General features: G+C 69.2%; 49 protein-coding genes and 2 pseudogenes (1 of these 51 only partly in view). 20 read left to right on the top strand and 31 right to left on the bottom strand.

All coding sequences use genetic code 11. The features are described 5' to 3' along the window. From ACFYVL_RS09100 to ACFYVL_RS09085, 4 genes are all read right to left on the bottom strand, one after another. On the bottom strand, nt 1–1,054 hold a 1,054-nt coding region (locus ACFYVL_RS09100), incomplete at its 3' end, for a hypothetical protein (protein WP_389242577.1). Further along, nucleotides 1,051–1,686, bottom strand: coding sequence for a WhiB family transcriptional regulator (locus ACFYVL_RS09095; protein WP_389242330.1), 636 nt, complete (start codon nt 1,684–1,686; stop codon nt 1,051–1,053). The genes ACFYVL_RS09095 and ACFYVL_RS09100, both read right to left, overlap by 4 nt. Nucleotides 1,687–1,826: 140 nt before the next feature. After that, nucleotides 1,827–2,519 carry a hypothetical protein gene (locus ACFYVL_RS09090; RefSeq protein WP_389242328.1) on the bottom strand — a complete coding sequence of 231 codons (693 nt, stop codon included), beginning with the start codon at nt 2,517–2,519 and terminating at the stop codon, nt 1,827–1,829. A gap of 7 nt (nt 2,520–2,526) precedes the next feature. Next, on the bottom strand, nt 2,527–3,366 hold the full coding sequence (locus tag ACFYVL_RS09085) for a helix-turn-helix domain-containing protein (RefSeq protein WP_389242326.1): 840 nt from the start codon (nt 3,364–3,366) through the stop codon (nt 2,527–2,529). A gap of 758 nt (nt 3,367–4,124) precedes the next feature. On the opposite strand from ACFYVL_RS09085, the gene ACFYVL_RS09080 reads away from it, so the two are divergent. The 4 genes from ACFYVL_RS09080 (at nt 4,125) to ACFYVL_RS09065 (ending at nt 7,374) form a co-directional block, all read left to right on the top strand. Further along, nucleotides 4,125–4,577 carry an XRE family transcriptional regulator gene (locus ACFYVL_RS09080; protein ID WP_389242324.1) on the top strand — a complete coding sequence of 151 codons (453 nt, stop codon included), beginning with the start codon at nt 4,125–4,127 and terminating at the stop codon, nt 4,575–4,577. Nucleotides 4,578–4,620: 43 nt separating this feature from the next. Beyond that, nucleotides 4,621–5,196 carry a hypothetical protein gene (locus ACFYVL_RS09075; protein WP_389242322.1) on the top strand — a complete coding sequence of 192 codons (576 nt, stop codon included), beginning with the start codon at nt 4,621–4,623 and terminating at the stop codon, nt 5,194–5,196. Next, nucleotides 5,193–6,377 carry an MAB_1171c family putative transporter gene (locus ACFYVL_RS09070; protein WP_389242320.1) on the top strand — a complete coding sequence of 395 codons (1,185 nt, stop codon included), beginning with the start codon at nt 5,193–5,195 and terminating at the stop codon, nt 6,375–6,377. The genes ACFYVL_RS09075 and ACFYVL_RS09070 overlap by 4 nt, the downstream gene beginning before the upstream one ends. 70 nt (nt 6,378–6,447) lie before the next feature. Beyond that, nucleotides 6,448–7,374 carry a hypothetical protein gene (locus ACFYVL_RS09065; RefSeq protein ID WP_389242318.1) on the top strand — a complete coding sequence of 309 codons (927 nt, stop codon included), beginning with the start codon at nt 6,448–6,450 and terminating at the stop codon, nt 7,372–7,374. Nucleotides 7,375–7,407: 33 nt separating this feature from the next. Here the strand turns inward: ACFYVL_RS09065 and ACFYVL_RS09060 are convergent, their stop codons facing one another. After that, nucleotides 7,408–7,656, bottom strand: coding sequence for a hypothetical protein (locus ACFYVL_RS09060; RefSeq protein WP_389242316.1), 249 nt, complete (start codon nt 7,654–7,656; stop codon nt 7,408–7,410). A gap of 59 nt (nt 7,657–7,715) precedes the next feature. Next, nucleotides 7,716–8,696: a GlxA family transcriptional regulator gene (locus ACFYVL_RS09055; RefSeq protein WP_389242314.1), complete on the bottom strand. Its 981-nt coding sequence runs from the start codon at nt 8,694–8,696 to the stop codon at nt 7,716–7,718. 103 nt (nt 8,697–8,799) lie between these two features. On the opposite strand from ACFYVL_RS09055, the gene ACFYVL_RS09050 reads away from it, so the two are divergent. The 4 genes from ACFYVL_RS09050 to ACFYVL_RS09035 all read left to right on the top strand — a co-directional run bounded on the left by ACFYVL_RS09050 (nt 8,800) and on the right by ACFYVL_RS09035 (nt 11,996). Continuing rightward, nucleotides 8,800–9,750, top strand: a complete 951-nt coding sequence (locus tag ACFYVL_RS09050; protein WP_389242575.1) for an NADP-dependent oxidoreductase — start codon at nt 8,800–8,802, stop codon at nt 9,748–9,750. Nucleotides 9,751–10,215: 465 nt separating this feature from the next. After that, nucleotides 10,216–10,458, top strand: a complete 243-nt coding sequence (locus tag ACFYVL_RS09045) for a hypothetical protein (RefSeq protein WP_389242312.1) — start codon at nt 10,216–10,218, stop codon at nt 10,456–10,458. 76 nt (nt 10,459–10,534) lie between these two features. After that, the gene (locus tag ACFYVL_RS09040) at nt 10,535–11,377 is read left to right on the top strand and encodes a helix-turn-helix domain-containing protein (protein WP_389242310.1); all 843 of its coding nucleotides are present in this window, start codon (nt 10,535–10,537) and stop codon (nt 11,375–11,377) included. A gap of 49 nt (nt 11,378–11,426) precedes the next feature. Next, nucleotides 11,427–11,996, top strand: a complete 570-nt coding sequence (locus ACFYVL_RS09035; protein WP_389242308.1) for a hypothetical protein — start codon at nt 11,427–11,429, stop codon at nt 11,994–11,996. Nucleotides 11,997–12,271: 275 nt separating this feature from the next. On the opposite strand, the gene ACFYVL_RS09030 is transcribed toward ACFYVL_RS09035, so the two are convergent. The 8 genes and pseudogenes from ACFYVL_RS09030 to ACFYVL_RS08995 all read right to left on the bottom strand — a co-directional run bounded on the left by ACFYVL_RS09030 (nt 12,272) and on the right by ACFYVL_RS08995 (nt 18,400). Next, nucleotides 12,272–12,535, bottom strand: coding sequence for a hypothetical protein (locus ACFYVL_RS09030; RefSeq protein WP_389242306.1), 264 nt, complete (start codon nt 12,533–12,535; stop codon nt 12,272–12,274). Nucleotides 12,536–12,544: 9 nt separating this feature from the next. Next, complete coding sequence (locus ACFYVL_RS09025) at nt 12,545–12,634, bottom strand: LysM peptidoglycan-binding domain-containing protein (RefSeq protein ID WP_389242304.1); 90 nt, start codon at nt 12,632–12,634, stop codon at nt 12,545–12,547. 73 nt (nt 12,635–12,707) lie between these two features. Then, nucleotides 12,708–13,304 (bottom strand): annotated as a pseudogene (locus tag ACFYVL_RS09020) (N-acetylmuramoyl-L-alanine amidase); the annotation flags it as partial. A 59-nt stretch (nt 13,305–13,363) separates the two neighbouring features. After that, entirely contained in the window at nt 13,364–13,717 is a 354-nt protein-coding gene (locus ACFYVL_RS09015) for a hypothetical protein (RefSeq protein ID WP_389242302.1), read from the bottom strand. Between the two features lie 128 nt (nt 13,718–13,845). Further along, nucleotides 13,846–14,427, bottom strand: a complete 582-nt coding sequence (locus ACFYVL_RS09010) for a hypothetical protein (RefSeq protein WP_389242300.1) — start codon at nt 14,425–14,427, stop codon at nt 13,846–13,848. Nucleotides 14,428–15,399: 972 nt separating this feature from the next. Beyond that, the gene (locus ACFYVL_RS09005; protein ID WP_389242298.1) at nt 15,400–16,383 is read right to left on the bottom strand and encodes a GNAT family N-acetyltransferase; all 984 of its coding nucleotides are present in this window, start codon (nt 16,381–16,383) and stop codon (nt 15,400–15,402) included. Nucleotides 16,384–16,425: 42 nt separating this feature from the next. After that, nucleotides 16,426–17,646: pseudogene (locus ACFYVL_RS09000) on the bottom strand (IS256 family transposase). Between the two features lie 136 nt (nt 17,647–17,782). Beyond that, complete coding sequence (locus ACFYVL_RS08995; RefSeq protein ID WP_389242296.1) at nt 17,783–18,400, bottom strand: GNAT family N-acetyltransferase; 618 nt, start codon at nt 18,398–18,400, stop codon at nt 17,783–17,785. Between the two features lie 1,337 nt (nt 18,401–19,737). Here ACFYVL_RS08995 and ACFYVL_RS08990 point away from each other — a divergent pair. Both ACFYVL_RS08990 and ACFYVL_RS08985 read left to right on the top strand, forming a co-directional pair. Continuing rightward, nucleotides 19,738–19,971 carry a DUF397 domain-containing protein gene (locus ACFYVL_RS08990; protein WP_389242294.1) on the top strand — a complete coding sequence of 78 codons (234 nt, stop codon included), beginning with the start codon at nt 19,738–19,740 and terminating at the stop codon, nt 19,969–19,971. 94 nt (nt 19,972–20,065) lie between these two features. Next, complete coding sequence (locus ACFYVL_RS08985) at nt 20,066–20,974, top strand: helix-turn-helix domain-containing protein (RefSeq protein ID WP_389242292.1); 909 nt, start codon at nt 20,066–20,068, stop codon at nt 20,972–20,974. 23 nt (nt 20,975–20,997) lie between these two features. Here the strand turns inward: ACFYVL_RS08985 and ACFYVL_RS08980 are convergent, their stop codons facing one another. From ACFYVL_RS08980 to ACFYVL_RS08970, 3 genes are all read right to left on the bottom strand, one after another. Continuing rightward, a complete protein-coding gene (locus ACFYVL_RS08980) occupies nt 20,998–21,816 on the bottom strand; it encodes an SAM-dependent methyltransferase (RefSeq protein ID WP_389242290.1) in 819 nt (272 codons plus the stop codon). A 192-nt stretch (nt 21,817–22,008) separates the two neighbouring features. After that, a complete protein-coding gene (locus ACFYVL_RS08975) occupies nt 22,009–22,320 on the bottom strand; it encodes a hypothetical protein (RefSeq protein ID WP_389242288.1) in 312 nt (103 codons plus the stop codon). A gap of 160 nt (nt 22,321–22,480) precedes the next feature. After that, entirely contained in the window at nt 22,481–22,861 is a 381-nt protein-coding gene (locus ACFYVL_RS08970; protein WP_389242286.1) for a hypothetical protein, read from the bottom strand. Nucleotides 22,862–23,197: 336 nt separating this feature from the next. Here ACFYVL_RS08970 and ACFYVL_RS08965 point away from each other — a divergent pair, with 336 nt between their 5' ends. Further along, nucleotides 23,198–23,353, top strand: a complete 156-nt coding sequence (locus tag ACFYVL_RS08965; protein WP_389242284.1) for a hypothetical protein — start codon at nt 23,198–23,200, stop codon at nt 23,351–23,353. A gap of 365 nt (nt 23,354–23,718) precedes the next feature. Here ACFYVL_RS08965 and ACFYVL_RS08960 read toward each other — a convergent pair whose 3' ends face one another. Then, complete coding sequence (locus tag ACFYVL_RS08960) at nt 23,719–23,928, bottom strand: hypothetical protein (protein ID WP_389242282.1); 210 nt, start codon at nt 23,926–23,928, stop codon at nt 23,719–23,721. A gap of 999 nt (nt 23,929–24,927) precedes the next feature. Between ACFYVL_RS08960 and ACFYVL_RS08955 the strand changes: the two genes are divergently transcribed. Both ACFYVL_RS08955 and ACFYVL_RS08950 read left to right on the top strand, forming a co-directional pair. Next, entirely contained in the window at nt 24,928–27,042 is a 2,115-nt protein-coding gene (locus tag ACFYVL_RS08955) for a hypothetical protein (RefSeq protein WP_389242280.1), read from the top strand. 780 nt (nt 27,043–27,822) lie between these two features. Then, the gene (locus ACFYVL_RS08950) at nt 27,823–28,704 is read left to right on the top strand and encodes an IS5 family transposase (protein ID WP_389242278.1); all 882 of its coding nucleotides are present in this window, start codon (nt 27,823–27,825) and stop codon (nt 28,702–28,704) included. A 33-nt stretch (nt 28,705–28,737) separates the two neighbouring features. Here ACFYVL_RS08950 and ACFYVL_RS08945 read toward each other — a convergent pair whose 3' ends face one another. Beyond that, complete coding sequence (locus ACFYVL_RS08945) at nt 28,738–29,463, bottom strand: hypothetical protein (protein ID WP_389242276.1); 726 nt, start codon at nt 29,461–29,463, stop codon at nt 28,738–28,740. Between the two features lie 54 nt (nt 29,464–29,517). Between ACFYVL_RS08945 and ACFYVL_RS08940 the strand changes: the two genes are divergently transcribed. After that, nucleotides 29,518–30,057 carry a fluoride efflux transporter FluC gene (locus ACFYVL_RS08940; RefSeq protein WP_389242573.1) on the top strand — a complete coding sequence of 180 codons (540 nt, stop codon included), beginning with the start codon at nt 29,518–29,520 and terminating at the stop codon, nt 30,055–30,057. After that, entirely contained in the window at nt 30,054–30,422 is a 369-nt protein-coding gene (locus ACFYVL_RS08935) for a fluoride efflux transporter FluC (RefSeq protein ID WP_389242274.1), read from the top strand. Before ACFYVL_RS08940 ends, ACFYVL_RS08935 begins: the two co-directional genes overlap by 4 nt. Before the next feature lie 194 nt (nt 30,423–30,616). Here ACFYVL_RS08935 and ACFYVL_RS08930 read toward each other — a convergent pair whose 3' ends face one another. Continuing rightward, a complete protein-coding gene (locus ACFYVL_RS08930) occupies nt 30,617–31,303 on the bottom strand; it encodes an ANTAR domain-containing protein (RefSeq protein WP_389242272.1) in 687 nt (228 codons plus the stop codon). A 537-nt stretch (nt 31,304–31,840) separates the two neighbouring features. Between ACFYVL_RS08930 and ACFYVL_RS08925 the strand changes: the two genes are divergently transcribed. Then, complete coding sequence (locus tag ACFYVL_RS08925; RefSeq protein WP_389242270.1) at nt 31,841–32,707, top strand: helix-turn-helix domain-containing protein; 867 nt, start codon at nt 31,841–31,843, stop codon at nt 32,705–32,707. A gap of 1,108 nt (nt 32,708–33,815) precedes the next feature. Further along, complete coding sequence (locus ACFYVL_RS08920; RefSeq protein ID WP_389242268.1) at nt 33,816–34,274, top strand: hypothetical protein; 459 nt, start codon at nt 33,816–33,818, stop codon at nt 34,272–34,274. 173 nt (nt 34,275–34,447) lie between these two features. Here the strand turns inward: ACFYVL_RS08920 and ACFYVL_RS08915 are convergent, their stop codons facing one another. Then, nucleotides 34,448–35,377, bottom strand: coding sequence for a L,D-transpeptidase (locus tag ACFYVL_RS08915; RefSeq protein ID WP_389242266.1), 930 nt, complete (start codon nt 35,375–35,377; stop codon nt 34,448–34,450). A gap of 310 nt (nt 35,378–35,687) precedes the next feature. Here ACFYVL_RS08915 and ACFYVL_RS08910 point away from each other — a divergent pair, with 310 nt between their 5' ends. After that, nucleotides 35,688–36,899, top strand: coding sequence for a hypothetical protein (locus ACFYVL_RS08910; RefSeq protein ID WP_389242265.1), 1,212 nt, complete (start codon nt 35,688–35,690; stop codon nt 36,897–36,899). A gap of 198 nt (nt 36,900–37,097) precedes the next feature. Continuing rightward, nucleotides 37,098–38,384, top strand: a complete 1,287-nt coding sequence (locus ACFYVL_RS08905; protein ID WP_389242263.1) for a hypothetical protein — start codon at nt 37,098–37,100, stop codon at nt 38,382–38,384. A gap of 318 nt (nt 38,385–38,702) precedes the next feature. On the opposite strand, the gene ACFYVL_RS08900 is transcribed toward ACFYVL_RS08905, so the two are convergent. Both ACFYVL_RS08900 and ACFYVL_RS08895 read right to left on the bottom strand, forming a co-directional pair. Then, nucleotides 38,703–39,146 (bottom strand): DUF2267 domain-containing protein, encoded by a 444-nt coding sequence (locus ACFYVL_RS08900; protein ID WP_389242261.1) that lies wholly within the window; start codon nt 39,144–39,146, stop codon nt 38,703–38,705. Nucleotides 39,147–39,490: 344 nt separating this feature from the next. Further along, a complete protein-coding gene (locus ACFYVL_RS08895) occupies nt 39,491–39,922 on the bottom strand; it encodes an Hsp20/alpha crystallin family protein (protein ID WP_389242571.1) in 432 nt (143 codons plus the stop codon). 226 nt (nt 39,923–40,148) lie between these two features. On the opposite strand from ACFYVL_RS08895, the gene ACFYVL_RS08890 reads away from it, so the two are divergent. Beyond that, a complete protein-coding gene (locus ACFYVL_RS08890; RefSeq protein ID WP_389242259.1) occupies nt 40,149–40,676 on the top strand; it encodes a hypothetical protein in 528 nt (175 codons plus the stop codon). 145 nt (nt 40,677–40,821) lie between these two features. Here ACFYVL_RS08890 and ACFYVL_RS08885 read toward each other — a convergent pair whose 3' ends face one another. From ACFYVL_RS08885 to ACFYVL_RS08850, 8 genes are all read right to left on the bottom strand, one after another. Next, nucleotides 40,822–41,511: a hypothetical protein gene (locus tag ACFYVL_RS08885; protein WP_389242257.1), complete on the bottom strand. Its 690-nt coding sequence runs from the start codon at nt 41,509–41,511 to the stop codon at nt 40,822–40,824. 316 nt (nt 41,512–41,827) lie between these two features. Beyond that, entirely contained in the window at nt 41,828–42,928 is a 1,101-nt protein-coding gene (locus ACFYVL_RS08880) for a hypothetical protein (protein ID WP_389242255.1), read from the bottom strand. An 84-nt stretch (nt 42,929–43,012) separates the two neighbouring features. Continuing rightward, nucleotides 43,013–45,097: a methyltransferase, FxLD system gene (gene fxlM / locus ACFYVL_RS08875; RefSeq protein ID WP_389242253.1), complete on the bottom strand. Its 2,085-nt coding sequence runs from the start codon at nt 45,095–45,097 to the stop codon at nt 43,013–43,015. 26 nt (nt 45,098–45,123) lie between these two features. Then, nucleotides 45,124–46,386 (bottom strand): lanthionine synthetase C family protein, encoded by a 1,263-nt coding sequence (locus ACFYVL_RS08870; protein ID WP_389242251.1) that lies wholly within the window; start codon nt 46,384–46,386, stop codon nt 45,124–45,126. Then, entirely contained in the window at nt 46,383–49,448 is a 3,066-nt protein-coding gene (locus ACFYVL_RS08865; protein ID WP_389242249.1) for a lantibiotic dehydratase, read from the bottom strand. The genes ACFYVL_RS08870 and ACFYVL_RS08865 overlap by 4 nt, the downstream gene beginning before the upstream one ends. Before the next feature lie 72 nt (nt 49,449–49,520). Continuing rightward, complete coding sequence (locus ACFYVL_RS08860; RefSeq protein WP_389242247.1) at nt 49,521–49,691, bottom strand: FxLD family lanthipeptide; 171 nt, start codon at nt 49,689–49,691, stop codon at nt 49,521–49,523. A 151-nt stretch (nt 49,692–49,842) separates the two neighbouring features. Then, on the bottom strand, nt 49,843–51,693 hold the full coding sequence (locus ACFYVL_RS08855) for an NUDIX domain-containing protein (RefSeq protein ID WP_389242245.1): 1,851 nt from the start codon (nt 51,691–51,693) through the stop codon (nt 49,843–49,845). Next, nucleotides 51,690–51,988 carry the 3' portion of a hypothetical protein gene (locus ACFYVL_RS08850; protein WP_389242243.1) on the bottom strand. The gene runs 130 nt beyond the window's last position, so 299 of the gene's 429 nt are visible here — the last part of the coding sequence; its start codon lies off the right edge, out of view — the gene reads right to left on this strand; it ends in the stop codon at nt 51,690–51,692. The genes ACFYVL_RS08855 and ACFYVL_RS08850 overlap by 4 nt, the downstream gene beginning before the upstream one ends.

Here is a 51,988-nt window from a genome sequence, read left to right as displayed (position 1 = left end):
GGTCCCCGGTGGGTTCGGTCCCCGGTTTCGTGGGGGTCGGTCCCCGGTCCCCGGTGGGTTCGGTCCCCGGTTTCGTGGGGGTCGGTCCCCGGTCCCCGGTGGGTTCGGTCCCCGGTTTCGTGGGGGTCGGTCCCCGGTCCCTGAGGGGGAGGATGGGGAGCTGCGCTCTGGCGGCAGGAACCGGTACCCCAGGTGCGTGCCTGTCCTTCTCGGACCACGGTGAGCGCAGCGGGACCGTGGCCAGCGCGAGGGCGTGGCGGCGCGCGGCGAGTTGGTCGAGGAGCTGTGCGCGTTGGCGAGGATCAGTACCCACCGATGCTCGGTCGACGGCCTTCGCCAGCTGCCGCGTGATCCGCTGGCCGCGCCAGCTCTTCTGCTGCTTGCCCGTTCGCTCGGCAAGGCGTGTAGCCAGGGCGACGGCACGGGCGGTGGCCCGGTCACGGGTGATCTGTGCCGCGTCCCGGTCGCGTGCAGCGATGCCCAGGCGGGACAGCAGCCGCTCTCGTGCTTCCCGGACCAGAGTGGCCAGCAGCCCGTGGGAGGCCGCACCGGGGGTGCGCAGATGCAGTTCGATGCCCATGGCGAGGTGCCAGAGCAGGGCCGCCATGATCGGCCCGACGAACGCGCGGACTGTTCCTCCGACGAGGCCGCTCTCCGCGTAGGCGGGCACCACCTGGACACCGGTGATGACCCAGACCAGGGTGCCCGGCAGCCCCGGGTTGCCTTTGCTGTTCAGGTTCTCCCGGGCCATCAGCGCGGTGGCGAAGAGCCCCAGTTCGGCGGCGCCGAACATCATCGCGCGCTCCACGGTGCCGGCCATGTCGAGGAAGTCTGCGGCGAACCGCCAGCTCGTATCGGCGCTGTAGCCGGTGCAGGCCAGTGCGGCGAGGGCGGCGACCCGCACGGCCGGGCTGCCCCGCCGACTGCTCGGGCGAGAGGTCCGGCGCCGGACTGCCCAGGCGATGAGAGCCAGGGCCAGCACGGCGACGGGTATGCCGATGGCGAGGAGGAGCGAGGAGCCGGGTCCGGCGCCGAGTGAAGCAGGGTGGGTCATGCGGCCTTTCCGAGAGGGGCATCCGCCGAGGGCGTGGGGAGTGGGTGTGTCCTCGGCTGGCTCGTGGCAGGAGGCGTGGACGTGGTGCTGCTTGCCGCTTGCTTGCGCTTCTTCTTCCTGGGCATGGGCACGCCCAGGGTGCGGTCGCGGTGAAAGACCTTGTCGGCTGCTTGCCGCAGGAGGTCGCGGGCGTGCTTGCGGCTGATGCGCAGGGCGGCGGCGAGGCGAGCGGGGCGCCAGCCCCGGAGGTAGGCGTGGTTGACGACGACCTGCCTTTCCGCCTCGGTCAGGTGCACGTCACGCCCGTTGAAGAAGGCGACGATGCGGCTGTAGTCGAGGCGTTGGGGCAGCCCGTCGTGCCAGGGCCGGCGCTCCTCTTCGGTCAGCCCGCCCCATGTGCCCTCTTTCAGGACGTTCTCCAGGGCGAAGTTCAGGCAGTCCCGGCGGACGGGGCACGGGCCGCACAGCTCCTGCGCTTCGGCGTTGGCCTCGTGATCCCGAGGCGGTGGGAAGAACACGGCGTCGGCGTCCTCAGGGTCCATCCCGTGGCACACACCGCGGGTGTGCCAGCTGGTGTCGCCGATGCTGCGCAGGCCGGTGGCCGGTGCTTCGTGGGTGGTGATGGTGCGCAAGAGGGTCTCCGATGTGCTGCCGCGAGGCCGGGGCGGGGAAGCGGCGGAAGGGCGCGGTACCGGGTGCCGGCTGCGGGGAAGGGGCTGAGGCCGGGGCGGGCAGGGGTGAGCGGGGCGCCGGACGGGTGCAGGGCGAGGCGTCAGGCCATCGCGGGCTGGGGCGTGTGCTGTGCGGCGGCGAGGTCTTCGCGGCCGGGGTGCGGTGTGGCGCGGGGGACGGTGCCGCGTGCGCCTCCGTCGGGGCCGATGCGGCGTCGGCGGCACGGCTCGCCCGGCTGCGCCAGGCACCACTCGCAGCGCACGGACAGGGCGTCGGGACCGCCCCGGGCGAGAGCTGCCTCGCGGGCCGCCCTCGCGGGCCGGTAGGGCGCGAGGTCGGCGCGGACGGCCGCCGGTATGCAGGATCCGATCTCGGACAGCCGTGCGGCGAGTTCGTCGTGGGACGGGCCGGTGGTGAGCTGCTGGTGTGTGGCGGGTGCTGCGTGGCCGGAGGCCACGGCGCGGCGCGTGCCGATCAGCTCGGCCTGCCAGGCAGCCTGGTCGTCCGGGTCGGCGTGCGGGATGGGGTCGGTGTGCCGGGCCAGGCGGTCGTGGCGATAGCGCTCCCACGGGCGGGCGATGTCGGCGGGGAGGATCTGGTACGGGGATACCCGGATGTGCTGGCGGGCGGCGATGCGGGCGTCCCACCCGTGCGGGGTGGCCATCGGCACGTCGCCGAGCAGCTCGTCCCAGCGGTTGATCTGGTCGAGGGCCTCGCCCTCGTCGGTGCGGACAATGCGGGGGTCCAGCCGGCCGATGTAGGCCAGCAGGGCGGCGATCTCGCGTCGGTTCATGGGGTGGCTACTCCGTTCCGGTCGGCTCGCCGAGAGCGGCGAGGAGGGCGGCGGTGTGGGCCTCGGTGCGGGTCATCCCGCCTGTGGGAGCGGGGCCGCTGCCGGGCACGGCGTAGAGGTTGGGGCGGCCGGAGGCGTGTTCCCGGGCGACCCAGGAGCGCCAGTCGGCGGCCCAGGCGGCGGCGGACCGGGGCGGCCAGGTGGCACGGTGCGCGCGCCACTTCTCGTCGGCGGCACGCAGGCCCTCCTTACCGAGCCGGTCGAGGTGACCGTGCTCGCGGGCCCAGGTGTGGGTGGGCTGGTCGACCTGCCACTCGGTGGCCGGGAGGACGGCAGCTCTACTGTTCCGGTTCACCTTCGGTTCACTACGGTTCTGGGGGCCGGAATCCGCTCCCTCAGAGGGCCGGAATCCTGCCCTTCGACGGGTCGGATTCTGACGCGGGGGGCCGGAATCCGCACCGGTCGCATTCCGTGTAGAGGTGCCGGAATCCGCTCCCTTCCGGGGCCATATTCCGTACTGCCGGAGCTCCTCGTCCTGCAGCTTCGGCGGCGGGGCGTCCGGATCCCCGGCGAGGTGGGCGGCGGCGAGGGGCAGGCGGTAGACCGTGGTGCGCTGCGGGCCTTGCAGGTGCTCCACGACGTCGAGGTCGGTGCCCTTGGTGAGTGTGTCGAGCGCGCTGCGGACGGCGGTACGGCTCGCCTGGGTGCGCTCGATCAGGCTCGCCAGGGAGGCCCAGGCAGCACACTGCGCATCGGGTACCCGGTCGGCGATGGACAGCAGGACCAGGCGTGCCGTCCCCCGGCTGGTGCTGTGTTCCCACACCCACTCGCGGGCCCCGCCGCTCATCGGCCCCTCCCGGCGGACCGGAGGGGAGGGCAGCTGTGGGCCAGGCGGGCTGGCCTTTCGTGCAGGGCAGGAGGCATGCAACAATCCCCTTTGTGGTATTGCCGCGCTGAGGTGTCCTTGTGCTAGGGATCAGCGCGGTGATGGCTGGCAATCTCCGCCCTTGCCGGGGCGGGTTATGCCTTGAGCGTTCGGCGTCCGGGAGTTCGTACCTCCTGGGCGCCGTCGCTGGTTTCCGGACCTGTGCGGTCTGGTCGTACGGTCTGCTGCTGCTCGGCGTCGGGCGTCCGGGCAGGGGCTGCCCGGGGGACGAAGAACATACGCAGCCACCCGCTTCAAGATCCAGCTTTGGTTCTAAATCTCTGTACTAGTCACCGCGCGCACCGCCAGGGCATGCCGTCGAGACTTCCGGGACGCCGTTGCCGCGGCCACCCGAAAAGGGTCGATGAGCGTCATTGGATACCAGTTGCGGAGTGCGGCGGTATGCGCCTGAAAGCGCGAAAACACTGGGTGTTCCGCTCGACCCGAATCGCGCCGGAGCGCAGAGCGTGACGTGCGTCGCCTCGCGGATGTGGCGCACGTCATGCAGATATGAAAGGCCCCTCCTGTAGGTACTAATGGTCAGCGAAAAGCCCGTGCTGCCACGGCTTACCTGCTGGTAGGGGAAACTTTTCACACGCCGGGCGGGCCGTCAACCATTGTTTTCAACGGTTGGGCGTGAGGTAACTTGAATGCTGAGTCCCACGCATTGGAAAAGGATCATGAGCGAAGGCAAGCCCAAGGGGGAGATAGAGCAGCGCCGTCGTGAACCGGCGACGTTCCAGGAGCGGCTCAATCTCCTTTTCGAAGTCATCCACCCGCCGGACCGCGGCCCCTACAGTGAGCGCGAGATCTCCGCGCTCATGACGGCAAAAGGGCTGGAGTCGGTAAGTCACGTCTACCTGCTGAAGCTGCGGTCGGGGAAAAGTGACAATCCGTCAAAACGTGTTCTGGAGAACCTGGCGAAGGTTTTCGATGTGACACCCGCCTACTGGTTCGACGACGAAGAGGCGGAGAAGACGAAACAGGCTCTGGAGTTGCTGCACTTGATGCAGCAGGAGGGAATCCAGAACCTGATGCTGCGCCTCTCGGGCGTCAGCAGTGACAACACGGACGTGGTGCGCGATCTCCTCGACTCTCTGCGGAGAAAACAGGGCCTGCCGCCCGTCAAGTAGCCCGCCCTCTATCGCAGTTCTGAAGATGATCAAGGAATTAGCTATGTGGTCTGCCCGCCGGTGGCGCCGAAAAACCAGCCACCTGGAGCGACTTGACCTCCCGAACGTCACCTGCGTCCGGGACCTGGTCGACGAGGTGTCGCGCCGCATCGGCCGGAAGGTGGAGCTGGTGCCGGTGGAGCGTGCGCCGGGCGCAGCGCCGCTGGCGTGCGGCAAGGCCGAGATCGGCGCGACGTTCGTCACGATCGAATACGACGCGCGGACCAGCGTGCTCCACCAGGACCACATCATCGCGCACGAGCTGTGCCACCTGCTGCTGGGGCATCACGAGTCCCTGTCGCCGGCGGACCTGTCGGAGAACCTCCTCGACGGCTGTGTGGGCGGGGACGCGGTGCAGATGATGCTCCTCGGCCGGACCGTGCACGACGAGGGCGAGGTGCAGATGGTCCTCCGCCGGACCGTGTACGACGCGGACGAGGAGCGCGACACCGAGCACCTCGCCTCCTTGCTGCAGAGCCGGATCATCGCCCACGTGACGCGCACCGACGAGTCGTCCGGCGACGAGGTCCAGGACCGGGTCTCCCGGACCCTGCTGCGCCGGCGGGAGACCCGAGGGTGAAAAACTCCGCACATATCGTCTGCCTGTGCGTGGCGGCGGCGGGTTTCCTCTGCCTGCTGCGCGATCTGCCGGTCCGCCGTAAGGACCCGGCCTCTGCCGCACTGGCCTCGGTCTTCCTGCTCTCGGGGCTGTCGTTTTTCTTCGCCCTCGTCTGGACGGGCCGGGTCGTCGACCAGGCACTGGGGACCGCGAACATGACGGTGCCGATGTCCCAGGGGTGTGTGCTGGCCCTGCTCGCCTGCCAGCAGGTGGTGCTCACCTACTGGGGCTCCCCTCCCGACGTGGCGAGACGAGTAGCACGGCGCTGGCTCATCACCGGCGGCGTGGTGATCACGCTCCTGTGGCTGGTGTTCCTGCTCTTCAGCCCCACAGTCCAGCGGTTGCGCGACTTCACGCTCTACTACTCGCCCGACGGCGGGCATGCCGTGTATCTCACGGTGTACTGCACGGCCTACAGCCTCGGCGAGATCTTCCTCGCGCACGCCTGCTGGCGCCTGGCCCGCCGCAGCCCCCGCTCCTCGGTCCGTGTGGGGCTGCGCTTCGTCACCGTGGGAGCGCTCGTCACGCTCGGCTCCAGCGGGGTGCGGCTCGGCAACGTGATCGCCAGCAAGTTCGGCGGCTCCTTCGAGGCGTGGGAGACACTCGCGTGGATCTGCGGGGACGGCGGCGCCCTGCTCACTTTGGTGGGCTGGCTGATCCCCACCGGCGCCGACCACGCCCAGCGAGTGCGCCACTGGGTGCGCCTGCACCACACATACCGCGGCCTGCACCCGCTGTGGCTCGCCTACCGCGACGCGCTCCCCGAGATCATGCTCACCGTCGGGAAGGCCGACCGGCTCAGCATCACCACGCGCCTGTACCGCCGCATCATCGAGATCCGCGACGGCCACCTCCGGATCCGCCCGTACCTCGACGCGTACGTCAGGGAGGACAGCGAGGCCCGGCACCGCGCGGCCGGCCGGACCGGATCCGACCTGCGCGCGGCCGTGACCGCCGACCAGATCAGGGCGGCGATCACCGCCCACGCCCACGACAATGTCCCGGCCCGCATCACGGATCTGGCCGACACCCCCCGCCCGCTCACCCACCTGGTGGAGGAGGGCGCCGCGCTCGTGGCGGTCTCCCGTCACCTCGGCCCAGCCACACCGGTGCCCGAGCCCGCCGCCCGGATTGCCGCGTGACACGGGGCGGCGGACACTAATGGCGCCGAGGGATCAGCCACCACACCGGAGCGACCGAGAGGCGGGAGCTGTGTCTCACGACCACCCGCAGATTCCCATCACCCTCGGTCCGCTGGACCGGATGAGCGAGCACGGCCAGCAGACACTCGGCCTGGTGCTCGGAGCCGCAGGCGAAGGCTGCATGGCGTGCGCGGAGGACCTCCTGGACGAGCTGACGGAGCCGGCGGCGGTCGGGCGCCTGGTGGAGATCACCCGCCGGACCGTGGCCCAGCTCAACGACGGCACCCTGCCCGGCGCCCTGACCACCGGTTCACCCGGGGATGGCGAAGACTTCCGGCTCCTGGTCCGTACGATCACCGAGGCGGCCGACCCGGCCGCCGCAGCCGCACAGATGCCCACGGCCCGGCGCCGAGCGGCATCCAGGACGGCGGCGGCGGTCCTTGCCTCCTACGCCCACACCTCCCACCAGGCGGCCCGCGACCGGGCCGCCGCCGGCACACCGACCCTGGCCGACGCATGTCTCGCCCAGGCCCGGCTCATGACCACCTGGTGGCGCCACCAAGACCCGGAATCCGAAGTCCACGAGGGGTGGCGGCGAGCCAGCGGCGAAACGGACCTGCGAGCGGCAGACGGGGAGCAGGGTGCCGTCTACCTGCTCGGTGCGGTGTTCCACGCCCTGGCCCAGGAGGAGGGGATCCGTGACGACATCCACGCCCTGCCCTACACCCGCGCGCTGCCCCTGATCCGGGACCGCGAGGCGGTGGTGCGGATCGTGAAAAAGTTCGTCTCGCCGCCCGCACAGGAGACCACGGGCACTGCCGTGAAACGTCTGGCGATCGATGAGCCGGACGCACCGGCCTTCGTCGTCCTGCGCCTGTGGGCGGACCTGGTCTGCGCGGCACACGCCGCAGCCTGCTGTTACCAGGGGCCGGACCACGAGTGCACCCTGCGGGACCGGCAGGCTTTCCTGGCCCCGTACGCCCACGCCGCAGCCTAGCGGCGACAACCACGGCAGGGGCGGTTCTACAGGTCAGCAGCCGTGCGAGGCCAGGATCGCCGACGACGAGGCGTCTGCTGCGGCCAGCGGGTGTGTGCCGCCGGGGACGGCGTGGTCCAGACGCAGCGGCGGCATCGCGGTGTTGACCGGCGTGATCGTCATCCGACCGGCCCGAGGGTCGAAGACGACCGACGCGGCGTGGGGCAGGGTGCCGCTCCTGGCGTACGGGCTGTCGACCCGGTACGTCCCCGGTCCTGCCAGATAGCGCAGGGATCGCGCCATCGGCTTCGCGGCGACGAAAGCGTTGGGGGCGGGGGGCCTTGCGGCCTGGCCGCAGGTCCTCAGCGGTGGGAGGACTCGTGGAGTGTTCCTGCCCGTGCAGATGGCTTGCCCTGGAACATTTGGCGGTACACCAGCGGCGGCACTCCGACGGACGCGTTGAGGTGCTGGCGCAGTGAAGTGGCTGTGCCGAACCCGGATTGCGCGGCAATGGCGTCGACCGACAGGTCGGTGGTCTCCAGCAGGAGCCGGGCTCGTGCTACGCGCTGCTGGATGATCCAGCGTCCCGGGCTGATACCGGTCTCCTCCAAGAAGCGGCGGGCGAAGGTGCGGCGGCTCATCCGTGCGTGGGCGGCGAGGGTGTCCAGGGTCAGTGGTTCGGTCAGCCGTTCCAGGGCCCATTGCCGTGCTGCCGAGGTGCTCTGTGCCGAGGTTCCGGGCACCGGCTGGGCGATGAACTGGGCCTGGCCGCCTTCGCGCCACGGGGCTACGACGCAGTGCCTGGCGACTTCGTTGGCCAGCGCGCTGCCGTGATCGGTCCGTACCAGGTGCAGGCACAGATCGACACCGGCGGTGGCGCCAGCCGCGGTCAGTACCGGGCCGTCGTCCACGAACAGGACCTTCGGGTCGAGTTGGACGTGCGGAAACCATTCCCGGAACTGTGTGCGCAGCTCCCAGTGTGTGGTGGCGCGGTGCCCGTCGAGGAGCCCGGCGGCGGCCAAGACGAAAGCGCCGGTGCAGAAGGAGACAAGGCGTGCTTCGGCGGGCACCAGCAGGAGCGCCTCAGCGACCGGTGGTGGAAGGTCCCTGGACAGGCAGGCGGGTTCGACGGGCGGCACCACGACTGTGTCCGCCGTGCGCAGGATTTCGGGCCCGTGCTGTACGGAGACGGCGAAGTCAGCGTTGCTGGCCACCGGATGTCCGTCGACGCTGCACGTCAGCACCTCGTAGCGGCCGTCGGCCACGCCGAAGACGCGGTTCGGGATCCCCAGATCGAAGGGGTAGACCCCGTCCAGGGCCAGGACCACGATGCGATGTGCCATGGCACAATTCTATCGAATAATGGCATTCGTGCCATGGCCCCGGCGGTGCCCTCGGCCCGACGCTGGGCCCATGAACATGAACACCAAGCAGTCTCAGCCGGTCATGCGGGCGATCCGCCAGAGCGAGTTCGGCGGACATGACGTGCTGCACCAGGTCACCGTGCCCGTGCCCGTCCCGGACGTGGGGGAGATCCGGATCTCCGTACGTGCGGCCGGCCTCAACCCCACCGACTGCCAGCACCGTGCCGGCGGGCTGTTCCTCAAGAAGCTCCCCCTGACGCTCGGCTGGGACGTGTCTGGAGTGGTCGACGCGGTCGGCCTCGGCGTCACGCTCTTCGCACCCGGCGACGAAGTCTTCGGGATGCTGCCCTACCCCTACGGGGTCGGCGCGCACGCCGAGTACGTGGTCGGCCCGGCCCGCTCCTTCACCCACAAGCCGACCCGTCTCTCCCACGTCGAGGCCGGCGCGCTGCCACTGGCCTCGCTCACCGCCCACCAGGCGCTCATCGACACCGCGCACCTGCAGCCCGGACAGCGGGCCCTTGTCCACGCGGCGACCGGCGGGGTGGGGCACCTGGCTGTCCAGATCGCGAAGGCGCGCGGCGCCCACGTCATCGCCACGGTCCTCGGCGACCACGACGCCTTCGTGCGCGGGCTGGGGGCCGACGTAGTGATCGACAACGCGTCCGCGGACTTCGCCGAGACCGTCCGTGACGTGGACGTTGTTCTCGACACGCTCTCGGGCGACATCCGCAGCCGCTCGCTGGCCGTCCTGCGCCCCGGTGGCGTGGTGGTCACCACGGTGCCCAATGCGGATGCCGACGAGGCGGAGCGCCGCGCAGGGGCCGGGGGCCGGGTCAGGACTATCGGAGTCCAGGCCGACCATGCCTCGATCCGTGCCGTCGCCGACCTCGCGGCCTCGGGGGTGTTGACGCCGCACATCGCGGCGACCTTCCCGCTGCGGGAGGCGGCGCGGGCTCACTGGCTGCTGGAGACGGGCCGTACCCAGGGGAAGATTGTCCTGGTGGCTGACTCGCCCGCGTCCGGCAGCTGACGGGGCGCCGGCCTGTCTCTTCTGCGTTGCCGGGAAGGCAGGAGAGACGGGCCGTGGTACCCGGCCGAGGGAGCACGGGCTGCTTCGCCAGCTGAGTTGCCGCAGTGTGCGGGCGGCCAACGGTCCTCCGCAGTAGGAGGGGTGGGGATGTGAGTGCGAGGTTCGGCTCTCCCCGGCACGGGGCCCGTGGGTGCGCACGGGCCGCTCCACCTCTCTTCCCTCGTGATGTCCTCGGCGCGGTCGGCACTCCGGTGTGCGGGATCGAGGGAATGAGTACATAAGGCAGGAAAGCCGCGTGCAACCTTTCGCATGACGGGACGCTGCACCCGCAAGCATCTGCAACTTTTCGCAACTCTTCGCGTGATCCACGAATGTTGCGCAAACTTGCGCAACATTGTGGCTCCCTGAAAGGTGCGGCCTGCATTCTCGCTGTGTCCGAGCATGCGAGCCGAGAAGGAGATGCAAGTGGCTCTTCACCTGCTGTGCAAGGATCCGGTCAGCCCCCACAACAACTCGCCCACGCTGTACTACGACGACCAGGCCGACACGTTCCTGCTGCAGTCCTGGATAGTCAAGGACACGGGGAGACTCGCCGGCCTCCAGATCCCCTCCCATGAGACGGTGGTCGAGTTCCCCAAGCGGCTCCTCGACCTCTTCCCGAGTGCGGCCGACGCGGCGGCCCTGAAGAAATCTCCCGACGCAAAATAGACGTCTCGTAGGTTGCAGGATATTCCGGGCGGCCTCGAATTAGCGCGGAGGATAAGCCACACGTCACACTGTGGCCATGTCGCCATCGTCAGATTTCGAGGCCGCACGGATTGCCCTGGGGCAGCGACTCCGGGCCCTGCGCCGGCACAAGGGCATCACCGCCCGGGCGCTGGCCCAGGAGTGCGGCTGGCACCAGTCCAAGGTCAGCCGCATCGAGAACGGGAAAGCCTGCCCGTCCCCGGCCGACATCACCGCCTGGGCAACAGCATGCGGCGCAGCCCAGGACACCGAAGAACTCCTCTCCATGGCCGAGGGCATAGAGCGGATGTACGTGGAGTGGCGCCACATCGAGCGCGACGGGCTGCGCCGCGCCCACGAGGAGACCCTCCCGCTGTGGACGCGGTCCACCGGGTTCAAGGGATACAGCCAGTGCCTCATCCCCGGACTGTTCCAGACCGAGGCGTACACCCGGGCCGTGCTCCAGGGCATCCAGGAACGCCGCGCCCTGACGGACGACGTGGAAGGGACGGTCCAGGCGCGCATGGAGCGCCAGCAGGTCCTGCAGGACAAGGGGAAAAGATTCGCCATCATCCTCGAAGAAGCAGCATTAAATTACCGGCTGGCTGGCCGCGAAGTCATGATAGACCAGCTGAGTCGGCTCATCTCCGTTTCGGGCTTCAGTAATGTGAGCCTCGGAATCATTCCCCTGACCGCCGACCGCAAAGGAATGTGGCCGGTCGAGGACTTCTGGATCTTCGACGACCGGGAAGCGCACGTCGAGACGGTCTCCGCATTCATCACGGTGAAACAGCGAGGGGCTCTCTCGCTCTACCAGGATGCATTTTCCCGTCTGCACCCGCTCGCTGTATACGGAAGCGACGCCTACCCCTTGATAATGAAGGCGCTTCCCGGCGAGTAGATGCCTTTTGTTCAGTGCCTGAAAAGCTCATGCGTGAAGGAGACGACTGGTGAGGAAGTGGCGCTTACCCCGGTGGAAAAAAACCGGCACCTTCGCGGAGGTGCGGAGAATATCCCGCCCGCCGCGAACATTCTTCGTGGCGGCATCCGTCCTCGCCTCTGCCGCCGTCCTGTTGGCACTCGGTACGCTGACCGGCTTCTTCCCGGACGGCGAGCAGCCGGAGGAGGACAGTTCACGCAGAAGCGACTTCCAGGCACGGTTCCTTCGTACCGTGACGGAGAACCAATTCCGCCCGGAAGACGTCGTGAGGAGCGGAACAGCCGGCGCAGGGCAGGCAGTGAGCCTGGACCTCATTCTGTCCGCGCAGGCCAGAGTCACCTTGCTGTACGTGTGCTGGGGCCCGGGAAGAATCCGCTTCGACGCACCGGGGGAGACGGCGACGCGGCCCTACGCCGCCTGCGCAGGAGACCTCGTCCGCTTTACACCGGAGCGCACCTCCCGCGTGACCCTCACCCCCGACAATCCCTCAACCCACCTCTCCTGGGCGGTCGTACAAGAAGCCGGCGAGCGACATGAAGGGAACAGCGCTTCAGTCCCCCCTGCACCTTCCGTGGAGTGAAGGCGTAATTTCCCGCAGGGAACCGCGGGGAATGTGCGACGCTGCCGAACGCCGACTCGGTAGCGCAGGGGGCCTTTTCCGGATGTCCCTATGCGGCCGGCGGAAGTTGACTGCGGGAGGCCGCGCAGCGGCTGACCGGCGCACTCTCTCAGGGCACTGCGCCGTTGTCAGAACTGGAGCGGGCAAGCGGCTGGGGACGCACGCTCAACGGGAGGTTGTTGCGGCCCCGCTCCGCGGGCAGTCCGCCGAACCCACCCCGGAACAGTTCGGGGTGGTCACCGGTGAGCGTCCAGTGTGGCGTTCTCGGTGTTCACGCCAGTGGAGGGCGAATCGCTCCGGTACAGCCAGTCAGGGAGCAGCTGGTGAACAACCGGCAGAGCCATCACCCGAGTGATGCCGGCCGCTACCGCAATGGCAACCGCCACACCGGCCGTGGACTGCGGGATCCCCGAGGCGTCGATGATCAGCGGAAGACCCGCAGCCACACCAAGGAAGGTCTGGAGGCAGGTACGAAGGGTTCTCTGGTTGGCGTCGGACATGGGTGCCTCCTACTTGGCGGGGATCTTGAGGGTCTGGCCCGGGTGGATGACGTACGGCTTGGTGATGCTGTTCTCGCGGGCGATGGCCTGCCAGCTCACGCCGAGATGGGCACCGATCCCAGACAGCGTGTCGTCGGCGCCCACCCGTGTACGTGGAAGAACCCGAAGTACCCGGCTTGCCCCGCAGCCGCGCGGCGACGCGCTGACGCAGGCCGCTCATCGCGAAGCCCCGCGGATCGACCTTGCCGGGCTGCCACTCCAGATGGCCGATCACGCTGTCCGCGCCCCAGCCGTGCGCACGGCACAGAGCCGCCGATACCCGCTCGATCGCATCGAGCTGGGCACCCGGCCACGGATCCCGGCCGTCGCCAAGGTTCTCGCACTCCCAACCGTAGAAGTGCGGGTTGCCGTCCTTGTCAGCCTTCGCCGCACGCGGCAGCGCCCTCTCCGCGATGACGGCCTGGAGTACCCCGCTGTCGCCCTTGCCCGCATGGTTCGCCCGGCCGTGACCGATGAGGTACACCGTGCCGTCCTTAGCGATCACGCCATGGCACAACGGCCCCGGCAAACCCGCGTAACCGTTCTCACAGATGCTGACCGTGTTGCTCGTGCCGGAAGTGACCGTGTGGTGAATCATCACCCCGTGCGCCGGCCCCCACGGGCCCTTCGCGTTCCGGTTGTGGGTGCGCCAACCAGGCCGCTCGACCACGCGAACACCTTCGGCACGTAGTGCTGCGACCAGACGGTCAGCAGCAAGTGGTGTAGCCACTGCCAGTACTCAACTCTCCCCGCGCCCAAACTTCGGTACATACACCCTGCTGGAACGGGCTACCGGGCTGTACCCGCCGACAGCAACCACAGCTGCAACGCCATCAACAGCAGCGGCGCAACGAACGAACTGATCACCAGACGACGTGTCGCCGCAGCCTGATCCTCGCGCCGCTGCAACTCCCCGCGCTCTGTGGACTGATCGTGCTCACTCCGCAGGCCGGCGAGACCGGCCTCGACCTGTCCGATGCGCTGCTCGGTGGCCCGCTGGTCGGCCCGGTAGACGTCCTGCGTCACCACCTGGTCCAGGCGGGCAGCGAGCTGGGCGAGGTCACCGCGCAGGTCCTCGCGAAGCTGCGACACAGCGCGGTGCAACTCCCACAGGGTGGGCTCGGCGCTCGGCGGCACAGACACCGCAGTCCTCCAGCAGCCCCACGCCTACGCCTGATCGTACGGGTACCAGATGACATGTCCGCGGAAGTGACTGTGTGCCAACACAGACAACGCCCTCTGCACCAAGTTCCGCGACCGTGGGGAGGCTCTCACCTGTCGTTCCAGCTTGCTGGGTCGCGTGCAAGGTCGGCGGCCAGCAGAGGGAGGGGGATGCCGGTGCTCAAGGCCCGTGCCCTCATCAGGAGCAAGGCTTCGGATGAGGGCAGACCAAGATGCTCCGCGAGTGCGCCCGCAGCGCGGTGGGCGCTGAGCCAATGCGCGTCGACCATCCCCTGGGGTTCCCAATCACAGCCGTCCTCCGCCAGCAGCTCCGTTTCCATGTCCTCCAGGAGCCGGGCCACCGCCCGGGCGGCCAGCATCCCCTGCTCGACTGCCTTGCGGTGCGGATACCAGGGGGTCGTGCGATACAGCAGGACCGAACCCAGCGCCTCGTATCCGCTCATCACCGGGAAGGCCCACAAGGCCCGCACCTGCGGCAACTGCTCGCCCACGACCGTGCTGAAGACCGGCCACAGCGGATGGACCTCCCGGAAGTCGCCGACCAGCACCGGACTTGCGCCGACAGCACACGCGATTCCCGGGCCACGCCCCACCTCGAACTGCAACTCCTCCAGACGCAAAGCCACCCGGTCGGAGGCGCACACAAGCTGAGCCTCAGCGATGTGAGGCATCAGCGTGACGGAAGCGCCATCAGCGCCCATCCCCACCCGAAGAGCACGGGCCATCCGCAGAGGAAGACGGTGAGGGTCGGGCTCGCTGGAAGCTTCCGCCAGGACATACGCGGCAACGTGCAATCGCTCACTCATGACACCCCCGGGCGGGTTCCAGAATCGGGACATGCTCCAGCGGGGTCCGGGCCGAACGCACAAGTCCTCCTAGTGTGCGTCGAATTGAAGTGCGGGATACACGCTTTTTGCTGATTCCGCTTCCCGGAACGATTCTTCACCGAGTCCCGCCTTCGCCGCCCCCGCTGGTGGGTTGCTGTGCCGTTCCAGGGCGACCACGGTTCCAGCCACTACCGGGGGAACGCAGACAGACGCCAGGAGCCGCTGCCGCAGGATCAGAGGATGCAGGGGACCGGCCGCCGACGTGTTCGCGGGCGCCAGCGGCCGGGTGCAAGGCGCTCCCCCCAGGAAGTGACCTCGCACGGAGCCCTCACACGGAGCTAGCGCCGGCGGGAGACGCCGCAGCCCCGCGAGGGCGGAACCCAAAAAGTGGCACCCGGGTGCTGCTTCGTGAAGCCCCGGGAAGTTGCAGCCCGGAGAATCACAGAGAGAACACTCCGCACCGGGCCTCATGCCAGCGTAGAGAGACCAGGGGCAGACCGGGAAGAGCAGTGGCCGCATTGGCCAGTTCCGACCCTCACCGTGACAGGCTCCCCGGTCCCCACGCACCGGGGCCCGACAAACTCCACTTGGCGCGAACTGCCCTGCGGGCCGTGACCCTCCAAGAGGTGGTCTCGTTGAAGGAACCGGTGCCCCCAGAGCACCTACTCCACCAGAAGGCTCCCGGCGTGTGCACACCGGGAGCCTTCTGACCTGGCCAATCAGCACCGGTCGTCCTTAGCTCAGCAGCCTACCGGGCCGGTCGGGAGACCTATTGTCAGATTCTGTGGCTGACCGGACAGCCCGATGGCCGGTCGATCAAGCAAGCGGTTTGCGGTAGCGGACGTATTCGTTCTGCCGCCGGAACCCCACGCTCTCGTAGAGGTCGTAGGACCGGTGTGGATTTGCCGTGCCCGTGAACAGCCGGGCGGTCGTTGCTCCCTGTTCGCGAAGGCTTTGCAGCCCGTCCAGTAGCAGGGCCCGGCCGATTCCGAGGCGTCGCTGATCTGTCCGGACACTCAGCTCTTCTACCTCGCCCACGGTGTGGTCGTGACGGCGGATGGAGCAGAGGGCGACGCCGACCATGTCCTGCCCGTTCCAGGCAGCCCTCCAGCATGCCGGGTCGGCGGTGTCGACGAAGTCCTGGAACGGCCATCTCTGAGTGAAGCCGCTGTCCGTGTACGAATCGACGACCGTCCTCCAGGCTGCACGGTAGTGGCTTGTCCCGATCGGTCCCGTCCGTATCCCGGCCGGCAGTTCGTCGTCCGGCTCGGGCATCTGCTGCAGGTCGCCCAGCTCCTGCTCGACCAGACTGAAGACACGTCGGTAGCCGGCTGCGCGCAGAAGTGCCGTGGCGTCCTGCTCGGAGGTCGTGGCGTTCGCGCCGATCACTGCCGTGCGCGCCGTTCCATGCTGTTTGACGAGCCGGCGGATCCGCTCTTCGGCCCAGCTCAGCATGGCTGAGCCGATGCCCTGGCCGCGATGCTCGGGCAGGAGGTAGCCGCGGTGCAGGTATAGCCACGTATCGTCCCGCTCCTGCCACCACCGGATCGTCGAGTAGCCGACGACGCTCCCGTCGCACACCACCAGGATCTGGTTCTTGGACGGCTCCTCCAACTTGGCAGAAGATTCCGCGATCTCGGCTGCTGTCGGGAGCCCTTCCACAACTGACTGGGCATCGACCCGGTCCCGTTCAGCACACCCCCGCCGCACCGCGGCCATGGCGCCGTGGTCTTCGTCGCCGCGATATGGCCGGAACCCGAAGCCGACCGGAAGGTCCTGTCCTGCCGTGCCATCCAACATGACCGGATGATCTCGAACTGCGAGGCAGGCCCGCCACCCTATTCACGCTGCGGTCGTCTGCGGCCGTTCAACGAGCTGGCCGCGTTCGAAACGGGCCCCGGCGCTGTCGAGGGCGACGAGGTGGGGTGCATTCACGGCTCGCCAGCGGGCCTGGGCGGCCTCGACGAGCTTGAAGACCATCGCCAGGGCGGCGGCCCGGGATCCGGCAGCCTTGGTGACCTTGGTCCGCAGACGGACGGTCGCGAAGGCCGACTCGATGGGGTTGGTTGTCCGCAGGTGGATCCAGTGGTCGGCGGGGAAGTCGTAGAACGCCAACAGTGCATCCTCGTCATCGACGATCTTCTTGACGGCCTTGGGGAACTTCGCGCTGTACTGCTTGGCGAACGTCTTGACCGCGGCGGCCGCGTGCTCGCGATCCTCGCCGCGGGCTGAGCTGACTTCGGGAGGCAGCCGAGGCAGTTGGCCGTCTTGTGAACCCAGCACCTTTGGTGGCGGGATTCGGGGAAGACTTCGTTCAGCGCGTTCCACAAGCCGAGGGCGCCGTCGCCGACGGCGAGGACGAGCGCGCGCCTGCCGCGCCGCTGACAGTCCCGCAGCAGGCCCGCCCAGGACTCCGCGGATTTGCGGTAGCCGTCGGTCATCGCGATCAGCTCCCTGGTTCCGTCCGCGCGCACGCCCGTGACGACCAGGACCGCGGCCTTCGCCTCCTCCAGCCGGATGCGCAGGTGGATACCGCCGGCCCAGAGGTAGACGTAGTCCGTGGCCGACAGGTCGCGCTCGCTGAACGCCTGATGGTCGGCCTGCCACTGGGTGGTCTGCCGGGTGACGGTGGCCGGGTACAGGCCAGCCGAGGAGCCAAGGAACTGCTCCAGCGGGCACGAAGTCCCCGCTGGACAGGCCGTGGAGGTAGAGGAGCGGCAGCACCTCGCTGATCTTCGGAGACTTGGGGCACCACGGCGGCAGGATCGTAGAGGAGAACCGATTGCGCTCGCCGGTTGCGTCATTGATGCGCTTGTCGTTGATGCGTAGAGCCTTCACCTCGATCACCCCGGCCGCGGTGGTGACCTTCCTGGGCTCGTGGTAGCCGTTGCGGACCACCAGGCGGCGCCCGCTCTCGTCTCGCTAGACGGTCAACTCGGCTATGTAGAGGCTGACGTCAGCCTCCAGGGCGGCGGCCAGCATCCGTCTCGCGCCCTCGCGGACGATGTCGTCGACCAGAGAGCCGGTCTCGGTCGTTCCATCGGCATTGACTACGCTCAGCACGGGTGTGCCTTCCCAACCGACGGTGCAACGTCGGCCTACTCGATGACCAGAAGTCGATCACTCGGGAAGGTACGCCCTTGCGTCCAACCTGAGGCCGATCCACAGGACATGAGCATTGCTCCGGCATCGGCATGGTTCAGGCCGACGTGTGACCGGATATTCTCGGACGTCCACGGTGCTGGAACCATTCCGGCGCCAGGATCGACATCACCGTCGTGTCCACCCGCCTGCCGTCCCAGAGCAGTGCGTCCCGCAACACGCCCTCAGCGACGAACCCCACCTTCTCGTAGGCCCGGCGGGCCCGCGGGTTGAAAGCGTAGACCTCTAGCGAGATGCGGTGCAGCCTCAGTTCCTCGAAGCCATACCCGATGATCAGACGGGTCGCCTCGGTCCCCAGCCCCGTTCCATAGGTGCCGGGCACAAGGCAGATCCGGAAGCTGCAGCTTTCGTTGTCTGGGTCCCATTCGTTGAGGACCGCCTCGCCGATGACGTTGCCCGACCCATGTTCGATCACGGCAAGGTCCAGCCGGTCATCCTGCTCCTGGCGGCTGCCGTACCAGGCTCGTATGCGTCCTTCATCGGGCGCTCCGTCGTGATGACTGCCGGTCAGCCGGGATGCCTCTTCGTCCAGGAACATCGGCATCAGCGCAGGTACGTCGTCCGCTGTGACGGGTCGAAGTAGCACCTGTTCCCCTCTCAGCGACGGCTTGGTGCGGAAATCCGGGCGTGAAGCACTGCGAACATGATCGGCCATGGCCGCATTGTGTCCGGTCGACCAACTCGACGTCTTCCTGGTATTCGCCACGGGCCCCGTGATCAGGCAGGCAGGGCCTCGTTGATCCGGCTGGTGGTTGTGACAGTGCACGCTCACAAGTGCGCTGGCCCGCAACCGCAACGTCGGTGCAGCCGGCGATCGTGCTCGACGGCCAGCGGCTTCGGCGCCGCCCACGGGCGCACACCCCTTGGTCGGGTTCTGCGGGGACAAAGGGCCTCCAACGCCTCGGACAGCGAGCCCTGCGCGCAGGGAGCGAGGGGAAGGAGCGGAACCCTGCACGGCGCATGGGAATGCCCGTAATGTCGCGCACCCTTTTGCAACATTGGGTGCGGCGGGGGGATGCTGCGCAATCTTGGGCAACTAGGTGGCCTTTCGGGACGTGCTGGGGGCAGTCTTGGGGGGTTCCAGGGATGCCGGAAGAGGGCCAGCGGGTCTTCTTCGGGTGGCTCCTGGTCCGGCTGGCCGCGACGGGGAAATACGGACGCTGCGGCGCCACGCCTGTGGGGCGCCGCAGTTCCAGCGTGCCGCGAAGCAAGGAAGCCTGCTGGCTCTCCGGTATTCCTTCGCGGGGCGGTGGCCGGTATTTCCTGATTCCTTCGAGTCCGGGTGAGGTGGTGCGTGAAGGAATCGCTGCTGCGGGCCAGGCGCACCCGCCTGGGGGGACGTGCCGGGCGTACGGGGGACACCTCCCGCACGCCCGGCACGAGCGGTCGTTGCGCGACTGGTCTGCGCCGGCCCTTTCCCCCGGCAACCGCATCCTGATCGTCGTGAGTTCGCTCAGCGCGGGCGCCGCCAGTGAGCGAGGCCGGGCACAAGCCCGGACGGAACGGCATTCCACGCTCAGTTCCTGCGGAACAAGCCCCGCATGCTGTCCTGGTGGCGATGCCGGCCGGTGCACCCCGGGGAACGGCGGGCGCCCCCGGAGGCGGTGCGGCAAACCGCACCGAAAGCGCCGTGCCCACCTTTGGTGCGGAAGCTGGGTGTCCGAGAACGCGGGATCGACAGCGCCGGTGCGCAGGGCTCCGCAATACCGGATGAGCGCCACGCATTCCTTCCTCTTCCGTCGATTCGGCCACGGTGACCGGATTCGGAGTGCCCTGCGGCATGTGCCATGGGAATTCGGCACCTTCCGTTCGCGAGTCTGTGCGAAACACATCCTTTTGAGGGACTGCCTGCGGGTGGGTGGTCTGTCTACGATTCTCACGAGAGCCCGTCATGCAATCCCATATGGGATTTGGGGATCTTGAGGATCGCAGTCGGTCCCCTCGGTGCCGCCTGCGGTAGGGAGCCGGACAACTCTGGAAAGAGGGCGCGGTATGCAGATCGACAACGGTGTTACTGCCAGCGACATCCCCGACGCGGAGTGGGTCAAGAGCAGCGCGAGCGAGAAGGACGGCAACTGTGTGGAAGTCGCCAAGCTGAACGGTGGCGCGGTTGCTGTACGCAACTCGCGCTTCCCCGACGGGCCCGCGCTGGTCTTCACGCGGGCGGAGATGAGCGCGTTCCTGACGGGCGCGAAGGACTCGGAGTTCGACCGGATGACCGACTAGCGGCCTGAGACCTCGGGCCAAGGCTTGGAGCGGCGGGGGTGAGGCCCCATCCTGAGTGAGGGGGCGTCTGCCCTCCTTGCACAGTGGGAGTTTCATGTCCGCCGTTCCTGACCTTCCCGAGTCCCCGCAGGAGGGGGCTTCCGTCGTTCCCCTCCGCCAGGACGGCCAGGCCGCCGTCTGGATCATGGTGGGCGAGCAGCTGCGCAGATGGCGCCAGAGCCGTGGTCTGGGGCTGAAGGACGTGGCCCCGGTCATCCGGGGCTCGGTGTCCAAGATCAGCAGACTGGAGCGGGGCGAGAGCCCGCCCAAGGACCGAGACGTGCTCGATATCGCGCGGCACTACGGCGTCTCCCCGCAGGAGATGCGGGAGATAGAGAACCTCCTCATGCAGGCGCACCGGGAGCAGTGGTACGAGCACTACGCCGACGTGACGCCCAACTACTTAAAGCGCCTGATCGCCCTGGAGGGCATCGCGGTAGACCTCCGTACCTACGAGAACCGTGTGGTGCCCGGCCTCCTGCAGACCGAGGACTATGCGCGGGCCGTGGTCAAGGCGTCCATGCCCAACGCCACGTCGGAAAAGATCGACCGGATCGTCCGGCTGCGCATGGCGCGCCAGCTGATTCTCAATCAGGACATGCCCCGGGTTACCGCGCTGCTCGACGAAGCCGTCCTGCTCCGGCCCTGCGGGGACTCCGAGGCGATGTGCCGGCAGATGCAGCACCTGGTGGACCTCTCGGAGGAAGAGAAGGTCAACATCCGCATCGTGGAGTTCGTCCGCGGAGCCAGCCTCTCGCCGCCCTACCCGCTCACGCACCTGCGCTTCCAGGACGACGGGCCGGCGGAGCTGGCCTATGTCGAGCACGTCACGGGAGCGACCTACATCACCCGCCGGACTGAGCTGGACGAGTACCGCAACATCCTCGACGAACTGATGGGCGCCGTGGCCACCGCGGAGGACAGCCGGGTCCTGCTGAAGAAGGCCGTCGGGCGGTACTCGTAGGAGCCCCGCCCGACGGCCCGGGCTCAGAGTGTGGCGACGCCTCCCCATTCGACCCAGTCGGTTGCTCGGCGTCCGGGCGGCGGGGGCGGTGTGTCGGGCCGCCAGTCGATGACGTCCCCCAGACCGTCCTCGGTGATCGTCAGCCCGTCGAAGTACGCCCGCACTTCGTCCCCGCTGCGCACCCGGCCCCAGTTCCCTCGGGTGCTCTCGTCCATGAGCCGGGTCACGTCATGGCGCACGGCGGGGTCGTCGCTGACGAGCTGGCAGATGACCATGCAACTGCCGGGGACAAGCCGGCTGGCCACCGCCTCGATGACCGCGGCCGGGTCCTTGTCGTCGTCCGCGTCGGGAAGGCAGTGCAGGACGGAGACGAACAGGGCCGCGATGGGCTTCTTCCAGTCGAGGAAGCCCTTTGTGGCCTCGTGGATCTTCTCGGTTTCCCGCATGTCTTCGTGCAGGACCAGGGTCTTCTCGTTCTCCTGCAGGAGGGTACGGCCCTGGGCCAGCACGATGGGGTCCGTGTCCACGTAGACGACCTTGCTCTCGGGCTTGAGGCGCTGGGCGATCTGGTGGACGTTGTCCTGGGTCGGCAGGCCCGACCCGTGGTCAAGGAACTGGGTGATGCCGAAGTCCTTGACGAGGTGGCGTACCACCCGCTGAAGGAAGGCGCGGTTGTTGCGGGCCAGTAACTGGGTGCTTGGCGCGATCTCGAGAAGCAGCGCGCAGGCATCTCTGTCGGTGGCGTAGTTGTCGACGCCTCCCAGCAGCCAGTCGTACATCCGGGCCACGCTTGGCGTGTTCATGTCGATGGAGTGAGTAAGGGGATGCTCCCCAGGCTTCATTTGCCCCCCCGAGGTCTTGGGCGAAGGCCCTCCGAATGAAGGAAACGCCCATGCTAGAGAGCTTCTTCACTGTGTGGCTAGTCGCCCGTCCGATGGGTTAATCGAACAGTCGGCAGGGGCAGGAAAAGGGGAGCGAGGGGAGAGAAAAGGGGCGCATGAGCACGGCGAAACGTGCGCATGCGCCGGGTACTGTCACCGGGCGAGTGGGTCCGTGCCCATCGTGCGGTCCGCAGTGCGCAGCAGGGCCTGCAGGGACGCGGTCCGCAATCCCATCAAGTCCGCTGCCTGCGCGTCGCTCAGCTGCAACTGCTCGTGCAGCAGCACGGCATCGGCCTGCGGATCCGTCAGCGAGTGCAGCGCACCGCGCGCGGGACCGCCGCCACCGCGGCCCTTCTCCTGGTCGGCGATGGCCCGGCTCAGCATGTCCCAGGCGGCGGCGGCAGGGCAGTCACCGCTCAGCACCTCCGCCCACCGCTCGGACAGCTCTCCGAAGGCCGCGTGCACCGAGCGCTCCGCGACACGGCGGTTCCCTGTACGGGCCTGCGCGTACCGGAGATAGGCATGCTGGGTCAGTTCCCGAAACGCCCAGTACTCCAGCGCAGGCCCATTCGGACCGGAGAGGCCGACGGCCGGGAAGCCAGTGCGGGACGAGGTCACGGGCAACTCACCGCCCGCCCGACGATGCAGCAGCGACCAGCCGGGCATAGTGCACCGACTCCCACAGCGGCCGGACCAGTGCGGGATCGGCCGCCAGCAGCGTCGCAAGCCGCGCCGTGGTGGGCCAGTCCGGCACAATGCCACTCGCCAGCACACCGATGGCGGCCTCGGAAGTGACGTCGGTTCCGCGGCACAGGTCGGCGAGATCGGGCTCCCCCGCGGCCAGGTGCAGCCCGCGCAGAGCCGCGCACAGATGCCGCTGCGCCTCGCCGGCATCCTGAAACGACGGACGGGACACACCCTGCGCGGCCTCCCACACCAGACGCAGATCCTCCGGAGCGCCCTGGAAGACCAGCGCCAGCAGACGGGTCTCGGACCAGGACGGCACAGCACTCCCGCTCACGAACCGCAGGAAGAGGGAGAGCTCCAGGCCGCACTCGGCCGCAGCCTGCCCGGCAGGGACACCAGAGCGGCGCTGCAGCGCCTCCAGTGCGCGTCCCAGCGCACCCTCCGCAGGTGGACGGTGCGCACGCGCGCTCCCCGCCAACTCCCGCGCGTGCGGGCGGGACTGGGGAGGCACACGCCGGGCCAGGGGAACGCGGGCCGGGCGTCCGGCCAGAAGACGACCGGCCCTCTTCTCACTCCAGCGGCCCCGGGCGGACGCTTCGCTGACGCCGGCGCTCGCGGCGATCTCCTCCCAGGCGGCCCCGGCCGAGCGGGCGTCGTGTACAGCGGCGACCGGGTACACAGCCACCTCCTGCTCCAACTGCTGCGCCTGGGACAGGAGAAGCGGGAGCGGGGCATCCCGCCGCTCCGCCGCCAGGAGCTGCTCGGCCAGCACCACCACGGCGGCGGCAACGGTCTGGCCGTACTTCGGTGAGGCGGCGGACCGCGTGCGGCGCTGCCGGGCGACGCGGTCCCGGGCACGCTGTGCCCGCCGCCGGCAGGCACGGTTGCAGTACTCCCTGGGCCGTCCGACACCAGACTGTTTCAGGGGGTTTCCGCAGTAACCACAAATACTCGGACATGACTGCACAGGCATGACAAGCCCCATCTCGCAGCAGAGATACGGGACAAGGACGTCCCGCGGGAAAGGTGCCGGGGGGGGGGGGGGGGGGGGGGGGGGGGGGGGGGGGGGGGGGGGCCGCGCGGGCGGGGGGGGGGGGGGGGGGGGGGGGGGGGGGGGGGGGGGGGGGGGCGGCGGCGCGCGCGCGGCCCCCCCCCCCCCCCCCGCCCCGGGGGACGTCAGCGCAGGCAGATGCGCTGGTAGTGCACGGTGGAGCGGTCGCACGCGGCGACCATCAACCCGAGCAGCGGCAGCGCCGTCGCGGGCCACGGGTCAACGCCGGTGGCCATGACCCACACCACCACGACGATTACCAGCACCAGGCTGAACCGCAGCCTGATGTCCCACAGGCCGGCGAGCGACGTTTCCCAGTGTCGCGGAGCAGGCATACTGGCATTGCGGAGTACCGGGGACGCCGTGCTAAGGGCCCGGTGCTTTCGAGGGGACAAGCTGATCAACCTTCCTTTTCTGTTGTGTTGAAGCGGCCTTTCGGACGGTTCCCGGGTCGCACCCCGGGGGCCGTCGCCTCAGCCACGGCAGGCGCCGTGTGCTTTCGGTCACGAAGACCATACCGCCAGTCAGGTGACTCCTTTGACTCTTTGCGGTCCTTCACCCAGTCCCGATCCTTCTTCCTTCCGTGCAAATGACTGCAGCCATGCAACTCCTGAAAAGGCGGGACCTGCGCCGGCCCGGTTTACGGGCGAAGAGTGAACGTTTTTGATCGAATGTGCTCGCTTAGGTCGCCCTCAATTGGCATGTTTCCGGCACTTGAGGACGTGCATCAATCTCTATATGACCAATTCTGAGAAATGCGCAGTTCAATCGCTCCACCATCATGGATGAGGGGTGCGTGCGCCGTTCTCCACAAGCGGATGGCCGCGATCCGGTCCCTTCTGCACGTGCAGATGCAAAAGAGGAGTCTTCGCTTTAGCGAAATTCGGTGCAGTGCGGGAGGTCGGCGGCGACCGCATGCAAGGCGTCGTGCACCGGGCGCCCCGCACTGACAGGCTGACAGGGTCGCGTGAAGGGCAAGAGAGGGGGCGTTGCGATTCGCCACGCGAATTTGCGCCCTCTGTTCGCCGTCCCATGCCCCGGAGTGCGCGGGTGTGATGGACGAGTCTATTCGAAAGCCGTAGTTCTCTTCGGCTACGAGTTCTAGGGAAGCAGGCCGTCCGCGAGGATCCGAGGAAGGCACCCAGCCGGCCTCGCCGCGCTCGGACGCGCGGCGTCCGGGCGGTGAGGGGCCGGGTTCAGGGCAAGGATCGTGGTGGCCCGCACGGCAACCAGCACGGCCGCCGGTGAGGCCACCAAAGGGCTGACACGGCCCGCGGCCCCCGGCCGGACCGGTGGAACACCCGCTGTCAGTGCTGTCGGTTACCGTCCCGCGCATGCCGAAGAAGAGGAAGAAGCCTGCGCGTGCACAGCGAAACGGTTCACCTCCCGCCCGGGGCCACCGTCCGGATGAGATCAGCCTCGGCGGCCCGCGGGTGCCGTCGCGCGGCTGGGCCTTCCAGGCGCTGATCGACCATCTGACGGAGGCCGGTCAGCCGCCCCTGCAGTTCACGGCCCAGGTGCCCGACGGGTATGAGTCTGGCTTCACGCCGCAACCGGATGCCCCGCGCGCGCCGCTCCAGGCAGGTTGGTACCTCCAGACCAACCTCGCCGTTCCCGTCTACAACTGGGTCTACTCCCAGCAGCAACTCGCCGACGATGAAGGGGCATTGGATCTGCGCCGCCGCGGGTTCGCTCTGTACATGGCGCACTCGGCCAGCACCCGCGGCCGGGCGGACGCCGGCTTCGCCAGCGCAGAGGTCATGGAGACCTGGGAGCCGATCGTGGCCCCCGACCCCGCCATCGTGGCCGCCGACCACTACGGCGGACACCCGCCTGCCTACAGCGCCGCGGCCCCCGTGCCGCTGCCGGCCGGGGCACCGCGCACGGTGGGGGTCCTCGACGTGGACTACGCACGCGTGGCGGGGCGCACGCTGCCGGAGCGCTGGGACGTCGACGTCGTGGGCCTTCTGGTGATGGAACGTCAGGGAGCGGACCCCGTGGCGGACGCCACTGTCTGGCGGCAGCGCGCCTTCCACACGTTCCGAGACCACAGCCTGGCGGATCTCAACGCGGCTGTTGAGGACATCGACCTGTTGCTCGGCCACAACCTCTTCGACGGTGACTACCGCTGCCTGCGCACCTACGGCGAGCTGGTGGACGTCGGCGCGCTGGCCGCGAAGACGGTGGACACCCTGTACGCCGCACGGCGCCTGGCCGCCGGTGCCCCGGCACGGCTGGATCTGACCACGCTGGCCCGGGCGCAGGGCCTGCGCGAGCGGGCGAAGGAGGCGTCGCGGACGCAGGCGCACCGGGGCATCGCCACCACCGGGGACGCAGAGGACCGCTGGTACTTCCAGCCGGTCTCCGATGACTGCGAAGTGATGCTGGAGCTCTGGCTGCAAATGATCACCCGTCGGCGCCTGCGCACGGTTCTCAGGACCGGCGAGCCGGTGGAGTACGAAGTGGGTGACGACGCTCTGCGGCTGCTCCTGGAGCCACCACTGACATCGGACACCTTCATCCGGCTGCTGACCACGAAAGGAACGGTCTATCCGCTGCATGGCGCGGCACGCAACGAGAGCATCGCCAGGATCCACCGCGAGGTCGAACGGCAGCGGGCCACCGGCACTGCGCCCCACACGCACCCGCCCGCTGCTCACCGTCAGCGCTGCGCTGCCCCCGGCGACGAGGGCGGGATCCAGTGCGACCAGCTCATCGCGGTGACGGACGCGTACTGCCGCAACCACCGGTCCCAGCGGCGCTGCCGGGGAAACCCGGCACTGGACGACACCTGCACCACCGTCGTCGGCCGCGACCTGGCGCACTGCCCCTGGCACCGGATGACCGCGCTCTACGTGCCCCTGGGGCAGCGCCTGTTCGCAGACTTCACCCTTCCCCTGCCGCTGCAGGGGTGGGACCGGGGCAGCGACTGGGGATACGACACCGGAACGCGCTCCTTCTTCGCACGGCTGTATCGCAACGGCCGCGACCCGTCGGAGGAACCCACCCTTTGGCTGTCGGGCATCCGGCCCGACCTGGGCGACGTGGTCGCGCTCGCCCAGGCGCTGCAGGAGGCGACCGGAGCGCCCCGACGCGCAGTGGTGGACGCCCTGACGGCCGACCGCAGGTCACCCCAGCAGCGCGCGGCGGCCACGCAGAACTGGGAACCAGCAGCATGCGCCGACCCCTGCCCCTGCGGCACCGATGACTGCGGCCACGGCGCACCCTGCGCCGACGACGAATGCGCCGGCCACGACATCCACACGATGCGTGACCCGACTGGCGAAGCAGACGTGACGGCCTGGCAGGACTGCTTCGAGTGCTGCGAGGGCTGCAGTGCCAGCGTCGTCGACCGCTCGCTCCCGCAGTCCCCCTGGGGGGAGATGGCGCCGGACGGCACCGTGACGGTGTACGGCGGAGTGGCCCACCACGAACTCGGCATGGAATGACCGCGGGCGCGGTGACGCCGATCCCGCGGTGGCGTGGGCGACGTGGCCTGCGGCTCAGGGGCCCTGCGGTGAGTACTTGGCGAGAGTACGCGCCGTAGCGTCAATCAGGTCCGTCGCTCTCTGGTGGCAGTCCGCACTGACTCTGTGGCGTTCGGCGACGCGTTCCAGGAGTTCTCGGCACTGCCTGCGCGTGATCCGACTGGCAGCAGAACTTGCGTGCACCGCTCTCTCTGTCGCTCGCTGCGCGCGCTGCTGGGCGAGGGTGACGAGGTGCGGGGCCTGGTTGAAGGGATCCACGCGGTGAAGATACCCCGCCGGCAAGCACGGATAGGGCGGTGCACACGGGGAGGCGGTTCCCGTGCGCCTCTTGGACCGGCACTCTCAGGTGGCGCACGGGGGTCCCCGGGCGGTGCCCCGCCGTGCCGCCGCGTCACGGGTCTCGGCGGCGCGCACAGTTCCTCCACCCGGGGGGACAGCTCCCCGTAACGGCCCGCCTGCGCTGCATGGGCGTGTGCGCAACCCCTGGCCGGCCGCCGCCGGCGGTGGCGCCGTGGGGAGAGCCGGTAGCCTGGAGAGGCAGCTTCCCCTCGGGCGGCTGTACGGCGGTGGGGCCCGCCGTACCCAAACCGTGGCCGTCGCCGGTCACCAACGGTCCCTACCTGACCTTTCCGCGCGCGAGCGTGCGGATACGAGACGATCAGGTAGGAGCCTGAAGCTGTGGACCTAGGGCCTGTCCGATGGGTCGCGTGACAGGCTGACTGGTGAATCGTTCCGTTCGTTGTGGGGCGGGGTGATCTGACCGATGCGGAGTGGGCCCGGCTGGCACCGCACCTGCCAATGAGTGCAGGCCGAGGCGGGCGGTGGAAGAGCCACCGGGTGGTGATCAACGGCATTCTCTTCCGGCATCGGACCGGCATCCCATGGCGGGACCTGCCCATGCGATTCGGCAAGTGGAAGACGGTGCATGACAGGCACCGCAGGTGGTCGGCGGACGGCACCTGGGACAGGATCTTGCAGGCCGTCCAAGCCGACGCCGATAGCGAGGGCCGTCTCGACTGGACGATGGCGGGGGTGGACTCGACGGTCTGCCGGGCACATCAGCATGCGGCCGGTGCACGCAAGCAGCCTCCGCGCGTCCCCGGCAAGCGAAGTCGGCCCGCTCATCATCGGGACGACGAAGGGCTGGGCCGTTCCCGAGGAGGGCTGACCACGAAGATCCATTTGGTAGGTGAAGGCGGACGGCGTCCGCTAGCCGTACTCATCACACCGGGGCAGGCAGGCGATGGACCGCAGATGATCCCGGTACTGGAGCGCGTGCGCGTGCCGCGTTGGGCCGGCGGACGCCCTCGCACTCGCCCGGAGCATCTCAGCGGCGACAAGGCGTATAGCTCCCGCCACAACCGCCGCTATCTGCGACGCAGACAGATCTGGCACACCATCCCCGAGCGCCGCGACCAGCAAGCCCACCGACGAAACCGCGGTAGCAAGGGCGGGCGGCCCACCGGCTTCGACCGGACCCGGTATGCCCGCAGGAACGAGGTCGAGCGAACGATCAACGCCCTCAAGGGCTTCCGTGCCGTGGCCACTCGATTCGACAAACGGGCTTACATCTTCCACGGCACGGTGACCGTCACCGCGATCCGGCTCTGGCTCCGCTCGTGAGCCCCTTCTCGCCTGCTTCCGCCCCGCCCTGGCCTACCGCAGGACGGGTCGGTTGGCGGATGTGTACTCGGCCGCGATGTCGAACACGCTGGCACAGCGTGGGCATTCAGCCTTGCCGAAGAGGTAGGCGATTCCGTCAGCGAGTGCCTCGCGCCCGTCGCGGACGGCAGTCTCGTACATCCATCGGCCGGTACCGGAGAGCGCCTCGGAGGGCGCCGGCCGTAGGTCACGGCGGTCCACGTCGCCCAGGTTCCAGTCCCGGATCGCTGAATAGCGCCCGTGGTCCCCGACGGCGATCGTCACTTCCACGGCGCAGTGGGGGCACGCCAGGTGGTAGAAGTCGTCCGTGAAGTCCCCCAGGACGGCACTCCAGTGGTACTCCTCCATGGCCGCGAGCGAATCGAGGAAGGCCGGGAGGTAGTCGACCGGCCGCGATTGCAGGTGCCGGTCCAGCAACTCACGGAACCCGGAGATCTCGTCGGCGCAGTCCGCCAGCAGATCATCACAGCCATGATGTCCTGCCGCGCGCCGCAGGATCGTTCCCGCCAGTGCACGCGCCCGTGCACTCCTGGAGGCAAGGCACATCAGGCGCGGCAAGGCGGCAAAGCTGGCGGGGAAGACGAGGTCGTGTTCGAGGACCAGCCGGTATCCCAGTTCCTTCCATGCTTCGGCGTCGTCCTCCAGCTCCACCTGTTCCAGAAGCACGGGGACTCGATCGACATCCCCGTAGCAGTCGTGCATCTGCGTCCAGTTCACCACCTGGGCATTAAAGCGCCTCATGACGGCCTGATCGGACGTCCCTGTTCTTGACTCATCGGACAGGCCCTAGACCGCCCCGAACACCCCGCACCGGCCGCCGGCTGGCAGGCCGAACCCGCCGACCCGGACACCGCCATCGACCCGTGGCCTCCCGAAAAGGCACCACGCCCCAGGAACCGACGGTCCGAGATCCTTGCCGTCATCGCGTGCGGCGGCGTCATCGGTGCCTGCGCCCGCTACGGCGCCACCCTCCTGTGGCCGACTACCCCCACCGCGTTCCCCTGGACCGTCCTGTGGATCAACGTCACTGGCTGCGCCGCCATGGGCATGTTGATGGTGCTGATCGGCGAGAGGTACACCGTCCATCCGCTTGCCCGCCCGTTCCTCGGCACGGGTGTCCTGGGCGGTTACACCACCTTCTCCACCGCGACGATCGACACGCAACGACTTGTCGACCACGGGCGGCCCGGCAGCGGGTTGCTGTACGCGGCACTCACCGTGCTTGCTGCGTTCGCCGCGGTCTGGGCCGCAGCCGCCCTCACGCGCCTCGCCTTCCTCCCGCCGCGCACGGCCGCAGAACGGGGGCAGTCATGAACTGGCTGATGGTCATCGTCGGGGCGGCCATCGGCGCCCCGGCGCGCTACCTCACCGACCGCGCCATCCAGGCCAGCCACCACACAGGTTTTCCGTGGGGCACGTTCACGGTCAACCTCGTGGCCTGTGCCGGTCTCGGATTCCTGACCGGCGCCGCCACCGCCGTCCCCGCCGCACTCCAGGACCTGATCGGCCCTGGTCTGTGTGCGACGCTCAGCACCTACTCGACGTTCTCCTTCGAGAGCGTGCGCCTGGCCGAGACCGGAGCGGCGTCCCTCGCCGCAGCCAATGCCGCCGCCAGCATCCCCGCCGGGCTCGGTGCCGCGTACCTCGCCACCACGCTCGCGCACACCCTGGTCGGCTGAAGCGACCGCACCGCCAACGCCGCGTTTCCGGTCCGGTCGAACCGCGGCCGGCGCGATGTGCACCGCGGTACCGAAACCGGCGGAACGGCACCGTGGCGCGGTGTGGAATCCCGCCCGGCCCCGGGGGAGTTCGCACACGGTCCGTTCGGCACAGAGCCGCGGCCCCGCCCTGGCCACCGTCCCTCGCGCGGCGGTCAGTCCTCCTGCGGCTGGCGGTCAGGCCGGGGGAGGTGCAGGCGGCGGTGGAGAACATCGTCGGCGCAGGACAGCAGTGGCCGGTGGTGGGCGTAGGCGTAGCCACGCAACAGGGCCAGGGCCTCGGCGCAGGGGATGGCGAGCTGGGCGGCAACCATGCCGGTGGCCTGATGCACCGCAGCAAAGGGCAGGCCCGGTGCGTCGGCGGGGGTGACAGCCTCGTCCTGCGGGCGGGCCGCCTGGTCCAGGGCCCGCTCGGCGAGGTGATCGGCCAGGGCGAGAGAGTCGAGGAACTGGTCGATGCCGAGTTGCCCGGGCCGGACGCGGTGCCCGGTGAGCGCGCCGAGCGTGGTGGCGCCGATGCGCAGAGGGAACGCGAACACCGCGCAGATGCCGAGTTCCTGGAGGGCGACGGGCAGGGTGGGCCAGCGGCCGTCGGCGTTGGTGGCGGGGTCTTTCACATCGGGCACCAGCAGCGGGGTGCCGAGGTGGACGGCGTCGACGCTGGGCCCCTGGCCCTGGGTCTGCTGCAGATCCTCCAGCGCGAGCGCGCGCTCCCCGGAGATGTGCACCACCTCGGCCGCCGTGCTGTCGGTGGCGAGGCGAAGCCCCAGGCCGTCGAGGTCGAGTGCCTGCGCACAGAGTCCCAGCGGCCACGGAACGGGTGCGCCAGGCGGCCCGGGCACGCCTGGCAGACGGTGGGATTCTCGCTGCGGGGGTGACGTCACGCCCCACCTCCGCTCTGCTGCTCGCCCCCGCCCCCGGCGTATCCGGACAGGGTTCCTCCTGCAACTATCCAGGATTCAGGCACCGGTTGGCGGGCATTCCCGCCTACTGGTGCCATCCGGAGCCGCCAGCAGTACCCGTCAGCCACAGGCGTCCGGGCCTCCGGCTGGGGGACGAAAGCCCAGTCCGGGCTCGGGTTCGTCACCGGTTCACGGCCCATGCGCCAGGTGCGCCCCGGCCGGTGTTGCACACACCGACGGCCGGGGCGCAGTGCGGCCGTACGCGTGGGTGAGGTCCGCACGGCCACGTAGGAGCATAGGGGACAACGGGCGCCGCGCACCGTCTCCGAGAGCCCGATTCTGAGATTCCCGTGTCAGGAATCCCGTATTGGGATCCGTTTCATCGAACGGGTGGACCTCGCGGTCCGGGCCGACGGGAGTTGCTGCGCGCGGACCCGGGCCGGGACACTCGGGGTGTCACCGGGAGGGATCAGAGAAATGCCAGAAGAGCCAGGACCGTCCACGCGCCGCCGTCAGCTGGCCGTACTGCTGCGCCGGCTGCGGGCCAGCGCAGGCATGACGCTGGAGGAGGCCGGGGCCGCGAGCCACACCTCCCGGGCGGCGGTCCACCGGGCGGAGAGGTCGGATGCCACCGCCAGGGTGCCGCTCGTCGAGGCCCTGTGCCGGGCGTACGGTGCGCCGGACGACATCCGTGCGGCTGCGGTGGAACTCGCCGTGACGGCGAAGGTCAAGACATGGTGGCAGTCGGCCCCTCCGGCGGTTCCGAAGCAGATCCTGCCGCTGGTGGCGCTGGAGCACGAAGGCTGGCAGTCCTGGCAGTGGGCTCCCTCCCGTATTCCGGACCTGCTGCAGACCCGGGCGTACGCCGAAGCGGCCGTCCGGGACGGCGCGGAGGACCTGCCGCACGAGGACGTCGCTGCGCTCGTGGAGTTCCGGCTGCGACGCCAGGAAGTCCTCAGGCGCGCCTCACCGTTCCACGTGGTCCTGGACGAGGCCGCACTGCGGCGCCCGGTGGGCGGGACAGCGGTCATGGCCGAGCAGCTGTCCGCTCTCGTCCGCAGTGCCACCGCCCCGCACCTGGCACTCCACCTTCAGGTGCTGCCGCTGTCGGCGGGATTCTGCGGTGCCGAAGGAGGATTCACGTACTTCCGGGGTCCCTACGCCTACGAGTTCGACGTAGTGCACTACACCACCCTCGGCGGGGCCTTCTACCAGGAGGGCGCCGAGGAACTCGCCCGCCACCGGTCCGTGTTCGCCAGACTGCAGGCCGCCTCGCTCTCCGAGCCCGCCTCGCTGAAACTGATCGAGACCCTCGCCGAGGAGTCACCGGCAACGCTCTCCTGAACCGCACCGAGCTGCCGGCGCCGTCGCCGTACGCGGTAAGCGGCGGAAGGCGCCACACGCGGCCCTCCTGCGAATAGACCGGCGACACGCCGACCGGGAATCACTTATTGGGAATCTCGCCTGCGCTACCGTCCGGCAGCACCCTCCGTACGCCTGGCTGGCACGGAGGCTGTGTGCGGGGTGCGGCGGTCGCGCTCATCCGCCGCACCCCGCCCTCGCCTGCGCCGCATCCCTGTCGAGGGGCGGTGCAGGCGAGGGGTCCGCCGCCGCTGCGCGGCGCGCCCCGGCCCGGCGCCGTTCTTGCCGGCAGGGGCGTTGGCCCTGCGTGCGTCAGCGACAGCCGGATCCCCTCGACGTCTTGGCGTCCACAGCCCGTGAACACTGCACGCCCCTGCCCCGTACGAGAGGACGGCCCGCGCAGCCGCCCTCCGCGCGCCTGTGCCCGGGCTGCGCGTGGCCGTATAGCGACACGCGTGCGGTGAGAATCTCGCGCCGGGAATCTCATTCCGTTAGTGTGGGACCGCGCACCCCGCAGTCCCTGTCTGTAAGGGGTGCGTGCACGGGGCGTCGACTCGCGCCCCGGTCCCGCCCGCGCCAGGCCCTTCTCGCCGGGGGCCGCGGCGCGGGCGGGGCGCACCACGCTGCTGCCTTGCGGTCGGCAGTCCGACCTGCCGTGCCGGGAAACCGGTTTGCAGGCGGCACTGCGCCGCCGCTTGCCGCGGCCCGGCTGAGGAGGTCCTGGGAGGTGGGCCGATGAGGGCATACGAGGCCAACAGTGCTGACGTTCTGGGAGCGCCGGATGCCGGTGTGCGGCGGACGGTGCCGCGCAGTCCACCACCTGGTCGGGCCGTCAGGGCGGCCTCGGCTCTCTGGCCGGGCGGGTCGTGTGCGAACACCACGTGCGACCACGGTGATTCCACGGGGACGGCGGCGGACTCTCCCATCGGCCCGCCCCGGGGCGCTGCCGCCTGCCGCGCAGACGAGAGGTGTCCGGCCATGTGCCCACGCTTGGCCGGCAGCCTCGCCGGGCGGCCTGATGCCCCTGCCGCCTCTCACGCGTGGCCTCCGGCAGACAGCACCCGGCCTTCAGGGAAAGGACTTTCAGCCGATGGAACCTTCTTGGGGGGATTCTCCCAATCTGATCCGGTTCGACAAGACCGGTCGGGGCCGCGCCGACCTGGAAGAGATCCGTGCGCTCGTCACCTGCGTGGCCGGGACGCGCATATTTCCCGGCTGGGACACGGTCGTTCAGGCAGTGCTCGAAATGGAGGCGGCCTTCCACGTCCTCGTATTCGACGCCGTAACCAACGGGGTTCCCGAGAGGCTGTACCCGCGCTACATCCGGGCCGTGACGGAAGGGCGCAGCCTGATTCGGGCCCGAGCGAAAAAGACCTACGACGACGTCTTCCCCCCGGTGAAAAGGGACCAGCTCTTGATGGACGACGCCTTCCACCACGCCTTGGCGCTGGGCGTGCACGTGGCGACCCTCACTGAATCCGTAGCCGCCCAGCGGCAGGAGCCAGCAGGTCGAAACCGCTCCGCGGCGGACGGCTCATCGGGCCCGTAGCCGGCACTGGCCCCAGCACCGGCGCGCTGGCCGGCGGGTTCGACTGCGCGGGGGGCAGCCGAACCCGCCAACCAGCGTGCTTCCACCTGGGATGCAGGCCCCCAACGCGCCTGCTGCACAGCCGGGTTGTCACCCCTCAGACGGCACCGGTGCGCGGGGCACCTGCTCTCCGGTCAGGGGCGCCGCCCCCAGATGCGGACCTGGTCCGACGAGCGGAGCGTCTTCCACAGCTGCTGGGCGTCCTGGTAGCGCAGGTTGACGCAACCGTAGGAGCCCGGGTCCTGGAAGAGGTTTCCATAAATGCCGTGGAACGCCTGTCCCTTGGAGAAGAACTGGGCGTGGGGCATCGGGGCGTTGTACAGCGAGGACCAGTGGTCCTTGTGGCGCCAGTAGACGCTGAAGCTCCCGGTGCGGGTGGGGTGCGAGGGGCGTCCGCTGCGGATCGGAACGGGTTTGAGGAGGAGCTTCTTGCCGTGGACGACCCACAGGATTTGATGATTCAGGTCGACGCAGACCATGCGCTTCGTGCTGCTGGGGCAGCCGCGCAGCCGACTCGGATTCTTCGCTGCCCAGCGGGCGTACAGCGAGGTATAGGTGATGGGGCCGGCAAGCCCCTGGGCGGGCCGGATGCCCTGTTGGCGTTGGTAGTTCTGGATGGCCTTGCAGTCGGCCGGGGACTGGCGGCCGTCGGAGGTGAGTCCCAGGAAGGACTCCACCTGGCGCTGGCGGGAACCGGCCGTTGTGGTGCAGGGCGAGGGTGCCGCCCGCAGCGAACTCCTGGGAGGCGGCGTGGGCAGCAGCGGGCGGGGGTTCGGCACGTCGGGCCCGGCTGACTGCTGGTCAGGGGCGAAGTCCTCGCTCTGGTCGGGAGTGATGCCCTCCCCGGGAAGATTGAGGGGATACGGCAGGTCCTGGCCGGTTTCCGCCCCATGGCCCCGGTCGGCTCGCGGAGTGCGCGTGGACGACCCGGGAGCTTCGTCGGCGAAGGCATGCCCGCCGCCCAACAGGCAGGTGAGGGTGAGGATTCCGGCGGCCGCCCACACTCGGGCATGGAGCGGGCCGGGGGAGCGGCGGGGCGGGCCTGATCGGAAGAAGGCAGGCATGGCTGCGTCCTTTCGCGAAGGGAAAGGCGTCGGGTCCAAGTCGGCGCGACGCCGGTGAGGGACGTCCACAAACCTGCTCTCCTGCACACCAATTGGCCACCGGAACGCAATTTGGTTGCTCCTTCGGAGTGCAACACGGCAAGGAATCAAATGGTGTTGGGCCCATTCCACGGAAGAGGAAATGCAGGCCAGGGCGGCAATTGGCTTGCCTTGAGTGCTGATACGCCAAACGGGTAAGAGCGGATTGATCTTGGAGCTCGCGGCGAAATAGTCATCCCGGAAGAGAACTCCCCGTCCAGAAAGGACAATTGTGAACACTCACCGACTCGCCGCCTGCTCGGCCCTGGTGTCCTCCGCCGTCTCGATCGCTGTGCTGGCGCTCCCGGCACACGCCAGCGCCGCGGACGGTGCCTCCGTGCCGGGTTCCGCGATGCTGGCGCCGATGGCGCCCGCCCCGGTGGCCTCGTGGACCAGCTCGGGACCCACCCAGGCGCGGGCCACCTTCCCCGACGGACTGACCATGGACGTCGGCACACCCGACGCGAATCAGCAGGTAGTGGCGTCCAACGTCGGCATGGACAACCGGGGAGCCACACCGGGCATGTTCCGCCCGCATATGCCCGCCAATTCCCGCTGGCTGGAGCTGAGGACCATCGACGGCGGGTGTCGCGATGCCGGGGCCACGGTCTGCCCCGACCGCGGCACGGTCACGCTGACGTTCAACAAGCCCGTCCGTAACCCGGTCCTGCATGTGGCCGGACTCGGCGCGTTCAAGAGTGGAACCGAGCCGGAGGACTACTCCTCGACGCGTCTGCGGCTGACCGGATCACAGCCGGCCGGTGCGACTCTGAGCGGGCCGCTGGCCGGGGCGACCAACCTGCGCGCCGGCGCTACCGGCTTCGGCGCCGACGAGGTCAGTGCCAGTGTGTCCTGCTCCGAGCAGCGGCTCGCCCGCGCCCTGGCGGGGTGCGGAAGTGTCCGCGTGAACGGCACGGTCACCTCCCTGACCTTCAAGGCGGATCTCTTCGCCGCCAAGGCCGGAAACTTCACACCCGATGAGTGGATCTTCAACGTGTCGGCCGAGGCGCTCAAGCCGCGGCTGGACATCGCCAAGACCGCCACGCCCAGTGGACGGGTCAAGGCCGGTGGACGGGTCAAGGCCGGTGGCAGGGTGGGCTACACCGTGAGGATCACCAACCCCACCGGCGTGGACTTCCCCGCTGCCCGCGCCACCGACAACCTCGCCGGGGTCCTGGACGACGCCCGCTTCAACCGCGGCAGCCTCAAGGCGACCTCCGGCACTGCACGCTTCAGCGGCGGGGCGGTGCACTGGCAGGGCGCTGTGGGTGCCCACAAGGCGGTCACTCTGCGCTACAGCGTCACTGTGAACCGGGTGCCCACGGGCGACCTGTACCTCCGCAACAGCGTGACGGCACCGGGCTCCAACTGCGAGCCGGCCACAGCCATGTCGCCCAAGTGCTCCACCCTGCACCGCGTTCTGCCGCCCACCGACAAGAAGTAGCAGTGCGCCGTGACCCCGGGAACCGTCGGTACCCGGGGTCACCCTGCGGACGCCCGGCAGCGTCCTGCGCTGCCGGGCGCCCGGCCGGCCCGGCGGACAGCAGAGCCGCCCCGGCACCCCGGGACCAGCAGGAACCGCATGGGACGGGCGCGGTTCCAGCCAAGGGATCTTGCTCGTATGAAGGAGAGGAGCAGAAAGATGACGCAGGTGAGGACCGTGTCGACGGCAGCAGGTCTGCAGCAGGCCCTGGCGGACCGGGCCGAGCAGATCGAAGTCAGCGGAACACTTTCCGGGATGCCGTCAGTTGTCCTTCCCCCGGGAACCGTCCTGATAGGGCGTGAGGGTGCCGTGCTGCGCTTCGGCGGCCGGGGAGTGGTGGTCACGAGCGACAACACGATCCGCGGGCTCACCATCGAGACGACACCATCCGAGATCGCGCTGTGCACCGACACCAGCGTGGCATCACTGGGCACACTGGAACTCCAGGACATCACGACCCGGGGCCAGATCGCCCTGGTCTTCCAGGACGTCCTCAGAAGCGGACGCGTCGTCGCGGAACGCGTGCAGGTCGCCGAGGCGGACGTCCGCGGCAGAGAGCAGCGGGCGCGAGGCTACAACGTGGAGGTCCTGCAGGGCGGCTTCACGGTGTGGAACCGGCAGCGGGACGCCGACTCGGTGGTGCACGCCACCCTGCGCGACATCTCCGTGGGTACGGACGAAGTCCCGGTCCGCGGCAGCGGCGTGTTCGTCGCCGGGGGCGCCTTCACGGACGCGGGGCGGCTGGTGGTCGACGAGCTGACCACCGGCATCGTGGTCACCGACGGAGGCATCGCCCCGCGTACACCCGACGTGATCTCCGGCGGTGTGTTTGTCGCCTCCGGCGCGGAGGTCGAAAGCGTCGTCAACCACAGCGAGGTGATCACGCACGGGCAGAACGACATGGTCCTCGACAACTGGGGCACCGTGACCAGCTGGGAGGCGCACAGTGCCGTCCTTTCCTACGGGCCCAGCGGCATAGGCTTCGTCAACTTCGGTGAGATCGGTTCGCTCAGGGTCGCCGGACCGCTGCGGACCGACGGTGCCGGCGCCCGCGGGTACAACCTCTACAGCGGTTCAACCGGCCGCGCGGAGTTCGCCTCCATCACCACTCACGGCAACGGTGCTGTGGGCATCCAGCTGGGCTGCCCCTCGGGGCCCATCCGTGTCCTGGGAGACGTGGTGACCACGGGCTCCACCGGTATGAGTCTCGTCAAGGGCGTGCAGATGGAACTGTCCGCGGTGGCGTTCAGCGTCAAACCGGGCGGCAGCCTGGACCGGCTGGAGGTGGGCGGAGACATCCGCACGAGCGGCGCCGGCACCAACGCTGTCGAGATCGAAGGACCGGTGACCACGGTGCGCATCGGCGGCAGGATCATCGCCAGCGGTGCGGAGAGCGAGCGGCTCATTCCCGTCGGCCACCCGAAGTTCGCACCCTTTCTGATCTGACGGCCGCAAGGACTGTCCGCGCTCGCTGGAGGTTGCGCGTCCCGGCGGCCGTGTGCGGGCCGGTGCCCAGCACGCCGCAGCGGACTCACGTGATGTCCGCAAAGTGCCGTCCCGGTCCGCCCGGCAAGAAGCCGAGGTCCTGCGCCTGGCTGCGGTGAGCGTCGAGGTTCCCAGGGGGCAACGCCGCGCAGATCGGAGTGCAGGACTGCTCCGGCGCAATGGCGGGAGAGTCCGCAGGCGTGGGGCCGAGCAGGGCGGCCCCACGCAGTCCTTCCTCATTCGCCCGCCTCTCGCCGGCGCGTCAGGGGAATGGTGCTCCTATCTTGCGCCGTTGAGTTCGACCCGGCCGAACATCAGCGCGTAGCCCGCCGGGAGTTGGTCGAGGATCCTGCTGATCAGCCCCGGACTGACGAGGGCGGTGACCGCCGCAAAGACGGCGCTGGCGTCCCAGCGTGTGGTAGCCAGAGAACCGCCGGACCTTGCGGCGAGGTCCTCGACGAAGCCGCAGCCGGTCAGCTGCCGCGGCTCGGGCACCTCCGAGGCCAGGATCCGAGCGGCCTCGACCGGCAGGCAGGTGGCCAGGTCCACGCGCTCGTCGCCTGCCAGCTGCCGCCCGAGCCCGGCCAGGACCAGCCGGACGGCTTCATCGGCCCGCTCGCGGGTGGGATAGGCGCCCTCGTAACGGACCTTTTCCAGCATCTTCCCGTAGGCCGCGCCGTAGGGCTGCTGGTGCTCAAGCGCTGCAGGCGCATCTGTGATCACGGTGATTCCTTCCTTTCTCGTCAGCTAGGGCCGGGGCGCGCAACGGGGCGGGGCAAACCAGCCAGGCTGGCCCTCGGGTGCACGGCAGCTCACCTCACATGGTCCTGGCGGCCCTGAGCTGACGGTGGGAACGGAGAGATCCCGGGCGGGGGCCCGGCGCGCCGAGGCGGACCGCGCAATCGAAGTCACCTCCTTCTCGCCCGGGGGACGGCGACGGCGGAAGGGCGCTGGCGGGGGCCACGACGGCAATCGCCAACCACACCAGTCGCCCTTCGCGACTGGACGGCCACCGGGTGCGGCGAGCGGGGATAGTGAACCCGCCCACCGCACGGGTCATGCCGACGTCAGCCGGAGATCTCCTCATGGCCGGTCACAGGGCCGATGGAGATCTTGCGGGGCTTGGCGTTCTCCGCGATCGGGATGTGCAGGGTGAGCACCCCCGCGTCGTAGCCGGCCTGAATGTTCTCGGTGTCGAGAGTGTCGGCGAGCTCGACTTGGCGGGCGAAAATACCCAGAGGACGTTCGGACAGCTCCGTCGCCGCCCCCTCCGCCTTCGCCGTCGGCCGCCGCTCGGCCCGCACGGTGAGCGTATTCCGCTCGACCCCGACATCGATCGCCTCCGCACTGACACCGGGAATGTCAAAGGCCACCACGTACCGGTCGCCCTCGCGGTAGACGTCCATCGGCATCGCCGACGGGCGCGACCAGGTCCCCGAACCCAGAACCTGCTGCGCCAGCCGATCCAGCTCCCGCAGCGCTTCTGTTCGCATCAACATGGCGAACACCTCCAATCCTCTGCCCAGTTACTGCAGATTCGCTTGCACAGCCCGGTGTAACACCAGGGTCTCCGGATGCAAAGCAATTCACCCGCCCCAGGAAAAGAAAGAGACGAAATACCCTCAGTTGGGGACTTAGGTAATGTTTGACGAACGGCGGGAATCGCTGTGAATTCCGGACTCGTTGACGCTACGTGGTCTACATCTGTCAACGTCTGGGGATGCCATGGTCAAGCGACGTCGCGCCCGTGCACCGAAATGCGGATCCGGCCGATTCGCAATGAATCCGCGCCTCCTGTTCGGAGGCGTGTACGGGACGATTCTGGCGAGTTCGATGGTGGCCGCGCTGACACCACACAAGTACGAGACACCCGGTGGCCTCCACTACAACGCCCTGTGGCTCCTGGTCACCGCGTTTGCCGCCGCCCTCGCCCACGGATACGCCCATTTCATCTCCCACGGGCTGGAAAGACGCCACTCTCCCCGTGAACTGGCTGGGCGCATTGTCAGCGAGTGGCCCCTCATGCTGGCAACCGCACCCTCGGTCGCCCTGCTGCTGGGTGCCGATATCGGCCTGTGGGCATCGGAGAACCTGGAAGTCGTCATCCTGAGCATGAACATCTTCCTGTTGTTCGCCTGGGGCTTGGCCGCAGGGCGAACCTGCGGACGCACCTGGCCCGGAGCCGTTCTCGTCGGCGCGGTCGACGCCCTCTTGGGCGTGGCCGTCGTCGTGGCGAACTCCCTGATCAAGTAGAGGGCCGACCACTGGGGAAGCGCTACTTACTTGCTCAGTGTGCCTCTCGTGGTTGACGAAGACTATCGGCAAGAGATTCCGGGTGATTCGCCTACGGCGTTCCGTGAGTATCGCGGCACGGGCCGCGCCGCCGGGGTGCCGTCGGCTACTTTGGAGTCTGGGCTTGCTCGTCTACCGCCGTGGCTGTGGCGGGGTTTCCGTCCTGTAGTTGCTGCAGACGCTTCAATGTCGCAGCGAGCATGGCCCGTGCTCCCTCGGGGTCGGGACCGGTGACGCCGTCAAGTTTGATGCGGATGTTGACCCGGCCCGAGTGGCTGAACGCGTGCACGTAGTCCTCGCTGCGTCCGGGGTTGAGGACGAGTGTGCCTTCGTCACCCACAGGCGGCTTCAGGGGCCGCTCCTTTGTCTTCTCCGTGCCCTTCCACTCCAGGTATGCGCGGTGTGCGTTCTCGGCCGTGTCGAACAGACAGATGTCCGCGTCGGCCATGTGCTTCGTGGACCCGTTGTACTCATACGAGGCATCGCCGCCCCGCACCCACCCCTCCGGGACGGCATCACCCTCTGCTCTGTTGCAGTACATGCCTTCCATCACCGACTTGTCGTCGTGGAGCGACCAGCCGGGCAGCGTCTCGCCGTCGCCCAGTAGCGCCTTTGTGAGGTCCGCCTGAGGGAGGCTCTTGGTGATTGGGCTTGTGGCGGCAGGGGCGGCGTCGGCAGGTTTGTCGCCTCCCTGCGCGCCAGGAGCGGAGGTGGAGATGTCGCCCCTGGAGGAACAGGCGGTGAGCGAGGCCAGCCCAACGAGGGCAGCGGCAAAGGCGATGCGTAGACGTGGCATCGGCTCAGCCTATCCACTTGTGATCATGACAGGGCAGCTTCGGGGGTCCGTTGAGCGGCACGGGTTCGCTTCAGGTTGGGCGCGGCATGCCTGTAGAAGGTGCCGGTGCTTTGCCGGACGGGTGCAGCTTCTGGGGGGCAGCCCCTGCAGGGGCGGGGCGGGTGGGTCCAGAGCGGAGGTTGAGGTTTTCGGGTTGTCGGTCGCCTGTGTTGGAGGCGGGGCCTCGCCAGTCGGCGGCCTGAGCTGCGTCGGTGAGGTCCTGGATGACTTCGGTGCGTTGGTGGGCGAGGGCAGGTGAGAGTGCGGGTGCCTTCCTCTATGACCAGATCAGGCTTTTGCGGATCGTGTATTCGCTCGTGCGGAGGGCTACGGTCAGTCCGTCATGCAGTTCGGTAGGCAGGCTTCCCACGCCGAGTGCGCATGCGGTGATGAGGTCGCGGCAGTGTTGTTCCTGGCGTTCAGTCGCAAGGCGTGAAAACAAGGGGTGAGTGAGGCTCTCGCGTGCTGCGTATCCGTCGCGGAGGGCGATGGTTCGTTGGTGCAGCTTGTCGACGATTCGGTGTGCGAGGTGGCCATCGGCCGGTCCGGTGAGGTCGAGGATCGCGAGTCCAAGCCGTGTGCCGAAGACGGTCATGCCGCGATCGCATTGAAGGTTTGCATACATGCCCGTGAGGGCCTCTAGGGCAGGGCTGGTGGGCTTGCCTACCGTGCGCTGGCAGAGGGCGGTGAGGCAGTCGGTGACAGTCTGTTCCCACGGGTCACCTGGCGCGGTGCTCTTCAGAAGGTCCGCTGCGCGGTCTGAGTCGTTCGATACGAGGGCGGCGATGACGGCGACCTGGCGGCCGTCGAGCATGCGGTTGCCGATGCCGTGGTGTTCCTCGATGTGCGCGAGAGCTTCGATCCAGCGTCCCTCGGTGGTCAGGGTGCGGGTGCCGTCGGCGAGGAGAACGCGCCACAACCACGCCCGTACTTCCTGGCGGTCTTCTGCAGTCCTGGTGAGATCGGCAGGGACTGTGATGTTGTCCAGGCGTACGGACCTCCCGCTGCTGACTGCGTCGAACAGCGCCAGGAGGTGGGAGCGGCCGTCGTCTCCGTGGCCAGCGCGGATCTGGAGCCGGGCAAGGTTGACGAGGGGCTCCAGCCCGCGGATCGCGCTCATCGCGGGCAGCGGGCAGCGATGGAGGTAGGCATCGGCGTGCTGGCGGCACATCTCGCGGGCGAGATCGGGGAGATCGACGTCGGAGGCGATGAGCGCGGATTGGTTGAAGACGGCTGAGGCAAGCCCTTGATCGGCCTGGTGCGCCGCAGTCTCTGCGAGGGTGATCAGGCTCTGTACCCGCTCGGGCAGCGGCAGGCAGGCGGGACGGAAGCGCGCGACGAGCGGGAAGCGCTGGGCTATGGGTCCGTGCGGGTCCATGAGGTCCCCCGGCGTTGGGTGACGAACGGAGAGTTCGGGGTGGTGCGGTGTCCGCCGGGGTGATTCCGGCGGACACCACGAAGATCACTGCCAGTTCACGACGATGCGGTTCAGCGGGGTGTCGAGGGCGAATAGCCCCGGCCGCTGTCCGACTGCGGGCGCGTCGCTCCGCTGGATCTCGAACGTGGCTTCACGGCCGCGGAAGTCGCGGTCCCAAGTACGGATGAGGGCGCCCACCTTTCCCGCCAGTTCTTCGCTGCCGGGTCCGTGGCCGATGACACCGAACTCCCAGAGCCTGCCGCCTTCGGGAGTCGTCTCCTTCAGCAGGCGGCGGGCGAGGTAGGTGACGGCGCCCTTGTCGACGGCCGCGGTGGAGGAGGGATAGGGGTCCTCGGTGAGTTGGGTCCCCTTGGCGGCCGGCGGGAACAGCATGCGGACCAGGCCGGAGGGCAGGGAGCAGGAGACGAACAGTTCCATCCACTCCGGGGACTCCATGGCCCTGACCGTCATACCGGTCCATTCCTCGGTCCGAGGCTGGTCCAGGACGCTTGCGAGTGCAGCAGCGTCGATGGTCTGCGAAGCGGGGGCCTGAAGACGTACGGTGCCGTCGGAGCTGAGGGGAATGACGCGGCGGTCGTCATCCGCGATGCCGCGCCGCAGCGGCATGAAGCTGTTCATTTTGCTGCTGACGCTCGTCCACCGGCCCCCGCGCTGTTCGTAGGCGATGGAGCGGGCCACGCTGCCCTTCAGCCGCTGTGGGACCAGAAGGCGTCCATCGGGGGCGAGTTGTTCGATCCAGGCGTGCGGGACTCCGTGGGCTCCGACCGTGGCAATGATCCGGTCGTACGGTGCGCCTTCGGCGTGCCCGAGGGCTCCGTCGCGGGTCAGGGCCTCAACGTTGGTGTAGCCCGCGGAGGCGAGGTGCATACGGGCGCCTGCCACGAGGTCCTCGTCGACGTCGATGGTGGTGACGTGGCCGGCGTCGCCGACGAGGTGCGCGAGGAGGGCTGCGTTGTAGCCGGATCCTGCGCCGAGTTCGAGGATGCGTTCACCGGGCTGGACGTCGAGCTGGTCCAGCATGAGGGCGACGACGCCGGGCTGGGAGGCGCAGGAGATCGACGTGCCGTCGGTGTCGTATTTGATGTTGACCGGTGCGTTGGCGTACGCCCTCTCCAAGGGGGTGTCGGGCACGAAGCGGTGGCGTTCCACACTGCGGAGCGCGTCCTCGACTGCGGGGTTCTGTGCGTATCCGTCCTTGCGGATCTTGTCGACCAGTTCGTTGCGGAGCTGGTCGGGGCCGGCCTCTTGGGCGGCGAGCGTGGTGGTGTTCACCGCGCCGACGCTAGTGGTGCGGGCCGCGGAGTTCGCGGGCGACGCGGTGTTGTCCTTCGATCCCATGACTGCCTCTCGTGCGATGTTGAAAAGGGTGTGCTGGTCGTCGCGCTGGAGGGCGGCGCGGTTGGCGTGAAAGATGGTGTGGTGGGCCAGGACGGCACGAAGCCCGCGCTCTAGCAGCCCGGTTGAAGCCAGGCGGGCCAGCGTGGATCCGGCGTGCTCGAAGGCAGCCACCCAGGCGGTGTGCCCGTCGAGCGGGCCGCTCGGGCGGCAGAGGCTGTGCGCGTCGACCGTCATCAGCCTGTGCATGGCCGGGGTCATCGCGGCGGCCTTCTCCGGGGGGAGGGCGACGGCCTTGGCGGGGCGCAGAGCGGCGGCCTTCGCCCAGGTGTCGCCCTGCTCGAACCAGTCGAGGCCCGCAGCGCGCATCATGGCGCTCAGGAACAGGACCGTGGTTTCCGCACGGCCCAGCCGCCCGGGGCCTGGCGTGTACGTGCTCAGGTGGCGGCTGTCCGCGTGGAACAGGTCGTGCGCGGTGACGATCGCCTGGGCGCCGCCGAAGGCGGTGGTCTCCGGTTCGTAGATGGTCGTCGTCCAGGACGAGACGGAACTGTCGCGGACCAGGGCGGCGAGTTCGGACTCGATGCGCGCAGACGGCTGGCCAGCCTGGTAGCGCAGTGGCCAGGGAGATTTGTTCATGAACCACCAGGTGCTGATCTCGCCGGCGGCCTCGGCCTCGCGCAGTGCGGTCCCGAGCCGGCCGGAGAGCAGGCGGTGTCCGGTCTCGCGGTCGGCGAAGGTGATGTTGTGCTGGTGCCAGCGGTCGGTGGGCACGGTGAATGTCCTTTGGTCGGGGGTGTTCAGGAGGTCAGCAGACAGGCGTCCCACGCCGAGTGCGGTGCTGTGGCAGCGGACATGAGCCCCAGGGCCGCACCGGACGCCCCGTTGAGGAATCCAGGGCCGGCTTCCTCGTCCTGGAGGAGAGCGCGGGCGGCTTCCGCCGGGACGGCGTCCGGGCGGCACACGCCGGTCAGGAGGACGGGGAGCACCGTGCGCAGGCGCTCGGCAGTCTGGGGGTGGGCATCGTGCGCGGTCCGGGCGGCCACGTGGGCTAGTCCGGCGAAGCCATGGCAAAGGCCGTGGTCCGTGGTGGCCTCGATCTGTGCGGGATCGTGGAGCGCGCAGGCGAGTGTCTCTTCCGCCGTGGACTGTCGGCTGGTGTCGCCCAGGACGAGTGCGGCGAGCTGCTGGGCGCGGGCGAGTCCGGCGGTGCCGTAGCACCACGAAGGCCGCCGTGGAGAGGATGGCGCGAGCCGGTCGGTGCGCAGTTCGGCGCGGGTGACCCAGTACGGCCACACCGTGCCCTGACCGGATGGGTCCTGCCAGTGGTCCAGCCACGCCAGAATGGTGCGCAGCGCATCGTGGTGGCCGGCGACGAGGGCGCCCTTGCGGGCGGCCAGTGCGAGGACGGCGAGCACGCCGCCGATGCCGTGCGCCACGCCCAGGTTGCCGTGCCCGAGAGGGAAGTCGGGGTGCGGGCGGCCGGAGGGAGAGCCTGCCGTCCACCAGCCCGGCAGGTTCTCCCGCTGGTCGGTGAGTGGTTCGGTGAGGCGTACGCAGTATTCGAGGACGGCCCGCATGGCGGGGCTGCCAGGATCGCGGCGCAGGAGATGAGAGCCGTGTCCGGCGAGCCCACGAATGCAGTCGAACTCGGCAAGCGTCGGTAGGAGCTGGGCATCGAGACGGCGGTGTGCGGCGTCGATACGGCGCGTGACATCGGCGGTCATCTGGGTGTCGAGCTTGTCGAGGGCGCGTTGGTAGGGGCCCGGCAGGTGCTCGGCCGCGCATGCGACCGCGTGTGCGAGGGCGGGAGCACCGTAGAAGGGGTGGCTGTCCGGCCCGGTGGTGAGCGGCTGGGCCGTCGCAGCGGCCATCCAGTCGTGCACCCGCTGCCAGGGGCCGCGTCCGGACGCGGCCCGCTCGATGTGTAGCAGCGCGATGCCCAGCGGCCCGTACGCAAGCTGTTGCCGGTGCTCCGCCGTCGTATGCCGGGGTACAGCAGCCGCGTCGGGGGTGGCCAGGAGGTCGGCGATGGCATCGCTCACGGCGAGGGGGGCGATCATGGTGTCCTCCTGGTCCAGGCCAGCGCGGCGGCGCGGACCAGGTAGAGGCACAGGGCCTCCTCGTCGAAGTCCACACCCACGTGCCGTACGAAGTGCACATGGAGCAAGGACGAGAGGACGTCGTCGAGGGCGATTCCCTGGGTGTCCGGCCCCGGAAGGTGCGGCCGGTAGGCGGCGAGCGCCGTAGTGCGGTCGGCCCACGCCTCCACGACGGCCTGCCCGCCGGGCGCCGTCCGCAGGCCAGCCCAGCTCTGCGTCGGGTCGGCCAGCCGGACGGCCTCGGTGAACTGATCACGCGGGACCGCCGCCGGTGCAGTGCGCGGAATGTGGTCGATCAGCCAGCGCATGCCCGCCGCGGTGCTGCCGAGGAAGCCGGTCGCGATGGCGATCGTGTGGGCGACGACCAGTGTCCGCCGCTGGGGGCGCCGGACTTCGCCCAGCTGGGCGACGACGGCCCGGGAGTCCGCGCGGAACACGTCCTCCGCCGCATTCCAGGCGTCCCCGGAGCCCCACCGGCCCATCTCGCGGTACGACGTCGGAAACCGCAGGTCTGACAGCAGCCGGGCGTCGCGCAGCTTGTCAGCCCACACGCTCACCGTCCCCGCGGTCAGGGCGTAGGCGTCCGGGCCGGGGAGCGCGATACGCACGCGGAGGTGATGCGCGGGGTCACGGAAGCGCACGAACCACCACGGCGGGTCGCCGAGTTGGGCCAGGAGCGCGGGAAGATGGGCAAGGAGAGCGTCCTGTCGGCGGACATCCCCGTACAGCGTCGCCAGCAGCAACGGCGCCGTACCCGGACTCTGGATCTGCGCCGCGGAGAAGAGCCGAGCGGGCGAGGGGACGGGCAGCGGTGGCCAGGACGTGGGCCGCGTCGCTTTGAGAGGAACGATCACTTCGTGTGCTCGCCCCTCACACCATCCGTAGGCGTCTTGTGCGGGAGCTTCCACGAGCACGGCGACGGACGAGCCGACGAGGTGCTGCCGTAACAACGCGCGGTGACCGGCCCGGTCGAGGTCGAGGAGAAGACGCTGGTCCCCGTCCGTGAGGAAGACCTGCTGCGGCATCCGCCACCGTGCGCGCCACCGATCGAGTGTGGCGTCCCACGCGGCCAGGGGCCGGCCGGCTGCGGGCAGCTCGTCCGCCTTCAGCCGCCACCGCGCGGGGGCGAGCACCACTCGCCCGTACCGCAGCCGGGGAAGGAAGGGCATCGTGTTCGCGGCCCCCCAGTCGAACACGGTGACCTGCGCGCACTGGGCGCGGGACAGCTCGGTGAGGAAACGGGTCAGCGGCGGCGTGTGCTTCCTGAGATTCAGCGCGTGCATCCCCGTGGCCTCGACCCGGTGGCCCCGGCCCGGAGCCGCCAGGTACATCCGCCGGCCGTCGCACGCCACCGCGAGATCGTCGGGCCCCAGCACGTCGCTTCCGGGGGCGCGGTGTTCCTGCACGCTAATTACCAGCGGGAGAACCTGCGGGGTTCGTGTGATGTGTGCGCTTGACGGCAGGAGCGGAGGGAACGACAGCTGGGCGGGGACTGTGTCGGAGTCCGCCGTGGGCAGCTCAGCCATCGCAGCGGTCAGGGCCTCGCGCTGTGGGGTGTCCAGCACGCTCAGGAATCGGCCGATGGAGACCCCGACGCCCCGGGAGACGCTCGCTACTTCCAGCCGGTAGCAACCTCGCCGGAGTTCTGCCGTGCTGGCGGCCAGTATCCTGACCCCGACCTCCAGGTGCGGCGGCACCCGGGGAGGTTCGGGACCGATGTCCAGTGAGGCGATCAGCTCGTCCGTCAGAACCACCTCGTCGCAGCCATCGAGTGCGGCGGCCTGCGCCAGGCCCACCAAGACGTCGTCCCGCTCGGAGAGACGGCGCCGACGGGCATCCGGCGGGGTCCCGGGATAACCGTCGGGGAACCCGGTCCCGCTGTCGGAGACGGCATCCTTCAGCGGCACCAACGTGCCAATGCCGTACCGCTCGTAGAACGTCCGCTGGTACGCCTTCCACGCCTGCGTCCCATAGGGCGTCGCGCTGAGCCGGGTCAGAACCCCGGCGGCCCGTTCGACGTCGCGGGCGACGGTTTCAGGCAGCTCGACACCGGCGTCGAGCCGGAGGTCCAGGGCGAGGGGATGACGGCGGAGATCGGGGACGAGAGCACGCATGCGTTCGGTGACGCGGTCCCGGTTCGTGCGGTCGCCACAAGCGCGAAGCCCGGCGCGCACCGCGTCCAGCTCACACACCAGGTCTGCGGCCGGTGCCGGGAGGTCGGATCCCAGGTCGTCGAGCTGGCGCATCACGTGCGCGAACGCGTCCGTCTCCGTACTCGGCGCACGGAGATTCGTCAGCAGCACCTGGTGGTGGATCAAGCCCTGTGCCAGACGCCGGACCGCCTCGGGGCCTGCGTGAGGGAACTCTGTTGCGGTCTTGTCGAGGAGGGTCCCGACCTGAATCGGCGTGTGCGCCGCGTGCATCACCGCACGGACGGGATCGGTCATGCCGATGGAGGCTTCGACCGTACGCTCGTCGTTGCCCTGACGGTCGGACTGGTACGGCACGATGAGGCGGCCATCACGAGATGCCGTGGCGTTGCTGAGGACGACCACCAGGCGGTCCAGGATTTCGGGAATCGACTGCAGCCTGTTGATCACAGCCTCCGTCCATTCCGCCCCCGCACGGCAGATGACGGTGTGCTCCGTGCCCCAGTTCACGCGGGTATGCGGACCGAGAGACGCCGTGGTCACACCGGCGAACAGGCCGAAGGGCGTCGGCCGGTGTTCGGCACGGACCAGGTACCGGATGACAGAGGCCACCGCACGGCGTATGTCGCGCGACGTGGGAGCGTCGGCTGCGCACAGTGCCCGGACTTGGGTGGCGAGTACAGGGCTGGCGTATTCGAGTGACTCGGCCACGCTCTTCTCCGCCCATGTCTTCCGCAGCCAGGCACATCGGTCTTCGTGACCGCGCGCCGTCGAGTCTGCGAGGTCCGGGAAGGGAGGCAGAGTACGCGTCGGCCGGGAGACCGCACGGAGGAGCGCGGTCGCACAGGCGTGGTAAGGGGTGCTCGGGGCCATCACAACCTCCAGGCCGGTCGGGAGCCGGTGCCCCCAGGGGGGGCACCGGCCGAAATGACATGTGGCCTTTGCTCAGGCCACGTTGGTGGTGCAGGCGCCGCAGGTCGTGCCGCAGTTGTCGTCGGTGAGGTTCGTCAGACTGGCGATGTCTCCCACCTCCAGCAACGTCACGTCGAGCTCGAAGCTGACCAGGCTGGCGGCAGGCTGGTGCTGCGTGGTTCGCGGTTCGGAACGACCGTTCATGTCGATCTCCTGTCTTCTGGGGAATGTGGTGGGGGCTCGGGGCTCCCGCACCCGGCTGCAATTCGCAGCCTTGCAGTCGGATGCTGGAGTACCGTGCCTGCTCTTGTCGGCGGTTCTCTGGCCTGCTGCGCGGAGTTGGTGTTGAGCGCAGTCAGCGGGCTGGGGTGCCTTGGATGCGTAGGCCGCGCTGGGCGGGGTGGGTGAGCGCGTCAAGCGCTTGGGCGATCCGGCGGGCCTGGTCGGGGACGCAGTAGGTGGGCAGATGGTCCGGTGCGCAGAAGACCCATCGGGTGAGGTGGGGTTCGTGTCCGGGGAGGCCGGCGGGCAGCACGATGGCGGCGTCATCGGCGATCACGCCGCCTGTGAAGATCAGGTCGTACCCCTCGCCCTCGCCGGTGCCGGTGCCTGTGCGCGGGTCTGCGGGGACGTAGTCGACGAGGAGCAGGTCGCCGATCGTGAGATGGCTGAGGCCGGTCTCCGCCACGACCTGGCGGTATGCGGCCTGCTGCGGCTCCTCGCCAGGCTGGGCGCCGCCACCGACGAGCCGGTGCCCGTCCTCATCGGCAGGGTTGACAAGCAGCACTTCGCCGCCGGGATTGCGGATGAGGACGAAGCAACCGATGCGATGCCCCGGGCGGTGGCCGTCGGCTCCCGAAGTTTCGGTGATCTCCTTCTGGTGATGGCCCGGAGCGGCGCGGGCGGCGGGGGCGCGCTGTTCCGCCCGGTGCCGTGCGGTGTTGGTGTCGGCAGCCGGGACGCGCTGGGCTCCTTGCCGCACGAGCAGGGCGAGGGTGCCGAGGATCACGTCGAGCTGGAGACCGGCGGTGCGCCGGAGCGGCAGCAACTCCGGTTGCAGCACATCCTCAGCGGCGCCGAGCCACTTGCTGAACGTGGCTTCGGTCAGGGCACGCACCGCATCCAAGGGGCCCGTGCGGGAGGCGGGCAGAGACGCGAGCGTGCGCAGGAGCATCCCGCCGGCGCGCAGGGGGAGCAGGTAGGCCAGGTCCTGTCCGCTGCCGCTCTCGGGGTGCGCACGATAGGACTGAGCGGTGACACGCATCCCGCGCACCGAGTCGGCCAGAGCCGCGCTGAAGTTCGCGTCGGCAGGCAGGCTCGCTGCTTTTACGAGGCGGGTGAGCGTGGTGGCGGCCTCCTCCAGGCGGCTGGCGGCCTGGTCGGCGGGCAGGGCGTGCGGGCGGCTGCCCCACATGGGCACCTCAGAGACCAGTGCGTAGTGGGCCCCGAGGCTGTCGGCGTAGTGGATGCTGCTCGTGCCGGGCGGCTCGGGGGCGGGGATGACGAATGTTCCGTGGCCGGGGGAGGCATAGGCCAGGGCGTCGGACGGGTGGTCCTCGATGGGGATGTCGTGGTGGCTTGCTGCCCGAGCGAGCACGGGGACGAGGAGCGGGTCGTCCTGGGCGGCGAGGAGGAACGCGCCGCCCGATTCGGAGCCGTGCAATGACGCGAGCAGGTTGGGGCGCACGGTGTCGATGACCTGTGCGAGCGCGGCGGACTCGGGAAGGGGGGTGCTGCCCCCGGTGCGGGGCAGCATCCACTCGGGCTGGTCGGCGTTCGCGGGGCGGTAGAAGCCGCGGTGATACGAGCCGAGGCTGGGAGTGCTGCCGGTCCAGGTGTTGAGCCGGGCGCCGTCGGGGTCGAGGCAGGGCATAAGGTGCCAGGTCACCTGCGGGACGGCGTCCGGGCGCTGGTGCAGGAGGTGGGCGAGGGCGGCGACGGTACCGGCCCCGATGGGCTCGTTCGGGTGGGGCCCGGCGATGATGAGCGCGTGGATCGGGCCTCCGTGGATGGTCGTCAGGTGCAGCGGCTCGCCGTTCCGCGAGCGCCCCACCTGCTCCATTTCCCACGTCCCGGGGTGCAGGGTGGTCAGCCGGCTCAGCAGGCGCACGAGCTGGTCGACGGTCGGGGGGAGGTCTCCCACTGCCGTGAGTGCGGTGGACGTCCACGCGTCGAGCGTCGGTTGGTCGAAGGCGTGCGAGGTCATCGGCCTGCCCTCCCTGTGCCGGTGGGGCGCGGGCTGTGGCCGTCCGTGCAGCCGAGGTCGTCAAGTGTGCCGGTACTGACGTGGTCGGTGGGCGAATAGGGCTCTGCGGTGGTGGGCCGCCACAGGACGATCGGACTCCTGCCCCGGGGCTCCAGGGTGACCAGCAGGTACCCGCTCGTCCCACCCACACGGCCGATGTCCCAGGGGGTGCCAGCCAGGCAGGGGTACTGCCTCCGCACGATTTCCAGCGGCGGCAGGTCGGAGGTTGCCGGCGGGGCGGTGGATGCGGCCGGGG

Origin of the sequence: Streptomyces sp. NPDC004111, from assembly GCF_042874215.1 — a bacterium.
In the GTDB taxonomy this organism is placed as follows: Bacteria; Actinomycetota; Actinomycetes; order Streptomycetales; family Streptomycetaceae; genus Streptomyces.
This window is presented reverse-complemented; position numbering and strand designations above follow the sequence as displayed.

Excerpts from the sequence above, each read along its gene's own strand:
- ACFYVL_RS09075 (WP_389242322.1), top strand. The coding sequence starts at position 4,621 with ATGTGGTCTGCCCGCCGGTGGCGCCGAAAAACCAGCCACCTGGAGCGA.
- ACFYVL_RS08895 (WP_389242571.1), bottom strand. The coding sequence starts at position 39,922 with ATGTTGATGCGAACAGAAGCGCTGCGGGAGCTGGATCGGCTGGCGCAG.
- ACFYVL_RS09090 (WP_389242328.1), bottom strand. The coding sequence starts at position 2,519 with ATGAACCGACGCGAGATCGCCGCCCTGCTGGCCTACATCGGCCGGCTG.
- ACFYVL_RS08915 (WP_389242266.1), bottom strand. The coding sequence starts at position 35,377 with ATGCCTGCCTTCTTCCGATCAGGCCCGCCCCGCCGCTCCCCCGGCCCG.
- ACFYVL_RS09005 (WP_389242298.1), bottom strand. The coding sequence starts at position 16,383 with ATGTTGGATGGCACGGCAGGACAGGACCTTCCGGTCGGCTTCGGGTTC.
- ACFYVL_RS08990 (WP_389242294.1), top strand. The coding sequence starts at position 19,738 with ATGCAGATCGACAACGGTGTTACTGCCAGCGACATCCCCGACGCGGAG.
- ACFYVL_RS08880 (WP_389242255.1), bottom strand. The coding sequence starts at position 42,928 with ATGGACCCGCACGGACCCATAGCCCAGCGCTTCCCGCTCGTCGCGCGC.
- ACFYVL_RS09055 (WP_389242314.1), bottom strand. The coding sequence starts at position 8,696 with ATGGCACATCGCATCGTGGTCCTGGCCCTGGACGGGGTCTACCCCTTC.
- ACFYVL_RS08985 (WP_389242292.1), top strand. The coding sequence starts at position 20,066 with ATGTCCGCCGTTCCTGACCTTCCCGAGTCCCCGCAGGAGGGGGCTTCC.
- ACFYVL_RS08955 (WP_389242280.1), top strand. The coding sequence starts at position 24,928 with ATGCCGAAGAAGAGGAAGAAGCCTGCGCGTGCACAGCGAAACGGTTCA.
- ACFYVL_RS09080 (WP_389242324.1), top strand. The coding sequence starts at position 4,125 with ATGAGCGAAGGCAAGCCCAAGGGGGAGATAGAGCAGCGCCGTCGTGAA.
- ACFYVL_RS08870 (WP_389242251.1), bottom strand. The coding sequence starts at position 46,386 with ATGATCGCCCCCCTCGCCGTGAGCGATGCCATCGCCGACCTCCTGGCC.
- ACFYVL_RS08935 (WP_389242274.1), top strand. The coding sequence starts at position 30,054 with ATGAACTGGCTGATGGTCATCGTCGGGGCGGCCATCGGCGCCCCGGCG.
- ACFYVL_RS08920 (WP_389242268.1), top strand. The coding sequence starts at position 33,816 with ATGGAACCTTCTTGGGGGGATTCTCCCAATCTGATCCGGTTCGACAAG.
- ACFYVL_RS08865 (WP_389242249.1), bottom strand. The coding sequence starts at position 49,448 with ATGGCCCCGAGCACCCCTTACCACGCCTGTGCGACCGCGCTCCTCCGT.
- ACFYVL_RS08890 (WP_389242259.1), top strand. The coding sequence starts at position 40,149 with ATGGTCAAGCGACGTCGCGCCCGTGCACCGAAATGCGGATCCGGCCGA.
- ACFYVL_RS08960 (WP_389242282.1), bottom strand. The coding sequence starts at position 23,928 with ATGCCTGCTCCGCGACACTGGGAAACGTCGCTCGCCGGCCTGTGGGAC.
- ACFYVL_RS09060 (WP_389242316.1), bottom strand. The coding sequence starts at position 7,656 with ATGGCGCGATCCCTGCGCTATCTGGCAGGACCGGGGACGTACCGGGTC.
- ACFYVL_RS08995 (WP_389242296.1), bottom strand. The coding sequence starts at position 18,400 with ATGGCCGATCATGTTCGCAGTGCTTCACGCCCGGATTTCCGCACCAAG.
- ACFYVL_RS09030 (WP_389242306.1), bottom strand. The coding sequence starts at position 12,535 with ATGTCCGACGCCAACCAGAGAACCCTTCGTACCTGCCTCCAGACCTTC.
- ACFYVL_RS08980 (WP_389242290.1), bottom strand. The coding sequence starts at position 21,816 with ATGAAGCCTGGGGAGCATCCCCTTACTCACTCCATCGACATGAACACG.
- ACFYVL_RS08885 (WP_389242257.1), bottom strand. The coding sequence starts at position 41,511 with ATGCCACGTCTACGCATCGCCTTTGCCGCTGCCCTCGTTGGGCTGGCC.
- ACFYVL_RS08905 (WP_389242263.1), top strand. The coding sequence starts at position 37,098 with ATGACGCAGGTGAGGACCGTGTCGACGGCAGCAGGTCTGCAGCAGGCC.
- ACFYVL_RS08860 (WP_389242247.1), bottom strand. The coding sequence starts at position 49,691 with ATGAACGGTCGTTCCGAACCGCGAACCACGCAGCACCAGCCTGCCGCC.
- ACFYVL_RS08925 (WP_389242270.1), top strand. The coding sequence starts at position 31,841 with ATGCCAGAAGAGCCAGGACCGTCCACGCGCCGCCGTCAGCTGGCCGTA.
- ACFYVL_RS09010 (WP_389242300.1), bottom strand. The coding sequence starts at position 14,427 with ATGCCTCACATCGCTGAGGCTCAGCTTGTGTGCGCCTCCGACCGGGTG.
- ACFYVL_RS08855 (WP_389242245.1), bottom strand. The coding sequence starts at position 51,693 with ATGACCTCGCACGCCTTCGACCAACCGACGCTCGACGCGTGGACGTCC.
- ACFYVL_RS09040 (WP_389242310.1), top strand. The coding sequence starts at position 10,535 with ATGTCGCCATCGTCAGATTTCGAGGCCGCACGGATTGCCCTGGGGCAG.
- ACFYVL_RS09085 (WP_389242326.1), bottom strand. The coding sequence starts at position 3,366 with ATGAGCGGCGGGGCCCGCGAGTGGGTGTGGGAACACAGCACCAGCCGG.
- ACFYVL_RS09050 (WP_389242575.1), top strand. The coding sequence starts at position 8,800 with ATGCGGGCGATCCGCCAGAGCGAGTTCGGCGGACATGACGTGCTGCAC.